This is a genomic window from Streptomyces sp. NPDC032940 (assembly GCF_040636935.1).
GTDB lineage: Bacteria > Actinomycetota > Actinomycetes > Streptomycetales > Streptomycetaceae > Streptomyces.
Genome location: NZ_JBEZVJ010000022.1, coordinates 70267 through 123614, shown reverse-complemented (window position 1 = coordinate 123614; position 53348 = coordinate 70267). Strand labels below are relative to the sequence as shown.

53 protein-coding genes are annotated in these 53348 nt (G+C 70.3%); 15 read left to right on the top strand and 38 right to left on the bottom strand.

Translation table 11 applies throughout. The annotated features are described in order from the left end of the window. Positions 1-126: 126 nt before the first annotated feature. From AB0E77_RS24495 to AB0E77_RS24450, 10 genes are all read right to left on the bottom strand, one after another. On the bottom strand, positions 127-1440 hold the full coding sequence (locus tag AB0E77_RS24495) for a dicarboxylate/amino acid:cation symporter (RefSeq protein ID WP_361573990.1): 1314 nt from the start codon (positions 1438-1440) through the stop codon (positions 127-129). A 73-nt stretch (positions 1441-1513) separates the two neighbouring features. Beyond that, on the bottom strand, positions 1514-1615 hold the full coding sequence (locus AB0E77_RS24490) for a putative leader peptide (protein WP_318213912.1): 102 nt from the start codon (positions 1613-1615) through the stop codon (positions 1514-1516). Between the two features lie 139 nt (positions 1616-1754). Next, on the bottom strand, positions 1755-2054 hold the full coding sequence (locus tag AB0E77_RS24485; RefSeq protein ID WP_361573977.1) for a DUF4229 domain-containing protein: 300 nt from the start codon (positions 2052-2054) through the stop codon (positions 1755-1757). Positions 2055-2155: 101 nt separating this feature from the next. After that, a complete protein-coding gene (locus AB0E77_RS24480) occupies positions 2156-2680 on the bottom strand; it encodes a GNAT family N-acetyltransferase (protein ID WP_361573975.1) in 525 nt (174 codons plus the stop codon). Positions 2681-2696: 16 nt separating this feature from the next. Beyond that, entirely contained in the window at positions 2697-3338 is a 642-nt protein-coding gene (locus tag AB0E77_RS24475) for a UdgX family uracil-DNA binding protein (RefSeq protein WP_361573973.1), read from the bottom strand. Between the two features lie 167 nt (positions 3339-3505). After that, positions 3506-4669 carry an aminofutalosine synthase MqnE gene (mqnE, locus tag AB0E77_RS24470; protein ID WP_361573971.1) on the bottom strand — a complete coding sequence of 388 codons (1164 nt, stop codon included), beginning with the start codon at positions 4667-4669 and terminating at the stop codon, positions 3506-3508. 58 nt (positions 4670-4727) lie between these two features. Next, on the bottom strand, positions 4728-5183 hold the full coding sequence (locus AB0E77_RS24465; protein WP_361573969.1) for an Lrp/AsnC family transcriptional regulator: 456 nt from the start codon (positions 5181-5183) through the stop codon (positions 4728-4730). A gap of 111 nt (positions 5184-5294) precedes the next feature. After that, positions 5295-5981, bottom strand: coding sequence for a UbiX family flavin prenyltransferase (locus AB0E77_RS24460; protein ID WP_361573967.1), 687 nt, complete (start codon positions 5979-5981; stop codon positions 5295-5297). A gap of 31 nt (positions 5982-6012) precedes the next feature. Beyond that, positions 6013-6924 (bottom strand): menaquinone biosynthesis prenyltransferase MqnP, encoded by a 912-nt coding sequence (gene mqnP / locus AB0E77_RS24455; protein ID WP_361573988.1) that lies wholly within the window; start codon positions 6922-6924, stop codon positions 6013-6015. 11 nt (positions 6925-6935) lie between these two features. Then, the gene (locus AB0E77_RS24450; RefSeq protein ID WP_361573965.1) at positions 6936-8393 is read right to left on the bottom strand and encodes a menaquinone biosynthesis decarboxylase; all 1458 of its coding nucleotides are present in this window, start codon (positions 8391-8393) and stop codon (positions 6936-6938) included. 88 nt (positions 8394-8481) lie between these two features. Here AB0E77_RS24450 and AB0E77_RS24445 point away from each other — a divergent pair, with 88 nt between their 5' ends. Then, entirely contained in the window at positions 8482-8841 is a 360-nt protein-coding gene (locus AB0E77_RS24445) for a PLD nuclease N-terminal domain-containing protein (protein ID WP_361573963.1), read from the top strand. A gap of 12 nt (positions 8842-8853) precedes the next feature. Here the strand turns inward: AB0E77_RS24445 and AB0E77_RS24440 are convergent, their stop codons facing one another. Next, the gene (locus tag AB0E77_RS24440; protein WP_361573961.1) at positions 8854-10743 is read right to left on the bottom strand and encodes a protein kinase; all 1890 of its coding nucleotides are present in this window, start codon (positions 10741-10743) and stop codon (positions 8854-8856) included. A 143-nt stretch (positions 10744-10886) separates the two neighbouring features. Next, positions 10887-11516 carry a hypothetical protein gene (locus tag AB0E77_RS24435; RefSeq protein ID WP_361573960.1) on the bottom strand — a complete coding sequence of 210 codons (630 nt, stop codon included), beginning with the start codon at positions 11514-11516 and terminating at the stop codon, positions 10887-10889. A gap of 135 nt (positions 11517-11651) precedes the next feature. On the opposite strand from AB0E77_RS24435, the gene AB0E77_RS24430 reads away from it, so the two are divergent. Then, a complete protein-coding gene (locus tag AB0E77_RS24430) occupies positions 11652-12251 on the top strand; it encodes a TetR/AcrR family transcriptional regulator (protein ID WP_361573958.1) in 600 nt (199 codons plus the stop codon). 137 nt (positions 12252-12388) lie between these two features. Continuing rightward, a complete protein-coding gene (locus tag AB0E77_RS24425) occupies positions 12389-13600 on the top strand; it encodes a hypothetical protein (RefSeq protein ID WP_361573956.1) in 1212 nt (403 codons plus the stop codon). Between the two features lie 59 nt (positions 13601-13659). Here the strand turns inward: AB0E77_RS24425 and ccsB are convergent, their stop codons facing one another. The 7 genes from ccsB to hemL all read right to left on the bottom strand — a co-directional run bounded on the left by ccsB (position 13660) and on the right by hemL (position 21486). Beyond that, positions 13660-14805 (bottom strand): c-type cytochrome biogenesis protein CcsB, encoded by a 1146-nt coding sequence (gene ccsB, locus AB0E77_RS24420; RefSeq protein WP_361573954.1) that lies wholly within the window; start codon positions 14803-14805, stop codon positions 13660-13662. Beyond that, positions 14802-16544 carry a cytochrome c biogenesis protein ResB gene (locus tag AB0E77_RS24415; protein ID WP_361573952.1) on the bottom strand — a complete coding sequence of 581 codons (1743 nt, stop codon included), beginning with the start codon at positions 16542-16544 and terminating at the stop codon, positions 14802-14804. Before AB0E77_RS24415 ends, ccsB begins: the two co-directional genes overlap by 4 nt. Positions 16545-16547: 3 nt before the next feature. Continuing rightward, on the bottom strand, positions 16548-17321 hold the full coding sequence (locus AB0E77_RS24410) for a cytochrome c biogenesis protein CcdA (protein ID WP_361573950.1): 774 nt from the start codon (positions 17319-17321) through the stop codon (positions 16548-16550). A 1-nt stretch (position 17322) separates the two neighbouring features. Then, positions 17323-17973, bottom strand: a complete 651-nt coding sequence (locus AB0E77_RS24405) for a TlpA disulfide reductase family protein (protein ID WP_361573948.1) — start codon at positions 17971-17973, stop codon at positions 17323-17325. A gap of 66 nt (positions 17974-18039) precedes the next feature. Further along, on the bottom strand, positions 18040-19308 hold the full coding sequence (locus AB0E77_RS24400; RefSeq protein WP_361573946.1) for a hypothetical protein: 1269 nt from the start codon (positions 19306-19308) through the stop codon (positions 18040-18042). A 175-nt stretch (positions 19309-19483) separates the two neighbouring features. Next, on the bottom strand, positions 19484-20131 hold the full coding sequence (locus tag AB0E77_RS24395) for a histidine phosphatase family protein (protein WP_361573986.1): 648 nt from the start codon (positions 20129-20131) through the stop codon (positions 19484-19486). 38 nt (positions 20132-20169) lie between these two features. Beyond that, complete coding sequence (gene hemL / locus AB0E77_RS24390; protein ID WP_361573944.1) at positions 20170-21486, bottom strand: glutamate-1-semialdehyde 2,1-aminomutase; 1317 nt, start codon at positions 21484-21486, stop codon at positions 20170-20172. Positions 21487-22001: 515 nt separating this feature from the next. Between hemL and AB0E77_RS24385 the strand changes: the two genes are divergently transcribed. Then, positions 22002-22439 (top strand): hypothetical protein, encoded by a 438-nt coding sequence (locus AB0E77_RS24385; RefSeq protein WP_003974483.1) that lies wholly within the window; start codon positions 22002-22004, stop codon positions 22437-22439. 67 nt (positions 22440-22506) lie between these two features. Here the strand turns inward: AB0E77_RS24385 and AB0E77_RS24380 are convergent, their stop codons facing one another. Together AB0E77_RS24380 and AB0E77_RS24375 are read right to left on the bottom strand one after the other, a co-directional pair. Then, complete coding sequence (locus AB0E77_RS24380; RefSeq protein WP_361573985.1) at positions 22507-23829, bottom strand: tyrosine-type recombinase/integrase; 1323 nt, start codon at positions 23827-23829, stop codon at positions 22507-22509. Position 23830: 1 nt separating this feature from the next. Beyond that, positions 23831-24148: a helix-turn-helix transcriptional regulator gene (locus AB0E77_RS24375; RefSeq protein ID WP_361573942.1), complete on the bottom strand. Its 318-nt coding sequence runs from the start codon at positions 24146-24148 to the stop codon at positions 23831-23833. Positions 24149-24532: 384 nt separating this feature from the next. On the opposite strand from AB0E77_RS24375, the gene AB0E77_RS24370 reads away from it, so the two are divergent. From AB0E77_RS24370 to AB0E77_RS24350, 5 genes are all read left to right on the top strand, one after another. Next, the gene (locus tag AB0E77_RS24370) at positions 24533-24769 is read left to right on the top strand and encodes a helix-turn-helix domain-containing protein (protein ID WP_224301088.1); all 237 of its coding nucleotides are present in this window, start codon (positions 24533-24535) and stop codon (positions 24767-24769) included. A 146-nt stretch (positions 24770-24915) separates the two neighbouring features. Beyond that, on the top strand, positions 24916-26172 hold the full coding sequence (locus AB0E77_RS24365) for a DUF3631 domain-containing protein (protein WP_361573940.1): 1257 nt from the start codon (positions 24916-24918) through the stop codon (positions 26170-26172). Positions 26173-26379: 207 nt separating this feature from the next. Continuing rightward, a complete protein-coding gene (locus tag AB0E77_RS24360) occupies positions 26380-27186 on the top strand; it encodes a DUF2637 domain-containing protein (protein WP_361573983.1) in 807 nt (268 codons plus the stop codon). A 207-nt stretch (positions 27187-27393) separates the two neighbouring features. After that, positions 27394-27909: a plasmid mobilization relaxosome protein MobC gene (gene mobC / locus AB0E77_RS24355; RefSeq protein ID WP_361573938.1), complete on the top strand. Its 516-nt coding sequence runs from the start codon at positions 27394-27396 to the stop codon at positions 27907-27909. A 15-nt stretch (positions 27910-27924) separates the two neighbouring features. Continuing rightward, positions 27925-29667 (top strand): mobilization protein, encoded by a 1743-nt coding sequence (locus AB0E77_RS24350; RefSeq protein WP_361573937.1) that lies wholly within the window; start codon positions 27925-27927, stop codon positions 29665-29667. 46 nt (positions 29668-29713) lie between these two features. Here AB0E77_RS24350 and AB0E77_RS24345 read toward each other — a convergent pair whose 3' ends face one another. The 7 genes from AB0E77_RS24345 to AB0E77_RS24315 form a co-directional block, all read right to left on the bottom strand. After that, on the bottom strand, positions 29714-30139 hold the full coding sequence (locus AB0E77_RS24345; RefSeq protein ID WP_361573935.1) for a helix-turn-helix transcriptional regulator: 426 nt from the start codon (positions 30137-30139) through the stop codon (positions 29714-29716). Next, positions 30021-31172 (bottom strand): hypothetical protein, encoded by a 1152-nt coding sequence (locus AB0E77_RS24340; protein ID WP_361573933.1) that lies wholly within the window; start codon positions 31170-31172, stop codon positions 30021-30023. Before AB0E77_RS24340 ends, AB0E77_RS24345 begins: the two co-directional genes overlap by 119 nt. Positions 31173-31240: 68 nt before the next feature. Further along, a complete protein-coding gene (murA, locus tag AB0E77_RS24335; protein ID WP_361573931.1) occupies positions 31241-32560 on the bottom strand; it encodes a UDP-N-acetylglucosamine 1-carboxyvinyltransferase in 1320 nt (439 codons plus the stop codon). 89 nt (positions 32561-32649) lie between these two features. Then, the gene (locus AB0E77_RS24330; RefSeq protein WP_361573929.1) at positions 32650-33441 is read right to left on the bottom strand and encodes a class II aldolase/adducin family protein; all 792 of its coding nucleotides are present in this window, start codon (positions 33439-33441) and stop codon (positions 32650-32652) included. 12 nt (positions 33442-33453) lie between these two features. Continuing rightward, on the bottom strand, positions 33454-34143 hold the full coding sequence (locus AB0E77_RS24325) for a hypothetical protein (RefSeq protein ID WP_361573927.1): 690 nt from the start codon (positions 34141-34143) through the stop codon (positions 33454-33456). Next, entirely contained in the window at positions 34140-35252 is a 1113-nt protein-coding gene (locus tag AB0E77_RS24320) for a glycosyltransferase family 4 protein (RefSeq protein WP_361573925.1), read from the bottom strand. The genes AB0E77_RS24325 and AB0E77_RS24320 overlap by 4 nt, the downstream gene beginning before the upstream one ends. 663 nt (positions 35253-35915) lie before the next feature. After that, entirely contained in the window at positions 35916-36827 is a 912-nt protein-coding gene (locus AB0E77_RS24315; protein ID WP_361573923.1) for an ATP-binding protein, read from the bottom strand. A gap of 338 nt (positions 36828-37165) precedes the next feature. On the opposite strand from AB0E77_RS24315, the gene AB0E77_RS24310 reads away from it, so the two are divergent. The 3 genes from AB0E77_RS24310 (at position 37166) to AB0E77_RS24300 (ending at position 39833) form a co-directional block, all read left to right on the top strand. Continuing rightward, positions 37166-38047 carry a helix-turn-helix transcriptional regulator gene (locus tag AB0E77_RS24310; RefSeq protein WP_361573921.1) on the top strand — a complete coding sequence of 294 codons (882 nt, stop codon included), beginning with the start codon at positions 37166-37168 and terminating at the stop codon, positions 38045-38047. Continuing rightward, on the top strand, positions 38044-38271 hold the full coding sequence (locus tag AB0E77_RS24305; protein WP_361573919.1) for a DUF397 domain-containing protein: 228 nt from the start codon (positions 38044-38046) through the stop codon (positions 38269-38271). Before AB0E77_RS24310 ends, AB0E77_RS24305 begins: the two co-directional genes overlap by 4 nt. Before the next feature lie 263 nt (positions 38272-38534). Beyond that, complete coding sequence (locus AB0E77_RS24300; RefSeq protein ID WP_361573917.1) at positions 38535-39833, top strand: helix-turn-helix transcriptional regulator; 1299 nt, start codon at positions 38535-38537, stop codon at positions 39831-39833. A gap of 403 nt (positions 39834-40236) precedes the next feature. Here the strand turns inward: AB0E77_RS24300 and AB0E77_RS24295 are convergent, their stop codons facing one another. The 7 genes from AB0E77_RS24295 to AB0E77_RS24265 are packed head-to-tail and all read right to left on the bottom strand — an operon-like array spanning position 40237 to position 47639. Then, positions 40237-41658, bottom strand: coding sequence for an NADH-quinone oxidoreductase subunit N (locus AB0E77_RS24295; protein ID WP_361573915.1), 1422 nt, complete (start codon positions 41656-41658; stop codon positions 40237-40239). Beyond that, on the bottom strand, positions 41655-43160 hold the full coding sequence (locus AB0E77_RS24290; RefSeq protein ID WP_361573913.1) for an NADH-quinone oxidoreductase subunit M: 1506 nt from the start codon (positions 43158-43160) through the stop codon (positions 41655-41657). Before AB0E77_RS24290 ends, AB0E77_RS24295 begins: the two co-directional genes overlap by 4 nt. Positions 43161-43165: 5 nt before the next feature. Beyond that, positions 43166-45037: a proton-conducting transporter membrane subunit gene (locus tag AB0E77_RS24285; RefSeq protein WP_361573912.1), complete on the bottom strand. Its 1872-nt coding sequence runs from the start codon at positions 45035-45037 to the stop codon at positions 43166-43168. Then, positions 45034-45339 (bottom strand): NADH-quinone oxidoreductase subunit K, encoded by a 306-nt coding sequence (locus AB0E77_RS24280; RefSeq protein ID WP_030871961.1) that lies wholly within the window; start codon positions 45337-45339, stop codon positions 45034-45036. The genes AB0E77_RS24285 and AB0E77_RS24280 overlap by 4 nt, the downstream gene beginning before the upstream one ends. Further along, positions 45336-45905: an NADH-quinone oxidoreductase subunit J gene (locus AB0E77_RS24275; protein WP_361573910.1), complete on the bottom strand. Its 570-nt coding sequence runs from the start codon at positions 45903-45905 to the stop codon at positions 45336-45338. Before AB0E77_RS24275 ends, AB0E77_RS24280 begins: the two co-directional genes overlap by 4 nt. 14 nt (positions 45906-45919) lie before the next feature. Continuing rightward, positions 45920-46849, bottom strand: coding sequence for an NADH-quinone oxidoreductase subunit H (locus AB0E77_RS24270; RefSeq protein WP_361573908.1), 930 nt, complete (start codon positions 46847-46849; stop codon positions 45920-45922). After that, on the bottom strand, positions 46842-47639 hold the full coding sequence (locus AB0E77_RS24265) for a hypothetical protein (RefSeq protein WP_361573906.1): 798 nt from the start codon (positions 47637-47639) through the stop codon (positions 46842-46844). The genes AB0E77_RS24270 and AB0E77_RS24265 overlap by 8 nt, the downstream gene beginning before the upstream one ends. A 6-nt stretch (positions 47640-47645) precedes the next feature. On the opposite strand from AB0E77_RS24265, the gene AB0E77_RS24260 reads away from it, so the two are divergent. Next, complete coding sequence (locus AB0E77_RS24260) at positions 47646-47795, top strand: hypothetical protein (RefSeq protein ID WP_361573904.1); 150 nt, start codon at positions 47646-47648, stop codon at positions 47793-47795. Positions 47796-48160: 365 nt separating this feature from the next. On the opposite strand, the gene AB0E77_RS24255 is transcribed toward AB0E77_RS24260, so the two are convergent. The 3 genes from AB0E77_RS24255 to AB0E77_RS24245 all read right to left on the bottom strand — a co-directional run bounded on the left by AB0E77_RS24255 (position 48161) and on the right by AB0E77_RS24245 (position 51229). Continuing rightward, positions 48161-48511, bottom strand: coding sequence for an NADH-quinone oxidoreductase subunit A (locus AB0E77_RS24255; RefSeq protein WP_361573902.1), 351 nt, complete (start codon positions 48509-48511; stop codon positions 48161-48163). Positions 48512-48827: 316 nt separating this feature from the next. Continuing rightward, positions 48828-50081 carry an MFS transporter gene (locus tag AB0E77_RS24250; protein WP_361573901.1) on the bottom strand — a complete coding sequence of 418 codons (1254 nt, stop codon included), beginning with the start codon at positions 50079-50081 and terminating at the stop codon, positions 48828-48830. Next, on the bottom strand, positions 50078-51229 hold the full coding sequence (locus tag AB0E77_RS24245) for a PLP-dependent cysteine synthase family protein (RefSeq protein ID WP_361573899.1): 1152 nt from the start codon (positions 51227-51229) through the stop codon (positions 50078-50080). The genes AB0E77_RS24250 and AB0E77_RS24245 overlap by 4 nt, the downstream gene beginning before the upstream one ends. Positions 51230-52067: 838 nt before the next feature. Between AB0E77_RS24245 and AB0E77_RS24240 the strand changes: the two genes are divergently transcribed. Further along, the gene (locus AB0E77_RS24240; protein ID WP_361573897.1) at positions 52068-52469 is read left to right on the top strand and encodes a DUF6153 family protein; all 402 of its coding nucleotides are present in this window, start codon (positions 52068-52070) and stop codon (positions 52467-52469) included. 120 nt (positions 52470-52589) lie between these two features. Further along, positions 52590-53231: a DUF305 domain-containing protein gene (locus tag AB0E77_RS24235; RefSeq protein WP_361573895.1), complete on the top strand. Its 642-nt coding sequence runs from the start codon at positions 52590-52592 to the stop codon at positions 53229-53231. The last annotated feature ends 117 nt before the right edge of the window (positions 53232-53348 follow it).

The window sequence follows — 53348 nt, the reverse complement described above, 5'->3', positions numbered from 1 at the left end:
CGGACGTCCGCATGATGAAATCCGGCGGCGGACGACAGCGTGATTCTCGCCACCTCTGATAGAGGCGGCGCTCGTGAGCACGTCCGGACGCCACCGGCATGAGCGGGTGAGGATTCGGCCGGGCGGTCAGGCCGCGACCGGGACGGGCTCCGCGTCCTGCTTCGACGGCTCCGGCTCGTCCAGCGGCGAGCTGTGCGCCTCGTCGTACGCCTTGCGGTCGAGCAGCCCCTCGCGGGCGGAGACGATGACCGGAACCAGCGCCTGGCCTGCGACGTTCGTCGCGGTGCGCATCATGTCCAGGATCGGGTCGATGGCGAGGAGGAGGCCGACGCCCTCCATGGGCAGGCCCAGCGTCGACAGGGTCAGCGTCAGCATGACCGTGGCGCCGGTGAGGCCGGCCGTGGCGGCGGAGCCGACCACCGACACGAAGGCGATCAGCAGGTAGTCGCCGACACCGAGGTCGATGCCGAAGATCTGCGCGACGAAGATCGCGGCGATCGCCGGGTAGATCGCGGCGCAGCCGTCCATCTTGGTGGTCGCGCCGAACGGCACGGCGAAGGACGCGTACTCCTTCGGCACGCCGAGGCGCTCGGTGACCTTCTGGGTCAGCGGCATGGTGCCCACGGAGGACCGGGAGACGAAGGCCAGCTGGATGGCGGGCCAGGCGCCCTTGAAGAACTGGAGCGGGCTGGCCTTGGCGACGGTGGCGAGCAGCACCGGGTAGACCACGAACAGGACGATCGCGCAGCCGACGTAGATGTCGGCGGTGAAGGTCGCGTACTTGCCGATCAGGTCCCAGCCGTAGGTGGCGATGGCGCGGCCGATGAGGCCGACGGTGCCGAGCGGGGCCAGGCGGATGACCCACCACAGGGCCTTCTGGAGGAGTTCGAGGATCGACTCGCTCAGGTTCAGGATCGGCTGGGCCTTCTCGCCGAGCTGGAGCGCGGCGATACCGGCGACGGCGGCCATGAAGACGATCTGGAGCACGTTCAGTTCGGTGAACGGTGTGATGACGTCGGTCGGCACGATGCCGGTCAGGAAGTCGATCCACGAGCCGGTGTGCTCGGGCTTGGCGCCGTCGGCCGGGGTGAGGCCGGTGCCGGCGCCGGGGTTGGTGACCAGACCGATGACGAGGCCGATGGCCACCGCGATCAGGGAGGTGATCATGAACCAGAGGAGGGTGCGCGACGCGAGGCGGGCCGCGTTGTTGACCTTCCGCAGGTTGGTGATCGAGACGAGGATCGCGAAGAAGACGAGCGGGGCGACGGCCAGCTTCAGCAGGCCGATGAAGGTGCCGCCGATCTTGTCCAGGGTGGTGACCAGCCAGGAGACGTCCTGGCTGCGGGCCAGCCAGCCCAGCAGGACGCCGAGCACGAGGCCGGCGATTATCTGGGCCCAGAAGGGCACCTTGAAGGACTTGGTGAGGGAAGACACGGACAGGCTCCGTAGGGGGACGGGACGCGGGGACGGACGCGCGGTGCTGACGTGGGGAACGACGGAAGGAGAAGGGACGTCAGGGGCGACAGTTCGCGGACGCGCACCGACAGAGGTCCACGTGCAGGCGCGCGACGAGCCCGAGGCTCGGCGGTGTGGCGGGCGCGGCTGCTGGCTTCATGCGTACGACTTTAACACTTATGCTTTGAGACCCCCAAAGCCTGGCTTTGAGAGGCTGGAGTGGACTACTGCCCGTAAAACCCAAAGCGCCCCGGTTTCCTGTGATTCGGAGACCGGGGCGCTCGGGAATGTGACGCTGGTTACGAGGCCTGGCCCTGCGTGCGGGCGGCGTCGTCGGCGAGATCCTCCTGGCCGCGGCTGGCCTCCAGGTTGGCCTTCATGCGGTCCACCCGCTGCACGACCTGCACGGAGGCGCGGTCCCGCTCCTTGCGCAGCACCACGAAGCTGATGGGGGCGGAGAGGACCAGGGACAGCAGGACGATCCACATGCCGTTGGAGTCGCCGAGGCCGCGCGGGAACACACCGGCGTAGACGAGGCCCCAGACGGCCACGAGGCAGCCCGCGAAGATCCCGAGGCGCATCAGCGTGTAGCGGAGCATCTCAATCCACTCTTCCGTTTGGGGGAGGCCAGAACGTACCCAAAAGGGCACCGTCCAGTGAAGCACGCCGGAGCCCGCCCGCCACAGCCGGGGTCCCGCGCTCAGGCCAGCGGCAGCAGCAGCGTGATGTCGTCCCGGTCGTCGCCCGGCGCCACCCGGATCGCGCCGGGCACCCGGCCGACCTCCTTGTAGCCGCAGGACGCGTAGAACCGCTCGAGGCCGAGTCCGCCCCGGCAGGTGAGCCGGATCGCCTCGATGCCGTCGAGGCCGCGGGCGGCGGCCGCGGCGGCGGCCATCAGGTCCCGGCCGTAGCCCCGGCCCTGGTGGCGGGGGTGGACCATCACCGTGTAGAGCCACAGCCAGTGGCCCATCAGCCGGTGGGTGTTGAGGGCGAGGAACGCGGTGGCGGCCACCCGTCCCTCCTCGTCGTGGCCGACGAGCAGCCGGGTGCGGCCCTCGGCCATCGCCGCCATGTGCTTGACCAGCTCGGGCCGTATGTCCTCCCGGCTCACCGGCGGGACGAAGCCGACGGAGCCGCCGGCGTTGGACACGTCGGTCCACAGATCGAGCACGCCGTCGCGCAGCTCGGGGGTCAGGGCGGGGTCGAGCGTGAAGGTAAGAGGCACGCATGCATATTACCTATTACGACAGGGCCCGTGCCGCCACCTCCAGATCGGCGACCAGGCCCCGGTAGGCGCCCTCCCTGTCGTCCGCCCGCAGCACCGCGGAGGGGTGCACCGTGGGCACCAGCATCTCGGGGCGCCCGTGGATCTCCTCCTCCAGCACGGTGCCGCGCACCTGCGTGACCCGGAACGACGAGCCGAGCAGCGCCTTGCCGGCGGTGGCGCCCAGCACGACGATCAGCTCGGGCTCCACCAGGGCCAGCTCGGCCGCCAGCCACGGCCCGCACGCCGCCGACTCGCGCAGGGTGGGCTCCTTGTGGATACGGCGCTTGCGGGGCTCGGCCTGCGTGAACTTGAAGTGCTTGACGGCGTTGGTGACGTACGCGTCCGCCGGGTCGATGCCGGCGTCGGCCAGCGCCCGGTCGAGGAGCTTGCCGGCGGGGCCGACGAAGGGCTTGCCCCGGCGGTCCTCCTGGTCGCCGGGCTGCTCGCCGACGAGCATGACGCGAGCGGACGCCTTGCCGGCGCCGAACACGGTCTGGGTGGCGGCCCTGTGCAGGGGGCAGCCGCGGCAGTCGGCGGCGGCTTCGCGGAGGGCGGTGAGACTGCGGCCGCGTTTCGGGACGAAGGGTTGTGCGGTGTAGTCGTCCTCGGGGGTCATGGGGTTGCGGGTACCCGCCGGGGGCGGTTCGGATCCGACGCCGGGTGCGGGTGGTCCGTGGCTGATCGCGCAGTTCCCGTCCGGTGGACGTGCCCCGAAGGGGCGCGGGGAACTGCGCGATCAACCACGCGCTGCCCGTACCCGGCGTCGGATCCGCACCGCCCGCTTCAGACCCGCATCGGCTGCGGCGACTCCCGGCGCGCCGGGTCGGGACCCTCGAACTCGCGGATGATCTCGTACCGCGTGTTCCGCTCCACCGGCCGGAAGCCCGCGTCGCGGATCAGGTCCAGCAGATCCTCGCGCGTCAGCTTGTTCGGGGTGCCGAAGTCGTCCGCGTCGTGCGTGATCTTGTACTCGACGACCGACCCGTCCATGTCGTCCGCGCCGTGCTGGAGCGCCAGCTGCGCCGTCTGGACGCCGTGCATGACCCAGAAGACCTTGACGTGCGGGACGTTGTCGAACAGCAGCCGCGACACCGCGAAGGTCTTCAACGCCTCCGCGCCGGTCGCCATCTGCGTCCGCGCCTGGAGCCGGTTCCTGACCTTGCCGTCCTTCATGTCCACGAAGTCGTGCTGGTAGCGCAGCGGGATGAAGACCTGGAAGCCGTTCGTCTCGTCCTGGAGCTCGCGCAGCCGCAGCACGTGGTCCACGCGGTGGCGCGGCTCCTCGATGTGGCCGTAGAGCATGGTGCACGGGGTCTTGAGCCCCTTCTCGTGCGCCAGTCGGTGGATGCGCGACCAGTCCTCCCAGTGGGTGCGGTGGTCGACGATGTGCTGCCGCACCTCCCAGTCGAAGATCTCGGCGCCGCCGCCGGTCAGCGACTCCAGACCGGCGTCGATCAGCTCGTCCAGGATGTCGGAGGCCGACATCCCGGAGATGGTCTCGAAGTGGTGGATCTCCGTGGCCGTGAACGCCTTCAGCGACACGTTCGGCAGCGCGGCCTTCAGCTCGCGCAGCGAGCGCGGGTAGTAGCGCCACGGCAGGTTCGGGTGGAGGCCGTTGACGATGTGCAGCTCGGTGAGGTTCTCGCTCTCCATCTCCTTGGCGAGCTTCACCGCCTCCTCGATGCGCATCGTGTACGCGTCCTTCTCCCCCGGCTTGCGCTGGAAGGAGCAGTAGGCGCAGGAGGCCGTGCACACGTTGGTCATGTTGAGGTGCCGGTTGACGTTGAAGTGGACGACGTCGCCGTTCTTCCGCGTCCGCACCTCGTGCGCGAGGCCGCCGAGCCAGGCGAGGTCGTCCGACTCGTACAGCGCGATGCCGTCCTCGCGGGTCAGCCGCTCACCGGAGCGGACCTTCTGCTCCAGCTCCCGCTTGAGCCCGGCGTCCATGCGATACCTCTTTCTCCGACAGGGTCCGTCAGACCCCGTAAACCGTACGCCCCGCGCCCTACACTTCTTCGGGCAGCTCGCCCACCCGGTTCTCCCACTTGGTGGAGAGCACGATGGTGGTACGGGTCCGGGAGACGCCCTTCGTGCCGGACAGCCGGCGGATGATGCTCTCCAGGCCGTCCACGTCGGCCGCGCGCACCTTGAGCATGTAGGAGTCGTCGCCGGCGATGAACCAGCAGTCCTCGATCTCCCGCAGGTCCCGCAGCCGCTGCGCGACGTCCTCGTGGTCGGCGGCGTCGGAGAGCGAGACGCCGACCAGGGCGGTGACGCCGAGGCCCAGCGAGGCCGAGTCGACGGTGGCCCGGTAGCCGGTGATGACACCGGCCGCCTCCAGCCGGTTGATGCGGTCGGTGACGCTGGGTCCCGACAGTCCGACGAGGCGTCCCAGCTCCGCGTAGGAGGCCCGGCCGTTCTCCCTCAGGGCCTGGATGAGCTGCCTGTCCACCGCGTCCATGCGATCGAAGCCTTCCGCTGAAGAGGTCTGAAGATACGTGTGGGGGGAGATGGTGCTCGGGGTGTGGTTCGTGGGTCCGTCGCTCGTGGGTCCGTCGTGGGCGTGCTCGGGTCAACCGGTGGTGCTGCGCGACCCTCCGCCCAGCTCGCCGCGCCAGCGGCGGTACAGGCCGTGCTCGACGCCCGCCGCGTCGAGGACGCGTCCGGCGACGAAGTCGACCAGGTCCTGGATGTGCGTGGCCCCCGCGTAGAAGGCCGGGGACGCGGGCACCACGACCGCGCCGGCGTCGTCCAGGGTCACCAGGTTCCGCAGGGTCCGGCCGTCCAGCGGGGTCTCCCGCACGGCCACGACCAGCTTGCGCCCTTCCTTCAGGGTCACGCTCGCCGACCGCTGCAGCAGGTCCTTGGACAGCCCCAACGCGACCCCGGCCACGCAGTCCGTGGACGCGGGCACGATCAGCATGCCCTTGGCGGGGTACGACCCCGAGGACGGCCCGGCCGCGAGGTCGCCCGCGCTCCAGTGCCGCACCCGGTCGCCGTCGAGGCCGACGTCGAAGGTGCCCGGCTTGCCGTCGGCTCCGCGGGCCAGCCACTCGCGCAGGTCCTGCTGCCAGTGGGCGTCGCGGAAGGAGAGGCCGGTCTCGTCGAGCAGGGTGAGCCGCGAGGCCCGGCTGACCACCAGGTCGACGCTCTCGCCGGCCGCGAGCAGCGCCCGCAGCACGGACGCCGCGTACGGCGTACCGGACGCTCCCGACACCCCCACGATCCAAGGCGTGCGCTGCGTCTGTCCTGGCTTCATGATGTCGAGCCTAGCCGCAGGCTCCGAGTATTCAGACGGTGAGGCCCCGAACCAGCAGATCGAGCAGCGCGCACACGAAGAGTGCGATGCCGATGAAGCCGTTGACGCTGAAGAACGCCCTGTTCAGGCGGGACAGGTCGTGCGGGCGGACGATCGTGTGCTCGTAGACGAAGGCGCCCGCGACGACGACCAGGCCGAGCCAGAAGAAGGCGCCGGCGCCGGTGGCGACGGCGTACCAGGCGAACAGGCCGGTGGTGACGGTGTGGCAGGCGCGGGCGCCCCAGATGGCCGCGGGGACGCCGAAGCGGGCCGGGACCGACTTCACGCCGACCTGCCGGTCGGTCTCGACGTCCTGGCAGGCGTAGATCAGGTCGAAGCCGCCGATCCAGATGCCGACCGCGAGGCCGAGGATCACCGCGTCCCAGGACCAGCTCCCGCTGATCGCCAGCCAGCCGCCGACGGGGCCCATGGCCTGGGCGAGGCCGAGGATGGCCTGCGGGAAGTTCGTGAACCGCTTGCCGTACGGATAGACCACCATCGGGACGACGGCGACGGGTGCGAGGGCCAGGCACAGCGGGTTGAGCAGGGCCGCCGCGCCGAGGAAGACGACGAGGGCGACGAGCGCGCCGGTCCAGGCGTGCCGGACCGACATCGCCCCGGTGACCAGCTCGCGGTGGGCGGTGCGCGGGTTACGGGCGTCGATCTCGCGGTCGATGATCCGGTTGACCGCCATCGCGAAGGTGCGCAGGCCGACCATGGCGACCGTGACCAGGAGCAGCCGGCCCCAGTGGATGTTCCTGTCCCACTCGTACATCGCGGTGAGGGAGGCGATGTAGGCGAAGGGCAGCGCGAAGACCGAGTGCTCGATCATCACGAGGCGCAGGAACGCCGGAACACCCCCGCGTCGGCGGGGACCATGCTTCGCGCTGCCCTCGCCAAGAATGGCCTCGCTGCTCACAGTCCGTATTCCTTCCAACGCCTTGTCACTCGATCGTGTGTTTCCGGGTCGGACAGCACCATGTCCGGCCAGCCCCCGTCCCGTGTGTACCCCTCCTCGGGCAGCTTCTTCGTCGCGTCGATGCCCGCCTTGCCTCCCCAGAACTGCTGGTAGGAGGCGTGGTCGAGATGGTCGACCGGGCCTTCGACGACGGTGAGGTCGCGGGCGTAGTCGGTGTTGCCGAGCGCGCGCCAGGCGACCTCGTGCAGGTCGTGGACGTCGCAGTCGGAGTCGACGACCACGATCAGCTTGGTCAGGGACATCATGTGCGCACCCCAGATGGCGTGCATCACCTTCTGGGCGTGTTTGGGGTACTTCTTGTCGATCGAGACGATCGCACAGTTGTGGAAGCCGCCGGCCTCGGGGAGGTGGTAGTCCACGATGTCCGGGACGATGATCTTGAGGAGCGGGAGGAAGAAGCGCTCCGTCGCGCGGCCGAGCGGGCCGTCCTCCGTCGGGGGCCGCCCGACCACGATCGACTGGAGCAGCGGGCGCTTGCGCATCGTCACGCAGTCGATCGTCAGGGCCGGGAAGGGCTCCTGCGGGGTGTAGAAGCCGGTGTGGTCGCCGAAGGGGCCCTCGGGCAGCATCTCGCCGGGCTCCAGCCAGCCTTCGAGGACGACCTCGGCATGGGCCGGGACCTGGAGCGGCACGGTCTTGCAGTCGACCATCTCGATCCGCTTGCCCTGCACGAAGCCCGCGAAGAGGTACTCGTCGATGTCGCCGGGCAGTGGTGCGGTGGATGCGTAGGTGACGGCGGGCGGGCAGCCGAAGGCGATGGCGACGGGCAGGCGCTCGCCGCGCCGGGCGGCGACCTGGTAGTGGTTCCGGCTGTCCTTGTGGATCTGCCAGTGCATGCCGATGGTGCGCTTGTCGTGGCGCTGGAGCCGGTACAGGCCCAGGTTCCGGATGCCGGTCTCCGGGTCCTTGGTGTGGGTGAGGCCCAGGTTGAAGAAGGAGCCGCCGTCGTCCGGCCAGGTGAAGAGGGCGGGGAGCCGGTCGAGGTCCACGTCGTCGCCGGTGAGGACGACCTCCTGGACGGGCGCGCTGCCCGGCTTCACCTTCTTCGGCGGCACGTGCGTCATCGTGCCGAGCTTGCCGAAGGCCTCCCGCATGCCGACGAAGCCCTGCGGCAGCTCGGGCTTCAGCAGTCCGCCGATCTTGTCGGAGATGTCGCCGTACGACTTCAGGCCGAGGGCCTTGAGCAGGCGCCGGTCGGTCCCGAAGACGTTCATGGCCAGCGGCATCGCCGAGCCCTTCACGTTCTCGAAGAGCAGGGCGGGACCGCCGGCCTTGTTCACCCGGTCGACGATCTCCCCGACCTCCAGGTACGGATCCACCTCGGCCTTGATGCGCTTGAGGTCGCCCTCGCGCTCCAGCGCCCTGAGCAGGGAGCGAAGATCGTCGTAAGCCATGCGGTCCAGTATCCCCGAGCGGCTACCCTGGCCCTGTACCTGGGGGCCGTGACGCGTCCCCGCCCACCGCTTGAGCTGGAGAGGCCCCATGCTCCGGGTGCTGATGTTCCTCGTGCCACTGGCGTTGAGCGTGTACGCGTTCATCGACTGCATCAGCACGAAGGACGAGGACATCCGCCACATGCCCAAGCCGCTGTGGGCGATCCTCGTGCTGCTGTTCCCGCTGGTCGGCTCGATCTCCTGGATCATCGCGGGCAAGAAGCGCCAGCCGGTCGGCACCGCGCCCCGGCAGGGCGGGGGCCGCGGGCAGTGGGTGGCGCCGGACGACAACCCCGACTTCCTGAAGTCCCTCGGCGAGGACCGGGACAAGGGCACGGACCGCGACCGGGACAAGGGCACGGACCGGGACCGGGACACGGACCGGGACGACGACCCGCGGGGCGACTGAACCGCCCCTCGCTCAGATCCTGCTCCAGCGCTGGGCGGCGGAGCCGTCGCAGGTCTCGTTGGTCACTCCGCTGCCGCTGAACGAGCCCATGGCGAGACAGCCCCCCGTGGCGGCGTTGCGGATCGTGCCGCCCGAGCCCTGGCGCCACTCCTGGCCGGAGGTGCCGCCGCAGGTGTACGCGAGGACGGGGCTCTTGAGCTGTGAGGCGTAGAGACACTGGCCCGAGAAGCCGCTGACGATCCGGACCGTGCCGCCCGGCATGGACTGGAAGGACCAGGAGGCGGCGTCACCGGAGCAGGCGCCGTCGTAGGGGCTGTAGTAGTAGTTGGCGGTCAGGCACTTGCCGTTGGCGGCGTTCTTCAGCATGAAGCTGCCCGTGGAGGGCGTGCCGCCACCGGACCCGGACGAGCCGCCCGAGGAGCCGTCGCCGGACGACCCGGACCCGCCGGACGCCGCCGACCCGCCCGACCCGCCCGCCTGTGCCGGGCCGCCCGGTCCGCCGCCGGAGTCTCCCGCGGCGCCGGTGCCCCCCGGCCCCGTGCCGGAGGCCGATCCGTCGTCGCCCCGGGCCGCCGTGCCGTCCTTCTCCCCTTCCCGCTTCCCGTCGTCCTTCCGCGCCTTCTCCTTGCCGGACGACGGAGAGGGCGAGGGCGAGGACGACCGGCCCGGCGTCGCGTCCGGCCCCGCGGTCGTCGGGGCCGCGGGGCCGGAGGCGGCCGGCGACCGCGTGCCGTCCGCGTGGGCGCCGGAGTCGGAGGTGTGCGGCAGGAGCTGGACGGTGAGGGTCGTCCCGACGACCAGCACGACGGGGACGGCGGCGAGGACGAACCGCGTACGGCGCCGCCGCTCGGGTGCGGGCCGGCCGGACGGGGGCCGGCCGTCGGTGGTGACGACGGGCACGGCACCGGACGAGGCGGGGCCCGGCTCGGGCTCGGGTTCGGCCGCGGTCGCGGGCAGGTCCTTCTCGTCCGGGACCCGCGCGGCGAAGGCCGCGCGCTCGGCGAGCTGCTCCGTGACGGCCTCGGGCCACAGCGGCGGCCGGAACGGGCCGTGCGCCTCCGCCCGTTCGACGAGTTCGGCGGCGGTGGGACGGCCCTCGTAGTCCTTGTCCAGGCAGGCGGCGACGACGTCGGCGAGGTCCGCGTCGATCTCGCGCACGGCGTCGAGGTCGGGCTCCTCGTGCACGACGCGGTAGAGCACGGCATGGCCGGACTCGTCACCGAAGGGCGGCCTGCCGGTCGCCGCGTACGCCAGCACCGAGCCGAGCGCGAAGACGTCGACGGCGCCGGTGGACCCCCGGGAGCCCGAGGCCTGTTCGGGCGACATGTAGGCCGGGGTGCCGACGACCATGCCGGTGCGGGTGAGGCGGCTCTGCTCGGCGGCGCGGGCCACACCGAAGTCGATGAGGGTGAGGCCGTCGAGGGTGAGCATCACGTTGGACGGCTTGAGGTCCCGGTGCACCATGTCCAGCGCGTGCACCGCGGCGAGCCCGGCGGCGGCCTCCCGCAGCAGCAGCCACAGCGCCTCGGCCGGCAGGGGGCCGCCGTGCACGTCGAGGGCCTCGGCCAGGGTGAGCCCGGGGACGTAGGCGGTGGCGAACCACGGGGGCCGGGCGGCGCGGTCGCCCGTCAGGAGCGGGGCGGTGGCCTTCTCCGGTAAGCGGGCGAGGTTGTCGAGTTCGTGGCCGAAGCGACGCAGGAAGCCCTCGTCCTCGGCGACGATCGACGGCAGGAGCTGCTTGACGGCGGCGAACCGCCGCTCGTGGACGCCCAGATAGACCCGGCCCATGCCGCCGGCTCCGAGCCGGCCGAGCAACGGGATCGGTCCGATCCGCCGCGGGTCCCCGTCCTCCAGTGGCACGGCCCCGCTGCCCGCGAGGCCGAACCCGGCTTCCCCGTTCACACTCTCCCCGTTCAACGACCGGTCCGGCCGGGCCCGTTGCCCGTACGTTCCCCCCCGGGTCGTACGGACGGACACGGGCCCGGCCAGGCGGACAGTCTGTCACCATCCTGCCCCGGATTGAAAGTTACTTCTAGAAAGCTGTTTCAACTCCGTGCATACGAGCCGAGTCCGACCAGGCAGTACACGTACTCGTTGATGGCCGCTCCGTTGAGGGTGTAGCGGTAGGAGAACGCGTACTCGGTGCGGGGGTTGTCGTCGCACGCGCTCATGTCGGACGTCATGGGGAAGGTCTGGATCACCTGGTAGTGGGCGTCCGATGCCGAGCAGTCGACCTCCTCGACGTCGTCGACCTCCTGCGCGGTCGTGGAGTCCGGCAGCGTCCCGTTGAGGCAGGTGCCCGACTCGTAGGGGTCGGGCGCCTCGCTCTCGGGCGCGTAGGGGTCCTCATACGAATCCTCGTACGGGTCCTCGTACGGGTCCTCGTACGGGTCCTCCGTGGACGGATCCTCTTCCTCCGGTTCTTCGTCGGCCGTGTCCTCGGTGTACGGGTCCTCCGTGTACGGGTCCTCGCCGTAGGGGTCTTCGGTGTACGGATCCTCGGTGGCGGTCTCGTAGGACGACGACCCGGACCCGGTGGACGACGCGTCGTCGCCCTCGCATCCGGCGGCCGGCAGTACTAACAGCGCGACCACGGCGGCGGCCGCCGCGCCCCTGGCCCGGGCGGTGCGGCGCGACCTGAGAACGGTGGGGATCCCTGATCCTGATCCAGACATGCGCACAGTGTGCTCGCGCCTTCTCCGTACCGGAGTCTTTTTCTAGAAAGCTGCTCTAGAATTTCACAGACGGAGGCCCAGCCGGAACGTTGCTTTACCCTGGTCCTCACGGTCCCAGCAGAGAACGGTCGCCCCATGAGCCCCAAGCAACAACGAGGTGAGGCCACTGTCGAACTGCTCCTGGACACCGCTCTGCGCCTGTACGGCGAAGAGGGGGAGCAGGGTCTGACCGTCAACGCGGTGACCAGGGCCAGCGGTGTGAGCCTGGGCAGCCTCTACCACCACTTCGGGAGCATCGACGGCCTCGTCAACGCGCTGCTGGTGCGGTGGCTGGAGCGGCTGCTGGGCGAGATGCTCACCGCGCTGGAGCGCTCCCGCACCGCCCGGACCGGCGTCCGCGCCCTGGTGCGCGCCTACCTGTCCTTCGTCCGGGACCACCCGGAGGCGGGCCGGCTCCTGCACTCGTCCCGCGCCGACCGTCTCGGCATGGCCCAGGCCAAGCAGCTCCGTGACGCCCAGGAGGCCAGGCTGACACCCCTGGCGGGCTGGCTCCAGCGGTACGTGGACAAGGGGGAGATCGCGCCGCTCTCCCCGCCCCTGCTCGAGTCCCTCGTCCTCGGCCCCGTCATCGGCGCGTCCCGCCGCTGGCTGACCCTCGGCGACATCGACCTTGACGAGGCCGCACGCGTCCTGCCGGAGCGGATCTGGCGGACGGTGAGCGCGGACGGGAGCTGACCGGGCCCGGCGGTGACTGCCGGGGTCCGGCAGGCGCGGGGCCCCGTCCTTGCCGCCGTCCGTCCTTGAAGGGCCCGGGCCGGGCGGGCAGGCTGAGCGGGCGGCGGGGGCCGCGTCGGCGAGGGCAGGGGGCCGGAATGAAGCACGTGCCTGTTTTCCGGTGGTTCGTCACACTGGGAGTGGTGCTGTTCGCCCTGTCCGCGGTGGTGTACGCGCGGACGCCCGAGTATCCCGAGCTCCGGCAGGTGGACCTGACCGTCCTTCAGGAGGAAGGCGACGGCACCTGCACCGTGCGGTGGAGCGACCCGTACCGGCTCGTCGAGCGGGAGGGACCGTACCGCTGCGACCCGGACCGGTCACCGGACCTCAAGGCGCCGCTGTACAAGCCGGGGACCGGCCTCGGCTGGGACACGGGATTCGTCGTCGCCGTGGGGCCGGACAAGGGCCGGCTTTACTCCCCCGACGACGAGAAGGCCATCGACGACGCGATCGAGCTCTCCGACAACCTGATCATCCCGGGACTGCTCCTGCTGAGCGTGGGTCTCGTCGGCGGGAACATCCGCTCCCTCTACCGTCTCGGCGGCGTGCGCAGGAGGGTCGTCCGCCGGGCGGAGGAGCTGCGGGAGGCCGCCGTCCGGGTGTCCCGGGACCACGCGCGCGCGGTGGAGGCGGTACGGAGCACGTGGGAGTCCCTCCACCGGGACGCGGTGCGTGAGCGGCTGGGTGACCTGCCGGTCGCGCGGCTGCGCAGGACCGCCGGAAGGCGTCTGCCGGTGAAGGAGCTGGAGCGGCACGGCGTCCGCAGTGTGCGGGACGTGCTCGAGGCCGGGGCGTGGGGGGTCGCGCAGACCTGCGGGCTGGGGCGGGGTGCGGCCGAGACGGTGTGGGACGCCGCGCGGCGCACGGCCGACGCGGTGTCGCGGGACACTACGGTGCGGCTGGACGCGGACCGGCCCGGGCCGCGGACGGTCGCGCTGCTGAAGGAGCTGCGGGTGCTGGTGGAGGCCGGACCGGCGGCGCGGACCGTGGCGGAGGCGGGCGGTGAGCTGGCCGCGGGGCTGGAACGACGGCTGGCCGACGCAGCACCCGCGGCGGGGTGGCGCCGCATGCTGGACGCCGGACCCGAGGAGCGCCGGCGCGCGGCGACGGCCGTGGCCGGGCTGCGCGGGCTGCTGGACGAGGCCGAACGGGCCGGTGTGCGGGCACGGTTCGCGCAGGTGTCCGTCGACCTGCTCCGGGGGGCGGACGGTGACCCGGAGGGGCTGGCGGCGCGGACCGACTTCGAGGCCCGTCCGGCGGAGTACTACGACCTCCTGGCCGAGATCGCGACGGCTCCCGGGCGGGAATGACGAAGGCCGGTTCCCGCGCCCCGGGGTCGCGGGAACCGGCCTCTTCGCGGCCCGGTGGGTCAGAAGCCGACCGACTGGAGCGCGCCCAGGCCGACGTCGGCGTAGGAGTGCTTGCCGGAGACGAAGATGTTCACGCCGTAGTAGTTGAACAGCCAGCAGGCGAACGCGGCCAGGGCCAGGTAGGCGGCCTTGCGGCCCTTCCAGCCGGCCGTCGCGCGGGCGTGCAGGTAGCAGGCGTAGGCGACCCACGTGATGAACGACCAGGTCTCCTTGGGGTCCCAGCCCCAGTAGCGGCCCCAGGCGTCGCCCGCCCAGATCGCGCCGGCGATGATCGTGAACGTCCACAGCGGGAAGACGGCGGCGTTGACGCGGTACGCGAACTTGTCCAGGGACGCGGCGGCGGGCAGCCGGTCCAGGACCGAGTTGGCGAAGCGGCCGGGGGTGCCGCCGGAGGCGAGCTTGTTCTCGAACGAGTCCTTGAACAGGTACAGGATCGTGGAGACGGCACCGACGTAGAAGACGGCGCCGCAGAAGATCGCCGTCGACACGTGGATGTACAGCCAGTACGAGTGCAGCGCCGGGACCAGCTGGTCGCTCGCGGTGTAGAGGACCGTGACGGCGAGGCCCAGGTCCAGCAGCACCGTGGTGATCAGGGGCAGCCCGAGCCAGCGGATGTTCTTCTTCAGCGCGAGCAGCGCCAGGTACACGCCGACGGCGACCGTCGTGAACGTGATGTTGAACTCGTACATGTTGCCCCACGGCGCCCGCTCCACCGACAGGGCGCGGGCGACCACGCCGCCGGCCTCGAGGGCGAAGGCGAGGACCGTGAGCGAGATGGCGATCCGCCCGTAGAGGTCGCCCTTCTCCGTGCCGCCGTGGGCGCCCGGCCCGTCCGGCACGTCGCGGGAGCCGGCCGCCGTGCGCACGACGACCTTCGGCCGCTCCAGGACGGCGGTGCCGCCGGCCTTGTTGACGGTGACCGCCGGGGCGGCCTCGGCCTTCGCCTCGGCCGTGGCGGTCAGCGCGGCGGCGGTGCGGCCGACCTTGCTGCGGCTGCCGAAGAGCCACTCGGCGATGTACGCGAAGAAGGCCAGGGTGTAGACGGCCATCGCGGAGTAGATCAGCGTGTTGCTGAGGTTCGCGAGATGCTCGTTGGTGGCGGCGGCCAACTCCGTTGCGGCCTCTGTTGCGGCGGCGAGAGTCACTTCTCAGCCCCTTCGGCAGGTACGACTCGGGGATCGGGGGTTTCGGATTCGGCATCGGCGTCGGGTGCGCCGGGCGCCTGCTCGTACAGGACCCCGGCCAGTTCGCCGAGTTCCTCGGGTACCTTCGCGGACTCGCTGCGGCCGAGGCCGGCCATCTCGACGACCGTGACACCGTCGTCGCCCTTGACGGCCCGCACCCACACGCGGCGGCGCTGGATGAACAGGGAGCCGGCCAGACCGAGGATGGCGACGACCGCGCCGCCGAGCGCCCAGCCGCTGGCGGGCTGCCGGGTGACCTGGAAGCCGGCCCACTCCTGGACGCCGTCGAAGGTGACCGTGCCGGCGCCGTTCGGGAGGGTCATGGTCTCGCCGACCTTGAGCTGCTTCTTGAACAGCTTGCCGTCGGAGTCCTTGAACTCCTTCAGGTTGGTCTTGTCGAGCTGGTAGATGCTCTGCGGGATGCCCGCGTCCACACCGAGGTCGCCGTGGTAGGCGGAGAGGGCGAGCATCGGGTTGATCAGCGCCGGGAAGGTGGAGAGCATCGTGCTGCCCTCGCCGCCGTAGGTCGGCAGGAAGAAGGCGTTGAAGCCGAGCTGTTCCTTCTCGCCCTTGGCGTTGCGGTAGCCGTCCATGACCTTGACGGCGCCGGAGGAGGTGACGTTGCCGTCCAGCGGCAGCAGGGCCACCGCCTGCTTGTCCATCACCACGTCGCCCTTGGCGTCCTTGACGGTGAGGACGGGGGCGTAGCCGTGGCTGACGAGGTAGACCTTGGAGCCGTCGATGTTCAGCGGCTTGTTGACCTCGACGGTCTTCGACTTCTCGGCGCCGTCGGCGCCCTCGCTGTAGGTGACCTTGGCCTCGTAGACGCGCGGGGTGCCGCGGTTGGGGCCGGTCGCCTCGTAGGTGCCGTGGAAGTCCTTCAGGGTGAAGCTGAAGGGGGCCAGGTCGTGGTCCGGGTCGAAGAGGTTGCCGGACTTGAAGTCGTCGTACTGCGTGAGGGTGTTGGAGAAGCCGTCGCCCTCGAGGACCAGCTTGTTGCCCTCGTACTTGAACAGCTGGCCCCAGGCGAACGCGACCAGCATCACGATCAGCGCGATGTGGAAGGCGAGGTTGCCGACCTCACGCAGGTAGCCCTTCTCGGCGGCGACCGCGTCGCCGGCGGCGTCCGCGCGGAAGCGGCGCTTCTTCAGTAGCTTCAGCGCGGCCTCGCGGACCTCCTCGGGCTCGGCGCCGGTGCGCCAGGTGGTGTAGGCGGGCAGCCGGTCCAGGCGGCGGGGGGCGCGGGGCGGACGGCCGCGGAGCTGGCCGACGAACTGCCAGGTACGCGGGACGATGCAGCCGATGAGGGAGACGAACAGCAGGATGTAGATCGCGGAGAACCACACCGAGCTGTAGACGTGGAAGAAGCCGATCTTGTCGTAGACCGGCGCCAGGATGTCGTGGTTCTGGCGGAACTCCTCGACCTTCACGGCGTCGACGCCGTCCTGCGGGATCAGCGACCCGGGGATCGCGCCCAGCGACACCAGCAGCAGCAGGATCAGGGCGACGCGCATCGAGGTGAGCTGGCGCCAGAACCAGCGGGCCCAGCCGGTCACGCCGAGCGCGGGGAGGTTCGGGGTCTCCTCCGCGGGCGCGGTGGACAGCTGGGAGCCGGCGGCGCCGAGGTCCTGGCTGTCGCCGTCGGCCTTCGGCTGCTTGCCGGGAGGGGTCCCGGGGGCGGTTTTCGAAGTGGTGCTCACGAGTCAGATCCCCACAGTGAAGCCGTTGGACCAGGTCTGCATGGACTGCACGAGGCCGTCCCACACGCCGGTCAGCAGCAGCAGGCCGGTCACGATCATCATGACGCCGCCGACGCGCATCACCCAGACATAGTGCCGCTTGACCCAGCCGAAGGCACCGAGCGCCTTGCGGAAGGCGACCGCGGCGAGGACGAAGGGGACGCCGAGGCCGAGGCAGTAGGCGACGGTCAGTACCGCGCCGCGGGCGGCAGTGCCCTGGTCGGCGGAGAGCGCCAGCACGGAGGCGAGGGTCGGGCCGATGCAGGGCGTCCAGCCGATGCCGAACAGCGCGCCGAGTATCGGGGCACCGACCAGGCCGTTCACCGGCTTCTTGTGGAAGCGGAACTCGCGCTGGGTGAGCCAGGGCATCAGGCCCATGAAGAAGACGCCCATGAGGATCATGAACGCGCCCAGGATGTCGGTCAGGACGCCCCGGTTCTCCTGCAGGGTCTGGCCGAAGTAGCCGAACAGCGCCCCGCTGGAGACGAACACGGCGGTGAAGCCGAGGACGAAGAGGGAGGCGCCGGCGACCATGCGCCCGCGCCGGGCCTCGCCCAGGTCCGTGCCGGTGACCCCGGTCACATAGGAGAGGTAGCCGGGGACGAGGGGCAGGACGCAGGGGGAGAAGAAGGAGACGAGGCCGCCGAGCAGGGCGATGGGCAGGGCGACCAGCAGGGCGCCGTTGAGCACCGTGCCGTTGTAGCCCGCCGTCTCGGCGAGGGTCATCGCTGCCGACACGTCACTTCTCCGACTTGCCGGAGTCGTCCGTGAGATACGGGTCGAGCATCTTGCGCAGCTTCTCCTCGCTGAGCGCCTGGAGGGTGCGCGCGGCGACCTTGCCCTCCCGGTCGATGATGAGCGTGGAGGGGACGGCCTGGGGGTTGAGGGTGCCCTTCTCGAAGCGGAGCAGCAGCTTGCCGCTCGGGTCGTACAGGCTCGGGTAGGTGACCCCGTAGTCCTTCTCGAAGGCGCGGGCGGGGCCGGTGGAGGTGTCGCGGGTGTTGATGCCGACGAACTGGACGCCCTGGCCCTTGACGTCCTGGTAGACCTTCTCGAAGTTCTTCGCCTCGGCCCGGCAGGGCGGGCACCAGGATCCCCAGACGTTGAGGACGACGACCTTGCCCTTGTAGTCGGCGACGTCGACCTGGCCGCCGTCGACGGTCTCGCCGGACAGGTCGGGGGCGTCCGCGCGTTCGCCCTTCTTCGCGGTGGCGATGCCGTCCGAGCCGGTGATGAAGCCCGTCTGACCGCCGCCGCCCGAGGTGCCGCCGGAGCTGCACGCGGACACGAGCAGCGCCGCGGCGGCTGCGCCGACGGCGAGGGCGGCCCGGCTACGGACGCGGACGGCGGTGCGGTTCGAGCGCAGGGGGGCGCTGCTGGCGGCACTCATGTGAAAAGTTTCGCATGTCCGTTCCGGGGATCTTGCACACCCCCCTCACGGGTGGAAACCCGCATTTCAGGCGGCGTTCCCGGAGGGGGTCGAGCCCGCGGTGGAGGTGTCCGCGAGGAAGGTGTTCCAGCCGCCGACGGGCTGCTGCCCGACCTCGACGGTGCGGAGTTTGGCGAGCACCTCGGGCTTCTGCACGTCCAGCCAGTCGGTGAACTGCCGGAAGGAGACGAGTCGTATGTCCCCGCCCTTCTCCTTCTCCCGCGCGATGTGCTTCAGGGCGTTCTCGACGGCGTCCATGTAGATGCCGCCGTTCCACTCCTCGAAGTGGTTGCCGACGAAGAAGGGTGCCCGGTTCGTCTCATATGCCCGCTTGAAGCCGGATATGTAGGCTTTGGTGGCCTGTTCGCGCCAGCCCGGGTAGTTGTGCGCGGGGGCCTTGGTCGAGTTGAGCGACTGGTTGGCGAGGATGTTGTAGTCCATCGAGAGGACCTCGAAGGAGTGTCCGGGGAAAGGTATCTGCTGCAACGGCAGGTCCCAGATCCCGTTCTTCTTCGCCGGCCACACCTGGCGGCCGCCGGGTGAGGAGGCGTCGTAGCGCCAGCCCAGCTCGCGGGCGGTGGGCAGCAGGCTGTCCTGGCCGAGCAGACAGGGCGTGCGGCCGCCGACGAGTTCCTTGTCGTAGTCGAACGGCAGCGACGGCAGGTCGGTCCAGCCGCTGTTGGTCCGCCACTCCTTCACGAAGGACTTCGCCTGGTCGATCTCGCTGCGCCACTGGGCCGGCGTCCAGTTGCCGACCGTGCCGCTGCCGCCGCAGAAGTGGCCGTTGAAGTGGGTGCCGATCTCGTGACCGTCCAGCCAGGCCCGGCGGACGTTCCTCAGCGTCTCCTTGATGTGGTCGTCGGTGAGGTAGCCGATGTCCGAGGCGCCGCGCGGGTTGTTCGGCGGATCGTAGAGGCGCTTCTTCGACTCGGGCAGCAGATACAGCCCCGAGAGGAAGAAGGTCATGTGCGCCCCGTGCTCCTCGGCGAGGTCGAGGAAGCGGGGGAAGAGGCCGTTGCCGACCTCCCCCGCGCCGTCCCAGGAGAAGACGACGAACTGCGGCGGGGTCTCGCCGGGCTCCAGCGGCACGGGCGCGTCGGGCTGGTGCGGCTGCTTGCCGGTGTACGACGTCGAGCCGTCGCCGATGGGCCGGGCGGCCGGCGCGCTGCTCCCGGACGGCGAGGGCCGCTCGGAACCCCCGGCGTCGCCGGCCTGGTGCGAGCCGTCCCCCGAAGGGTGGGAGCCGCAGCCCGCGAGACCGACGGCGGCCGCGGCGCCCGCTCCGAGTCCGAGCATCCCCCTACGGGTGAGAGTGCGGGTGGAAGTGCGCATCGCAACCTCGTTCGTCACGTCCTTCGGTGGTCACTGGGTGAGAGGACGTGACGAACGTGCGGGTTCCGGATACTTGTGCGGATTCCGTAACGAGGTTCGCGAACGGCGGCCGCGGCCGGCGGTGGGGGCCGTGTGGCCGTCAGGCCCCGAAGGCCTTGCCCTGCCCCTTCACCGGCTTGGCCCCCGCGAGGAGGTGGGCCGGGACGAGGTCGCGGGCGGGCTCGGTGTAGCCGACGGACACGATCCGGTCGCCCCGGAACGTGAACGTCGTCAGGGACGCCAGCGTGCACTGCCGCTTGCGCGGGTCGTGCCACAGCCGGCGCCGCTCGACGTACGACCGCAGGATCCAGATCGGCAGCTGGTGGCTGACGACGACGGCCTCGTGGCCGCGTGCCCGGTCCTTGGCGGCGTTCAGCGCGCCCATCATCCGCACCACCTGGTCGACGTACGGCTCGCCCCAGGACGGCTTGAAGGGGTTGACGACGTGCTTCCAGTTGGCGGGCCGGCGCAGCGCGCCGTCGCCGATGCCGAAGGTCTTGCCCTGGAAGACGTTGTCGGCCTCGATGAGCCGCTCGTCGGTGTCCAGGTCGAGACCGTGCGCCTTGGCGATCGGCGTCGCCGTCTCCTGGGCCCGCTCCAGCGGGGAGGCCACGACGTACGTCACATCGCGCGGGGCGAGGTGATCGGCGACCCGGTCGGCCATGCGCCGGCCCAGCTCGGACAGGTGGTAGCCGGGCAGCCGGCCGTAGAGCACGCCGGTCGGGTTCTCGACCTCGCCGTGCCGCATCACGTGGACGACGGTCAGCTCGTCCTTCTCCCCGGCGCTCACGCGGTCGCCTCCGCAGCCGCGCGGGCGGCCGCCGGAAGGGCGTCGGCGATGCGCTGGACGGCCCGCTCGTCGTGGGCGGTGGACACGAACCAGGACTCGAAGGAGGACGGCGGCAGATAGACGCCGTTCGCGAGCAGCGAGTGGAAGAACGCGGTGTACCGGAAGGAGTCCTGCGCCCTGGCCCCGTCGTAGTCGGTGACCGGCCGGTCGGTGAAGAACACGGAGAACATGTTGGAGGCGTTCTGGAGGGTGTGCGCGACGCCCTCCTTGCTCAGCGCCTCGGTGACGAGCCCCTGGATCTGCTCGGACACGGCGTTGACCTTGGCGTACGCGGCGTCGTCGAGGAGCCGCAGCTGGGCGAGCCCGGCGGCGGTGGCGACCGGGTTCCCGGAGAGGGTGCCGGCCTGGTAGACGGGCCCGGCGGGCGCGAGGTGCGCCATGACGTCGGCCCGTCCGCCGAACGCGGCGGCGGGGAACCCGCCGCCCATGACCTTGCCGAAGGTCATGAGGTCGGGGACGACGCCCTCCACCCCGAACCACCCGGCGCGACTCGTCCGGAACCCGGTCATGACCTCGTCGGAGACGAACAGTGCGCCACCCGCCGCGCACGCGTCCTTGAGCCCCTGGTTGAAACCGGGCAGCGGCGGCACGACGCCCATGTTGCCCGGCGACGCCTCGGTGATCACGCAGGCGATCTCACCGGGGTGCGCCGCGAAGGCGGCGTGCACGGCCTCCAGGTCGTTGTACGGCAGCACGATCGTGTCGCTCGCCTGGGCGCCGGTGACGCCCGGCGTGTCGGGCAGCGCGAACGTGGCGACGCCGGAGCCGGCGGCGGCGAGCAGCGAGTCGACGTGCCCGTGGTAGCACCCGGCGAACTTGATCACCTTGGTGCGCTGCGTGAAGCCGCGGGCGAGCCGGATCGCCGACATCGTCGCCTCGGTCCCGCTGGACACGAGCCGCACCTGCTCCAGCGGCGCGACCCGCTCGACCATGGCCTCGGCCAGGGCGACCTCACCCTCGGCGGGCGTGCCGAACGACGTCCCGCGCGCGACCGCCTCCTGCACGGCGGCGACCACCTCGGGGTGCGCGTGCCCGAGGATCATCGGCCCCCAGGAACAGACGAGGTCGACGTACTCCCGCCCGTCCGCGTCGGTCAGATACGGCCCGGTGCCGGACACCATGAACCGGGGCGCGCCGCCGACGGCGCGGAACGCCCGCACCGGGGAGTTCACCCCGCCCGGCGTGACGGCCGCCGCCCGGTCGAACAGAGCCTGCGAGGCCGGTGCTTCGTATGGATATGCCAGTTCGCTCATGACCTGCGACGTCTCCGACCTTCTCGACCTTCTCCGACTTCTCGGACCCTGCTCCGGCTCTGGTTGCCCAGGGTGACCTCGTTCAGGGTAGACAACCCGCCCGAACGCCGTGCCGTCTGCCAGACTGGAGCCCTTCCACGCAGCTCAATGCGGGCGGCGCGGACCGGGGCCGCCGGCTCCCGCGGGCATATGACGGCCGTGTGACGGCCAGATGTTCACCGCACGTTTCGGCGGGCGGCCGTGGGGGAGGTCACTGACACGATGATCGGGTTGCGCGGCGGGGGTCACGCGTCCTAGAAAAGCAGTCGGGTGGAGATATGCATCGCGGTGGCGGACTGGGCGAGGGGACCGACGACCTGGGTCCTCGACGTGCCCGGCGGGGAAGGCACCGACGCGAGGCGGAGGAGACGGCCGAAGCACGCGAGACACGTCAGGCACACGGTGCGCCGATGGAGCCCGACCGGACCGACCGCCGGGTCGGCCGGCTGGGGGCGGGGAGCGGGAATGGTGGTCGGGTGGGGGTGACGTACAAGTACTTCGGCGCGCCCGACGGCGCGACCGCGGCCCGCGTCCCGATCTCGATGCGCCCCGAGGAACTGGGCGGCGACGAGCTCGGGATGAACGGCATGTTCACCAAGATCAAGCCGGAGACGATGGCCGCGATGGTCCTCACCGGCATCGAGGGCGTCCCCCTGCACAAGGTGCCCCCGCTGGAGCTGGTCGTCCTGCACCCCGACTACGCGGTCGTGAAACTCCCGATGACCGTCGTCGACCCCCTGCGCGGCATCGGCGAGGAGGCGGTCGGCGCGGCGGCCTTCATCTGGTCCACCGTCCCGGACCGCGGCGGACCGCGGGACGCGTTCAACGTGTACCAGCTGCTGCACGAGTGGCAGGACTTCTCCCACCGGCTGCACGAGGCGGGGCATCAGCCTTACTGCCTGGTGTGGCCCTGAGCTGGGGTTTCGCGAGGGTCGGGCGGGGTCTTCGGGCCTCGCCCTTTTGCGTGCCGGGGAGGGGCCGTCAGGCGGCCAGGGCACATTGAGGGCACATGGGTTTTGCTGGGGGTGGTGATGTGCCCTGGGGCTCTCCGGTTTCCAACGGCTCCGCGCCGGTGAAGGCGTCGTCTATCGCCTTGCGGGTGCGGCTCTCGCTGGACGGCAGCAGGTGCGTGTACGTCCGTAGCGTGAAGCCTGGGTCCGAGTGGCCGAGGTACTCCGAGAGCGCCTTGATGCTCTCCCCCGCGTCCAGGAGCACGGAGGCGTACGCGTGTCGGAGGGCGTGCATGCCGTCCTCCGGGGCCGCCTGGAGGTACCTCGCCCCGCGCTCACGGGGAGGGATCACGCCGGCCTCGACCAGGGCCCGCTTCCAGGCGCCCATGTTGAAGACGCTGCGGTTGTACGCTCGGCCCTTCTCGTCGACGAAGAGCAGCCGGAAGGTCTTGGGCTCGCCGTCGGGCTTCGCCCAGGGCAGCGTGACCGCCGTGGGCGGGAATCGCCTCATGTGGGCCTTGAGGGCAGTGGCCAGCTGAGCCGACAGCGGCACTGACCGGATCCGGTTGCCCTTGGGCAGGGCGAAAACCGGCTTCGTGCCGACGAGCCGCACCTGGCGGTTGACGTGGATCCAGCCGCCCCTGAAGTCGATGTCCTCGGCGGCGAAGCCGAAGACCTCCCCCTGGCGCAGACCGCACCCGAAGGCGAGCTTGCCACCTGCCTGGAATCGCTCGGGCAGCCCGGCGGTGACCGCACGTACACGCTCCAGGGGCCAGGGGACGATCTTCTTCTTGGTCGCGGTCGGCAGCTTGACCGACTTCGACTTGCACGGGTTCTTCGGCAGCAACCCGTCCTCCACGGCCATGCCGAGGATGCTGGAGAGGATGTCGAAGATGCCCTCGATCGTCGACACCTCGAAGCCGCCGTCCTGCAGCGTGCGAATCCAGCCCTGAATGACCGAGGGCTTGTTCAGGGACCGCAGCTCGCGCCGACCGAGGTGGGTGACGATGTGGTTGCGGACGGTGGCCTCGTAGCGGAGGGCCGTGGTCGGGCCGACCGAGTTCGCGTCGAGCCACTTCTGGGCGTAGGCGCCGAGCGTCTGCTTCGTCTCGGCGGGAACGACGTAGCTGCCGCTCCGGATCTCGACGTCGACCTCGGCCGCTCGCTTGTCGGCTTCGGCCCTCGTGTGGAAGTTCTCCTTGCGCTGGTGGCCGTCCAGGTCGCGGTACCGGACCTGCCAGCGCTTCCCGGTCCCGTGGTCAGAGGTCGGGACCATCCGCCGGGTGCGGCTCTTGTGCTCGCTGCACTGGGTCTCGTCCGGCTTGGGATGGGACTTGTGCCACCGGTCGTACACGTCAGCCAAGGAGGACCCCCTGGGCACGGCAGCAGAGGTCTGCTTCGGTGTGGCGAGGGTGGGCGGGGCAGACCCCGGCAGGCAGCAGAGCCGTCGCACGAACCCCGAGGGCTTCGGCGATCACGACGAGGTCGTCGATGTCGCAACGTCGATGGGCGCGCTCCGTGCGGCTGAGCGCGGTGTTGGTCATCGGGCGGCCCATCGCGGTGCAGCGGGCGGCCAGTTGATGCTGGGTGAGGCCGAGCGCCAGCCGCGTGCGCTCGATGGCGCGGGCGGTATGCAAGCCGGCGGGGCCTATTTCGAGAGGTCGAGTTGCCATAAAAGGTAGCTGTAACTTGCAGCCGAAGCCTTTGGCAAGAGTTGGTTCTTAAACTCTAAAGAAGTCGCGTCCCGCCGGATCAATAATCCTCCCGACCAATTCCTGACACACGGCATCGGAAGGCTGCGCCACCGATTCCACGCGCCGGAAGCGAGCGCAGTGTAGCTGACTGCACCCGTCGCCGATGGGTCGCCACCTGGGCTTACGAACAGCCCGTCACCCTGGCACCGATTTTTTGGTCAACCGCCAATTCGCCCTTACGGTATTGCCTCCCGTACTCACCGACGGGAACTTCTGGAGCCTTCTAGAACCAACTCTGGACTTCTCCACCCAGGGTGTGGCTGTGTTGTCCACGCAGTTGTCCGAAACCGAAAAGGGAGCCCTATGCCGAGCCTTTCCCCCCGTCCTGCCCACACCGCTGCCGACGCCAACCGACGCGGCCCCCTGGCCGCCCCGGCGGAAGTCGCCGAGTACCTCGGAGTGCCGGTCAAGACGCTCTACCAGTGGAAGTACCGGGGCATCGGCCCGAACGTGCACAAGGTCGGCCGCCACCTGCGCTACCGCTGGGCCGAGGTGGACGCCTGGCTGAACGCCCAGGCCGCGTACGACCTCGCCGTCTGAGACCGCCCCACAGGGAAAGCGAAGCGGCTCCCGGCGAGCCACCGCCGGGAGCCGCGCGGTCCCTGCCCTCATCGCCCCTTGCCAGAAAACGATCTGTCTCGGTGATTCCGGACCTTGTCCGTCCGGCCCACCAGGGAGGAACACCTGTGGACGAATCTACGACCTCTCCGACCCCTACCGCACCCGCCAGCCCTCTGCCTTGGCCACCCGTGGCCGTACCCGGCCAGGGCGACGCGACCGAGCCCCCGTCCTCCGGGGATGACCAGCCGTACAGCGCCAACGAGGGCGCAGCACTGCTGGACGAGCTCCGGGCGGCGATCGCCCGATACGTGATCCTGCCCAGCGGTGGCGCGCTGACCGCCGTCACGCTGTGGGTGGCGGCCACGCACATCCAGCCGGCACTGCAGCACGCACCGCGCCTGGCGGTGGTCGGACCGGCGAAGCGGTGCGGCAAATCCCGTCTGCTGGACGTGATCACGGAGACGGCGCACGACCCGTTGATCACCGTGAACACCAGCCCTGCTGTCGTCTTCCGCGCCATCGGTGACGACCCGCCCACTCTGCTGGTGGACGAGGCCGACACCATCTTCGGCAGCGTCAAGGCCGCAGAGAAGAACGAGGAACTGCGCGGCCTGCTCAACGCCGGCCATCAGCGCAACCGGCCCGCCCTGCGGATCTCCGGTCCCGAGCACAAGACGCGGAAGTTCCCCACCTTCGCCATGGCCGCGCTGGCCGGCATCGGCGCCCTGCCGGACACCGTCATGGACCGGGCGGTGGTGATCCGCATGCAGCGCCGCAAGGACGGAGAGCGCGTCGAACAGTTCCGCTCCCGCCGCGACATCCCAGCCTTGCACGCTCTGCGGGACCGCTTGGAGGCATGGCTCCGTCCGCTCCTGGACACCGCCGAGGACCTGGTACCGCGGATGCCGGTACAGGACCGCGCGGCAGACACCTGGGAACCGCTCGTGATCGTCGCGGAGCTGGCGGGCGGCACCTGGCCCGAGGACGCGCGCGCAGCCTGCGCGGCCATGTGCGCAGCCGAGGCGGACAAGGACGACGAGTCCAATCTCAAGACCCGCCTGCTGCAGGACATCCGGCGCGCCTTCGCCCGCCGCGGTGACCCGGACATCATGCGCACCCGGGACCTACTGGAGGAGCTTCTCAAGGACCAGGAGGCTCCGTGGGCCGAGTACGGCACCACCGGCCTCAGCCCACGCCATCTTGGGCTCCTCCTGAAGGACTTCGACATCAAGGCCGCCACCCTCCGCTTCGAGGGCGGCAGGCAGGCCAAAGGCTTCGCACGCCTCCGCTTCACCGACGCCTGGGCGCGGTACTGCCCGGAGGAGTCCGCCTCCGAGAACGGTGACGAGAGCGCCCGGACAGGCCCGGACCCGCACCCGTAAAGACTCGTCGCACCCGTCGCATCGCAGGTCAACCCCGTGACGGGTGTCGTCGCTGCGACGAGTCGTCTCGTACCACGGCGATCACCCGTACCTGCTCTGACCAGCCGTGCGACGGGTGCGACGGGTCCGCCACCTCTCTGCCCACCAGCCCTCCCCGCTTGGAGCACCCGCTTGCCTGTGCGCACCACCGCGAGCCCAGTACCGATGATGACCGCCGCGATCCGCTTGGGGGTCGCTCTGGTCGGCACGATCGGCTTCGCCCTCTCGTACGACGCCCTGCGGCAGATGGCAGTGGCCATCCACATCCGCGGAGTGCTGACGTACGCCTTCCCGCTCGTGATCGACGGCTTCATCGCCATCGGCGTCGCGGCCCTGCTCATCCTGCGAGCCGCCCCCTGGCGATCTCGCCTCTACGTCTGGGCCCTGGTTGGCATCGCCACCATCACGAGCATCTGGGCGAACGCCCTGCACGCCGTCCGTCTCAACCAGGAGAGCGACGCCGCCGGGCTCCACCTGGACGACGTCACCGTCGGCGCCCTGTCGGCCATCGCCCCGCTCGCGCTCGCCGGAGCCGTCCACCTGGATCTCGTCATACGCCGTCATCCCACCGGACGGCACTCGACTGACCCGGTCAGTGAGCAGCGCCACACTCACGTCGAGAACGTGCGGCGGCCCGCTCTGAACAGCGACACGGCCGATGCCTCGCAGGGCGCGGCACAAGCACGGCCCGGAGTTGTGGCGGAAGACATCGCGGACGTGGCGGATCCTCCGGCCGAAGTGGCGGAGACGCGTCAGCCCCACAGCCCGATCAAGGGCCGGCAGCCCAGCGTCTCCACGGAAACGCTCCTGGCTCTCGGCCGCGCCGCGCCTCTGGGCCGCCAAGGGCGTATCTCCCGCCGCCACGTCGAAGCGGCGATCCGAGCCCAGGGTCACCCCGTCGGCAAAGACCGACTCACCGAGATCACACGCCGCCTGCAGGCCGAACTCGACCGTACGCCCGAGCGCGTCTCCTAGCGCAGCTGACCGGTCGGTACCGCCCGTCATCGCGCTGCTCAGCGAGTGGACAAAGGGCGGAGCCGGCCGCCCCAGGAACTTCCCGTCCGCCGACTCCTAGTAAGGACTGCCCCGATGCGCGAAGCCCGACGTGAGCTGCCCTTCGGACAGCGGGAGATGACCACAAGCGTCACCCAGCCAGCAAGTTATCCCCTTGGATACTCCGCCTTGAGCGGAGTATCCAAGGGCTCCCCTGCCTCTGAGGGGCAGGGGCTCGTCCGGCGCCGGGGGACGCCAGACGAGGAGGCTGCGACCGAGGGCGGATCGCAGCCACAGGGCACACAGGACAGACCCGAGCAGCCGCGTACGCGCCGCCGCAAGTACCAGCGTCGCCAGCGTCCGCACGTCCGCAACACCCGCTTCAGCGACGACGAACTCGCCCTCGTGACTGCCGGCGCGAAGGCCGCCGGCCTCACCCTCGCAGGCTTCCTCGCCCGCGCTGCCCTCTCGGCCTCTCGCGACCTCGAACGGACCTCGAGTGCCGTCGCCGGCGAGCGCGAGGTCATCGCCGAGTTCTTCGCCGCCCGCCGGCACCTCGGCCACGTCGGCAGCAACTTGAACCAGATCGCCCGAGCGATCAACGCCGGAGGGCACCCGGCCGAACTCGACGTGGTCATCGCGGCCACCGACCGCGCCGTCCAGCGCGTCCAGCACGCCACCGACCGGCTCCTCCACCAGGACTAGGACCCCATCACCCGCATGATCCCCAGGATCCAAAAGCGCGGACAGCGCACCATCGGCCTTCTCTATTACCTCTATGGACCCGGCAAGTTCGAAGAGCACACCGACCCGCACCTGGTCGCCTCCTGGGATGACAACGCCCCCGACCCCGGCCGCGACCCGTCCGCCACACTCAAACAGCTCCAGAACCTCCTCGACCAACCCGTCGAGAACGTCGAACAGGCTGATCGGCCCAAGAAGCATGTCTGGCACCTATCGGTCCGCAATGCCGAAGAAGACCGACTTCTGAGCGACGAGGAATGGGGCGAGGTCGCCCGACGCATGGTGGCCGCCGCCGGCATCGACGACCCCCAGCAAGGTGCCGGATGCCGATGGGCCGCGGTCCGGCACGCTGACGACCACATCCACATCATCGCCACCCTCGTACGCGAGGACGGGTTCAACCCCGACCTCGATCACGATGCCCTCCGCGTCCAGGCCCAGGCCCGCGCGCTCGAAGCGGAACTCGGCCTGCGCCGCTTGAACAAGGGCGACGGCACCGGCGCGAAGCGGCCCACCAGCGCCGAGCGCCACAAGGCCAAGCGCCAGGGCCGCGAACGCACCGCCCGTGAGGAACTGCGGGAAGCGGTACGCCGCGCGGTGACTGGCGCGAGGAGCGACGAGGAGTTCTTCGACCGGCTCGCCGCCGCCGGCCTTCTGATCCGCAAGCGGGCCGCGCCCTCCGGAGACCTAATCGGCTACAAGGTCGCTCTGCCGGACGACCTCAACAGGGACGGCGAACCGGTCTTCTACCCAGGCGCGCGCCTCGCCCCCGATCTCTCCCTGCCCCGCATCCGGGAGCGCTGGTCCGGCGACGCCCAGGAAACGCCTGCTACCCGGCAAGAGGAAGCACCCCGTACGGCGCCGGGCGCCCCGGCCTCCGCCCGCCGCAGGACGGCATCGGCCACGTGGCAGGCCGTACTCGTCGTCGAGCACGGCGACGATGCGGTCGCTGCCGCCCACATCGCTGCGGCTGGCGAAGTCCTGGACGCCCTCGCGAAGACGTCCGCTGCCCACACCCGCCGCAACCTGCGTGACGCCGCGGCGGCCTTCGAGCGGGCCTCCCGCTCCCACGTCCGCGCCGTACGCGGGCACGACCAAGCACTGCGGCAGGCCGCACGGGACCTCGTCCACGGCGGGCCGGCCCTCGGCCGCGGTGAAGACGGCGCCACCACGGCGATGGCGATCGACATGCTGATTTTCCTCATCACCGCCGCCGCGCGCTGGCACGCCAGAAAGGGACACGTTCAGCAGGTCGGGGCCGCCACCCGGGCCGCCGAACACCTGCGCACCGCCTACCAGACCGCCTCCGCGCAACCCCTCGGTGTGCTCTACCAACGAGGTCGGCGCCTGAGCCGGCCGATGCTCCAGCGGCAGACCGTGCTGCTGCGCGAGACGTTGCCGGAGCTGGTCGAGCAGATCCTCGCCGAGCCCGGCTGGTACGCCTTGGCCACGACCATCACGGAGGCCGAAGCCGCCGGCCACGACCCAGCCGCCCTCCTCTCCGACGTTACCGAGCGCCGCGAACTCGGCAGCGCGGGCTCCATCAGCGATGTGCTCGTGTGGCGGATACGGCGAACAGCCGACCTGCCCGCCGACGCCTCCCACCTGCCCGAGACCAGCGCGGCAGGGAGCCGCTCCACCCCGGGCAGGACGACGATCGAGCCCTCCGTGCCCAGCAAGCGCCACAGCGGGGAGGAGGCAACGCGTACGTACCGGTGAGTGCGACGGGTACCGGCACGCATCACGGGCAGGACCACGCAAAGAATCACGGCCAACCGCGATCCTCGGCTTCTGCGAGGAGGCGCGAGGCAGGGTAGCCGTACGCTCGGCACACCGCAGCGAGCATGGTCACCGTCGGGTCGGTCACCGCCCGTTCCATCCGTGACAGCGTCGAACGGCTGACACCACTGCGCTGTTCGACGTCGTACACGGACCAACCACGTTCGGTCCGCAGGGCGAGGAGCAGACGGGCCAGCTCAGTCTTGATGCATGTGGTGCCGCCCGCGGGGGCGGCTTCCTGTCCCGGAGTTGTGGCTGGTGTGCCCGGCTTCTTCAGCGATCCGCCGCAGTTGCTATGAGTCGATGACGAGTGGCTGGCTTCCTTCGAGGCGGCCGGACCAGTAGCGGTCGGCGTTGTCGCGCGAGGCCCGGACGGAGATGACGAGCCGCTGGGAGACGTTGTTGCGGTCACGGATGCTGAGGGCTCCCTGGACGGTGGCGGTCCGATGCTCCGCGTTCCAGTCGACGGAGCCGATCGTGGGCACGCCGAGCCATACGAGGCTGCTTCGAACGTCGTCGCTGGTGACCGGCGGCGGGACGGCGGAGGCACACCGTGCGCGCTGGTCGGCCGGGCAGTGGTTGGCGGCGCACGTCGGGCTGGCGTGAACCCCGTGGATGTCTGAGCGCCGCAGTACGTGAGCCAGTGCGCAGGAGTTGGTCTGGAAGATGGGGTGGGCGGGGTAGCGGGTGGGGAGGGTCTCCAGAAGGTCCCAGGTCTGGCGGGGCCACACGGCGTCCGCCGATTCGAGGGGGAGATCCTCGGAGCCGAGTGCGGGCCACAGTTCGGTCATCTGCCCGCGGGCACCGCGTTTGACCTTCAGGCCCACCGCGACGGTGCAGATCGAGTACCGGGCAGCCCAGTCCAGGACACGGGTGATGATTTCAGGGGCGGCGTTCGCCGGCATCAGTGGGCGCCAGTAGTGGATGACAGGGATGCCGCGCACGTGCAGGCGCGGGAACGTGGCGCGGAGCGCCTCGTGGTCGATGCCGCGCTCGATGTCGGGCCCCAGGCCCGAGTAGCTGAGGTACACGATGACGGGGACACCGGCCGCCCGTGCGTCGGAGATGGCGTCGGCGACCTCGTCCGTGACGGCGCACTTCGTGATCAGGCACACCGGGTTGCGTAAGCCCATGCCGACCAGTTCGTCGAGCAGGGCGACGAGGTGCGCTCGGGTACGCGGCGTCGACAAGGCGTCGGTGCAGGTGTAGAGGGCGAGCACGGCCTGCGGGTGGAAGAAGGGGCTGGCCTTGAGCAACTCGGCCGTCTGTCGCGGGGTCGCCAGCTCGGTCGGTTTGACGAGGGTCTGCTCGCGGTCGCGCAGGTAGCAGTAGCCGCACGCCTTCGGGCACCCCTGGACCGGATTGACCGCCAGCCAGGTTTCGTGCTGGTCGATGACGGGTTCCCAGATGCGTTGCGTCGGCAGGCTCGGTACGGGAGTGCGCACGGGCTGGTTCCTCTCGGGCCGGTCCCACGCCGACCGCCTGGCTGTGGACCGGCGGACGGTGCGGTTGGTCAGACGGGTTGGGTGGTGATGCGCGCGCCGACAGCGGCCAGCTTGGCGACGGGCTCCTCGTAGCCGCGTTCCAGGTAGCGGGTGCCACTGATCGTGCTGGTGCCGTCGGCGACTAGGGCGGCGAGGACGTAGCCGAAGCCGGCGCGCAGGTCGGGGATGGTCAGGTCGGCGGCCTTGAGCTTGCTCGGTCCGCTGATCTTGGCGGTGTGCAGGAAGTCCCGGTTGTGCCAGCGGCAGGCGGAAGCCCCCAGGCACCGGGTGGTCAGCTCGATCTCGGCTCCCATGGCCCGGCGGAGCTGTTCGGCGTAGCCGAAGCGGTCCTCGTAGATGGTCTCGTGGACGACGGAGGTGCCGTTCGCCTGCGTGAGCAGGACGGTGATGGGCTGCTGCCAGTCGGTCATGAACCCGGGGTGGACTCCGGTCTCGATGTCGGTGGCCCTCAGCTCCCCGCCCCGGAAGAACTCCAGGCCGTGTTCGGTTTCGGTGAAGTCGCCGCCGATGTGGCGCAGGACGTTGAGGAAGGTGATCAGGTGGTCCTGCCGGGCGCCTCGTACTTCGATGCGCCCGTCCGTCGCCACAGCCGCTGCCGCGAACGAGGCGATCTCGATGCGGTCGGCCACGGTGCGGTGCTCGACGCCGCGGAGCGCGTCGACGCCGACGACGGTGAGTGTGCGGTCGGTGTCGATGGTGATGAGGGCGCCCATCTTCTGGAGCATCAGCACCAGGTCGACGATCTCGGGTTCGACGGCCGCGTTGGAGATCACCGTCGTCCCTTTGGCGAGGACCGCTGCCAGGAGCAGGTTCTCCGTGGCACCCACCGAGGGGAACGGCAGCTGGACGTGCGCGCCGGTGAGCCGGTTCGCGCTGACCTTCACGGAGCCGGGGCGGTCCACGGTGTCGGCGCCCATCTGATGCAGTCCTTGGAGGTGGAAGTCGATGGGGCGCTTCCCGATGGTGCAGCCGCCCGGCAGTGGTACCACTGCTTCGCCACGGCGGTGCAGCAGCGGTCCCATCATGAGGATGGGGATCCGGTTGACGCCCGAGTACATGGATGAGAGTGACGTGCTCATGACCTTCGGCGTGTGGACCCGTACGGAGTGCTCGCCGAGCCAGGTCACCTCGGTGCCCAGTTCGGCGAGCATGCCGAGGACGATGTCGACCTCCAGAATGCGTGGTACGCCGTGCAGCACACAGGGTTCGTCGGTCAGGAGCGTGGCGACGAGTTCCTTGGTTACGGCGTTCTTCGCTCCGGATGCCTCGACTGTGCCGCGCAGCGGTACTCCGCCGGTGATGCGGTACGCGTGGCGGTCAGTGGCCATCGGACGCCCCTTGGAGGTCGCACTATCCATCTCGTGATGTTTCCTGTCTCGCTAAGTCGGGTGTTAGGAGACGGAAGGCCCTGTCTAACCTAGATCGAATCCCGTCTCGTGAGATACGACGATACTGGTGTGGTCATGGTTGCACCGTCGTGACTCCGCCGTTCGGTCCGATAGAGGCGATTGGGGTAGATGGTTCCGCCCGTCAGTTGCGCCTGGAGCAGGGCGGTGCGCGAGGTCTCTTCCAGGCGCAGCATCAGGTCGACGGTCTCCTCCAGGTGCCGGCCGACGGTGAACGCGCCGTGGCGGTAGAGGGTGAAGGCGAGCCCATGGCGCTTCAGTTCGTCGGCGCGCGGGGCAACAACCTCCTCCAGTTGCGGGCGGTACGCCAGCAGGTTGACGGCGGCCACGTCCGGGCGCTGCACCATGCCCTCAGGCAGGTCCAGCGGCACCGGGTCAGCCAGGAACTCGGCCTTCACCGTGCTGTCGTCGGCGTGCAGGCAGGGGATTTCGCCGAAGGTGTCTGCGCGGTTCGTCACGCTCGGCACGGGCAGCCCCAGGGACGCGAAGGCCAGAGTGTACGGAGCGTGGGCGTGCACGATCGCCCCGGCGCGGGGCAGCATCCGGTACAGGTCCAGGTGGGTGGGAGTGCCGGACGCGCCCAGCCCGCCGGTCTGCTCGACGATCGCTCCATCGGGTGCGAGGACGACGAAGTCGCGGACGCTCACCTTCCAGCGGTCAAAGGCGAGCCGGGTGCAGGACATGAGTACGTTCCCGTCCGGCAGACGCACCGACACCGCGCCGCCGGCCGGGTTGAGCACTTCCCAGGCGAGCAGGTCGTCCACGATGCGTGCGAGGTGCTGACGCGCGGGTTCGTAGAGCATGACGTGACTCCTTCACGTATCGAGCTGGAAGCCGGCGCCCGGTAGGCGCACGGTGCTGTGCGGGGGAATCCACGCGGTGGGTACGGTGGCTCCCGCGTGCAGGACGGCCCCGGCACCGACAACAGCTCCGGGGCCGAGAGTGACGCGAACACCGGCGCGGACTCCGCTGGCGACGATCGCTCCCCACTTCGGCTCGCCGGTGTCCATCCGGCGGCCGTCCGGCAGGGCGAAGTGGACGGTCCGCGAGGGCCGGAGCATGTCGGGGTTGGACAGCACGCAGACGCCGATGACGAGGCCGGAGGCGAAGTAGGCGTCGCACCCGATGACGGCGCATCCGATGGTCGCCCGGTGCGACAGGACGCTGCCCCGGGCCAGGACGCTGCGGGAGATCTCGCAGCCGTACCCGATGTGCACGTCCGACGAGACGACCGTCCGGCCGCGCACGGTCGAGTACTCGTGGACCCGGGCTCCGGGGCCGATCACCACATCGTCGTGCACATTGGCCAGCGGCGAGATGTAGGAGCTCGGATGAATGCGCGGTCGTCCATCCAGGGCCTTTTCGACGAGGTCGTAGACCGCTCCGGCGACGTCGCCGATCTCGACGATGGGCCTGCTGTCCAGAGCGTCGACACCCCAGTCCTTGAGGAGCGGGTCGTCGCCCAGGCGCAGGACCTCCCCGAGAAGAGGGCCGAAGGCTGTCACGGTGCTCCTGCCAGAGAGCGCGGAGCCTGACCCATCACCAGCGTCAGATACTGGGCGGCACAACGCCCCGGGGTGTACCAGGCTTCGGCCAGCGCTCGGGCCGCTCTGCCCATCCTGGCCAGTGCCTCGCGGTCGAGCAGTGCGTCGGTGAGGGCGGCCACGAGATCCCACGGGTCGTCGGGGTCGTAGACCATGCCGGTCAAGCCGTCCAGGACGAGTTCGGGGCTGGCCCCGGCCTGGGGCACCAACGCCGGGATCGCTGCCCCGGCCGCGTCGATGACGGCGCGGCCGAATCCCTCCTGAATGGCAGCGGCGGCCAGCAGGTCGTATCCGGTGAGCCGCTGAGGCAGATCGTCGGCGTAGCCCACGAAGCGGACGGGAGCCGCGAGTTCCCGCGCCAGGGTCTCCAGCTCGGCTTGGTGAGAGCCCGCGTCGCCGAAGACGTCGAGCCGCACCGCGGTGGACAGGCGTGGGTCGGCGACCGCGCGCACGAGGTGGTCCGTCCGCTTCCACGGCACGGTACGGGCAACGGACGCGATGAGGAGTCGCCCCGTGGCTGGTCGGGTGCCGTAGGGAACGGTGGCCGGGATGGCGACGCCGTTGTGGATGGTGCTCACATACCGGGCTCGCGGGGCGTGGACGCGGAACGCGGCAGACGACGCATGGGAGATGCCCACCCACACGGGCACGGAGGACAACAGGTCCCAGGGCAGGTCGCCGACGGTTCGTTCGACCATGGAGCCGGTGCCCGGGTCGATCACCCGGAGCACTTGGTCGGCGTTGACCACGTGTCGGATGACCGGGATGACACGGGCATGGGGCGCCAGAGCCACGTCCGCGGCTGCGGTGCGGTGGTTGGAGATCACTACTACGGGACGGTCGTCGGCCGGCGCGCAGGCACGGACGAACGCCTGCTGATAACTGCCCCAGTCCGATACCTCGTGCACGCGGGCGGGGGAGCAGCGGCCGGCGGCCGGGCCGCCCCGGCGCCACCACACCAGCTCGACACTGGGCACCAGCCGGGACAGGTTGTCCGCCAGCTCGACGACGGAGTTCTCCGCTCCTCCGCGGGCGGTGGTCACCCAGGTAAGGACGACGTGCGGAATCACGACTGCCTCCTTCAGGGGGAAGCTCTGCAACGGGATGAGATGTGCCTAGCTGCTGACATGACGGCACCACGGCTCGGGCGAGCGTGGAGATCGACTGTCAGTACGCGCAGTCGGTGTGCAGCGTCTGCACACGGGCCTACTGGGTGGGAGAGCCCCGATGGGGGCTGAGCGCCGAGAGAGGAGGCAGCACGGGTCGGCACCGATCCACCGCCCGGCGCAGCGGCTCCGTGGGAACGAGCCGGTCACTTGCGCACTGACGGAGCCAGTACGGGCCTGGGGACGTGCGACTGCTGAGATCTGGCAGCGTGATCGTGTGCGGGGCGCCGACGCATACCGCGCGGTCATGCGGCTCCCACGCCTCCGCCGAACCGGGCGGGACCAACCAGCAGAGCCAGCCGCCGCCCGGATCGTCGATGACCGGCCCGCAGCCTCGCTGGACCTCGTCCATCAACACGGCCACGGCGCGCCCCTCTACCCCGCTTCCTGTGATCACGACATCGAAGAGGTCGCCTCCGAGCGGGACCCGAGTGCCTCGCCCCGTATCGAGGTCGAGTAGAGCGCGGACGCGAGCGGCGAGATCCGCCATGTCTTCAGGCACGGGGCCAGCGGGAACCTTCACGTCGACCAGCTTCGGAACAAGCCAGAACGCCGAGCGGTCGGTGGTCACGGTTGCATCGGCCCGGGCGCCATCGTGGCGCGCACGATCTTGCCTTTGCGCTCCGGCGAGAGGAACCAGGTCACCACCGCACCGAGCCGCCGCACCTCCCACAGACCGCGCCCTACGCCGCCCGCCTGTGCCCTGTCGAAGTCGGGAAACGACGGGTTGGGATCATGTACGTCGATGACGAGATGCTCGGCCTCGTCGAGCCGGAGATCGACCGTGATCTGCTGGTCGAAGCGGTCACCAACGCCGTGCTCGACGCCGTTCTGCACGAGTCGGCCGACCACGTCCGAGGCTGCGTGGACCGAACCCTGCCAGCCCATGACCGTGAGTCCGGTGCGAGCGATCGTCCGTGCTCGGATCGCGGCGCTGCCGTCACCCGGCAGGCTGATGGTGGGGTACCGCCTCGCTACCGGCACAGGTGGAGGGTTGGTTGCCGAACGGATGTCGCATCCTTGGTGGAGCGAGAGGGTGCACCAGGTCGTCGCACCGTCGGAACTGACTCCCCAGGCGTCAGCTACGGCATGGACGAGGAAGAGGCCACGGCCGGCCTCCTCGTGTGGAGCGGCATGGCGAAGCACTGCGAGATTCGCGGAACCGTCCCGCACCTCGGTCACCAGGTCGGCAGCGGTGAGATAGAGGCGGTAGCGGATCTCCGCCGCCTGCCCGTGCCGGAGGGCGTTGGTGACCAGTTCAGTCGTCAGTAGCTCCTCGGCCGTCACCAGGTCGGCCCGCTCCCAGCGGTGCAGGGCCGCCCGCACGACCCGGCGGAGACGGCCGGGCCACAGGGCGTCTCTTTCGGTGATGCCGCCAGGCACCGAGGCCGGGTCTCGGGCGATGCAGAGTTCATGCCCCGCCCGCGCCCCGAGCGGCCTGGCGGCATCAGCGTGCGTGTGCGTCGCGGTCGAAGACATACCTGTACCTCCGGGAGCTCACGGGGATCGTGCGAGAGCACGGCAGCGCAGCGGATTCCACCTGGGCCAGTCACGCTGCGCTGCGACTCAACTACTCTGTTGCACGAAAGAGTTGCCATGCAATGGCGCATGCAATTTTCACGGCAGATGGCATATGCGATGGAACGGACTCTTGTCTGTGCAAGCAGAACCGGGGGTGGCAGACTCCCGACCTGGGCATGGGCAAGGGGCACTTGGGGCCGCCTGGGCCGGGCTGGGGGAAGCTCGAACCGGACTCGGGGACGGTCGAACCCAGCGCGACCGGAGCGTGCCCTCGGCATGACAGGAGAGGAAAGCCAGTGGCCGCACCGAAGGGACCGACCAGCCGGCGGGTGCACATGGGCAAGGTGCTCGCCAAGATGCGAGAAGACCTCGGCATGCGCCGAGAGGACGTCGCCTCCGCCCTCGGCTTCTCCGCCGAGAAGCTGTGGCGTGTCGAGAGGGGCAGGACCAGCCTCCCGAATCCGAAGGACCTCAAGGACCTTCTCGCCCACTACGGCGTGGACGACCACGAGGTCGTCGACAGCCTCCTGGTCATCCACCGGGAATCCCTGCAAGAGGGCTGGTGGGTGCCGTACACACCGCACCTGACCAAAGGCATGCGCGAGTACGTCGGAATGGAGACCGACGCGGTATCCATCGCGGCCTGGCAGCCCTCACTGGTCTTCGGCCTTCTCCAGACGGAGAGCTACGCCCGCGAACTACTCCTGTCCGCCAAGGCCGTGGACGAGACGACCACCGAGTTCATCGACGCCAACGTGTCCCTGCGCATGGAGCGCAAGGCACTCATCACCAAGGCCGAGCCCCGGGACCTGTGGGTCATCATGGGCGAGGACGCCGTACGCAGCACGATCGGCAGCCGGGAGGTGATGGCCGAGCAGTACGAAGAGATCAAACACCTTGCCTCGTCGGACCACGTCACCGTGCAGATCCTGCCCGCGGCCTCCACCGGCTACCGGGCCAGTCAGAACTTCGCGGTCCTGGACATGGGCGAGCCGCTGGGACGGATCGTCCAGGCGGACCAGCCCGGCGGGCAGGCGAACATCACTGACAAGAGGCCCGACGTCGGCAAATACTCCCGCAGGTTCGACGCCCTGCGGGCCGCAGCGCTCGCACCCCACGAGACGCCGCGCTTCCTCGATGAAGTCCAACGGGATCTCGAAAGAAAGTTGACACCGTGACCACTACCCACGCGAAGGCTGCCGACCTGGCCTCCGAGTGCGCCTGGTTCAAGTCCTCCTACAGCAGCGGCGCGGAAGGCAACTGCCTCGAAGCGGCAGACCTGACGACCGACATCGCCATACGCGACTCGAAGAACAAGAAGGGCCCTGGCCTCGTGTTCCCGAAGACGTCGTGGGCCGCCTTCACGGCCGGCGTCCGCGCCGACGCACTTCGGGCACGCTGAGCGCCTGACCCGCGAGGTGCGGCGAAGTGCATGGTGGCTCTCCTCGGACGGAACGAGGCGGGCCACCATCGGCATACACCGGTCTCCAACACGGCCGGGCACAGGGACGGAGTGCGGTGCAGGTGCCGTGCCGTGCCGCGGCCGACGGGGGCCTGCCCGGAGACTCCACTGATGCCGTGTGCAGATGCTGCACACGGCATGGACGACGTACCCGCCCGATTCGTACGGTTGGGGCCCCGATCAATGACCGTTCGGGAGGGCTGATGCTCATCACCGAGTCAGGTGTCTGGTCCTCCCCGGAGGCCCGGAGCCTGGTCGAGCAACACGATCCCGGCGGGCTCATCCGTCTCGGCCGACGGCACCGAGGGTGGCGTCAGGCCGACCTCGGCTCCCGAATCGGCTGTTCGGCCTCCACCGTGTCCCGGCTGGAAGGCAGCAAGCACATCGCCGACGTGCGCCTGCTCCGGGCCGCCGCCTCAGCGGTCGGTCTGCCCTCAGCCCTCTTGGCGGCTGCCTGCGGTTTCGTCACCGCAGGTGTGCCCACCCGCACTAGAGTGACGGCGGACGTTCCCCGTGACGCCGAGGAGGACCCGATGCGCCGCCGTACGCTACTCGCCGCCGCGGGGACGGCCGTGCCGGCCTCTCTGCTCCTGGCCGTCGACGACGCCCTCGCCGACACCCCCGCACCCTCCGGGAGCACGGTGCCCACCGATGCCCGGCTCGCCCGCGCACGCCGACTGTTCGAGGCAGGGCAGCATGCCGCCCTGCTCCGTGAACTCCCGAGCCTCCTGGGCGACGCCCACAACGCCGCACGCTCCCGCTCCGACCTGGACCACGCCCGCCTGTCCGCCTGCTACACCCTGGCCACCCAAGCCCTGGTGAAGATCGGCCGATACGACCGGGCTCGGATCACGGCCGACCGGGCCACGACGTACGCCTCACTGTCCGGTTCACCTCTGGCAGCCGCTGCAGCAGCCAAGGAGCTGGCGGTCGTCCTGCGGCACCAGGATCAGACAGCCACCGCACAACGCCTCGTCCTGCGGGCCGCCTCCGACGTCGAAGCCACGGGGCTCTTCACCGAGGCCCAGGCGGCGGCCTACACCCAGCTGCTCTGCACGACGTCGTACACGGCCGCACGAGCGGGTGACCGCGGCCAAGCCCTGGACATGATCTCCGAGGCCCGGACCGCCGCACGTCGGCTCCCCTCATCGCCGCCCGCAGACCGGCTGTTCCGGATCTCGCCGCCGGCGGTCGACCTCTACGCGGTGGGAGTGCACTGGGCCTTGGGTGACGCCGGTGCGGCACTCGAAGCCGGGCGAGGACTTCGAGCGGAACACTTTCCCACAGCAGAGCGTAAGGGCCGGATGCACACCGACCTGGCTCGTGCGTGGTGGCAGTGGGGCAAGCCCGAGCAGACCGCCCAGGAGCTACTGGCAGCGCTACGGGTCAGCCCCGGAGAAGTTCGCGACCGGCCCGCAATCAGAGACATCGTGACCGTCTTGGGCTCGCGACATCCCCGCACATCCGGCGTCCGAGACTTGACGCGGGCCGTGGCCTACTGACCCAGTCGAGCGCGAATGAGCGAGTCGCGTCGCTGCCATGCCAGGGGGCGAGGCATTGACGGAGGGCGGGGTCTCGGAAGCCGAGTCCAGTGGACCACGGCTGAGTACGCGCGTGTGGCTTCGAACTGTCCGCGAGGTCTCTGGCTGTGTGTCCCTTTTCGGGACGGGCGTCGTGTCCCGACTCGGGACAAACCTCTTGTCCCTTTTCGGGACAGGCTTTCCACCCCGTGGTCACCGGGGCTTTGACCCTGATCATCGCGGACTGGTCCTCGGTGAAGCTGCGGCGTTTGTCCGCAGCAACGAACCCGACCACAAACGCCGTCCGGCATCCACGTAGGCAACGGCCTCGACCCGCATGCGTCTCCGGCCTTCTGCTCTTGCCAGCTCGACGACGCGCAGTACTTCAGGACAGCAGCGGGCCCTCGGCAACGGTGAGAACGGCTTGGCCGGCAATGCCGAGCGTGAGGGAGAGGACGCCTGCCAGGTGAGCGGTGACGGCAGACCAGCCTCCCCAGCCCTCAAGCGAGTCGACGGCTGCCGTGTCGGTGGTGAGGAACAGCGGGCCGAGCCAGCGCAGGTAGTAGAAGAGCGAGGCGACGGTGTTGGCGACCGCCAGGGCGGCGAGCCAGGTGTAGCCGCCGTCGATGGTCGCGCTGAAGATCTCCAGCTTGCCGAGGAAGACGCCGGTGGGCGGTGTGCCGACCAGGCCCAGCAGACAGACGACTAGCACGGCCGCGAGGCCGGGGTGGCGGCGGGCGAGGCCACGGTAGTCATCTAGAGCACGGGCCTGCGGGAGTGCCGTGACGACGGCGAAGGCGCCGAGGTTGGTGAGGGCGTAGGCGGCCAGGTAGAGCAGCAGGCTCCGCTGGGCGAGGTCGCTGCGGGTAGTGACGGCCAACGCCATGAGGAGGTACCCGACCTGGCTGATCGTGGAGTAGGCGAGCAGGCGTTTGACCGAGGTCTGGAAGAACGCCGCGAGGTTCCCCAAGGTCATGGTGACCGCGGCCAGGATCGCGATCAGTAGCGACCAGTTGACGTCGCTGTCGGCGAGTGCCTGGTGCAGCAGTCGGTAACCGGCGATCAGACCGCCGACTTTGGGCAGCGTGGTGACGTACGCGGCGACGGGTGCCGGAGCCCCGTCGGTGACGTCGGGCACCCAGAAGTGGGCCGGCACCCCGCCGATCTTGAAGAGCAGGCCGGCCAGGACACCGACGAGCCCGACGGCGACGAGCCCGTAGGGGGCGGAAGGCAGGGTCGTGGCGAGCTTGCCGTAATGGGTGGCGTGGCCGGCGGCGTACAGGAGCGCGGTGCCGGCGAGCATGGTGATGCCCAGCAGGGCGCCCATCAGGTAGTACTTCAGGGCCGCTTCGGTGCCGGGTGCGTCCTTCGCGAAACCGGCGAGTGCGTAGGCAGGAACGCTGGCCAGTAGGTAGGCGGCGAACAGCATCAGCAGGTCGTTCGCGCCGACGAGGGCGAGGGTGCCCGCGCCGGTCATCAGGAGCAGTACCCAGTACTCGGTCTCGCGTGCGTGGTTCCTCACGGTTTCCACGGACATGCCGATGATCAGCAGCAGGGCGGTGAGGACGATGAGCCGGCCGACGTTGGTGGCGGTGTCGACGGCGAACGCGGCGGAGAAGACGGTCTGTGCCCGGTCCGTGGCCATGGTGACAGCGGTGGCCACCAGTCCCGTCGCACAAGCGACGGCTGCGAGGGCCGCGACGATCCACTGGCGGCGTCGGGGTAGCCAGGAGCCGGCGAGGAGGCCGATGACGGCGGCGCCGAGGAGGGCGAGTTCGGGGACGAGTGCGGCCAGGTTCTCGTTCACCGTGCCACCAGGCCGGTCAGGGTGCGCCCGGCCGGCTCGATGACGTCCAGCAGCCAGCGCGGTGCGACACCGATCACCAGGGCGACCGCCAGCAGAGGCACCGTGGACAGCGCCTCGGTGGTTCTGAGGTCCCGGATGCCGCCGGCGGGAATGGTCTCGGGCAGGCGCGCGGGGCCGAGGAACATGCGCCGCAGCGCGATCAGGAAGAGGGCCGCGGTGATCAGGATGCCGGTCACGGAGAGGGCGGTTGCGACGGCCTGGGAGGCCAGGCTGCCGGTGAAGATCTGGAACTCGGCGATGAAGCCGGAGAAGCCGGGAATGCCGAGACTGGCGAACGCGGCGACAGCGGTGACTGCCGCGAACCGCGGAGTGTGGGCGGCCAGGCCGGAGTAGGCGTCCATCTCGTACGTCCGGCCTCGGTCGTAGAGCACGCCGCTGAGCAGGAACAGGGCTCCGGTGATCAGGCCGTGGCTGACCATCTGGGTGACCGCTCCGGTCACCGCGAGGGAGCGGGCCTGGGCGTCGGTACCGGCCAGCGTCCCGGCGGCGCCGACCGCGAGGACGATGTAGCCCATGTGGTTGACCGAGGTGTAGGCGATCATGCGTTTGAAGTCCGTCTGCGCCAACGCAACCAGCGCTCCGTAGACGACGGACACGGCGCCGACGACCACGATGACGAGGGCGTAGTGGCGCCAACTGCCGGGCAACAGCGGCATGGTGATGCGTACGAAACCGTATGTACCCATCTTCAGCAGGACCCCGGCGAGGATCGCCGAGCCGGCGGCCGGTGCGTCGGTGTGCGCGGGCGGCAGCCAGGTGTGGAACGGCACGGTCGGGGTCTTGACCGCCAGTCCTACCCCGATGGCCAGGAGTACCAGACCGGCGTACAACCCGTGTCCGGCCAGTGGGTTGACGCGAGTGAGGTCGACGATGTCGAAGGTGTGCGGTTCGGCTGCCAGGTAGAGCCCGATGAAGCCCAGCAGGAGGGCGAGGGAGCCGATGAAGGTGTAGAGGAAGAACCTCAGTGCCGCGGCGCGGGCGCGTTCGCCGTGTCCCCAGCCCGCGATGACGAAGAACATGCCGACGATGGAGAGGTCGAAGAAGACGAAGAAGAGGATGAGGTCGAGGGCGACGAACAGGCCGATGCTGACGGACTGCAGGAAAAGGAAGAGGCAGGCGTAGGAGCGCACCCGCCGCTTCTCGCGCAAGGAGTGGACGGCGACGGCCAGGAAGAGCAGGCAGGTCAGGGCGACCAGGGGGAGGGACAGGCCGTCGACTCCCAGGTGGTAGCCGACGCCGGCACTCGGGATCCAGCGCGCCCGCTGCTCGTACTGCATCCCGCCATGGGTGTCGTAGCCGACCCACAGGGCGATGACCAAGGCCAGGTCGGCGGCGGACGTGACGATCCACAGCCAGACGTACGACCGGTCGGGGAGCGTGCGCGGCAGGAGCGACAGCACCGCGCACGCCAGCAGCGGCAGGAACGTGACGACGCTCAGCACAGGGGTTACCTCACCAACAGGATGATCAGGACGAGCACGAGGAAGCCGACGACGGCCTGGGCGTAGTACTGATGCAGCAGCCCGGTCTGCGGGCGGCGGGCCCAACGGCCCAGGCGCCGCGCACTCGCGGCGACCGTGCGGACGGCGCCGTCGATTCCGCCGTCGTCCAGGCGGCGCGCGAGCCGGGCCGTCGCCAGGCCGCCGCGGGCGGTCTGCCGTACGGCGCCGTCGACGACGCGGTCGTCGAAGACGGCCAGCGTCCGGGCCAGGCCCAGCACCGGACGCGCCACGACGGTCCGCGCGGCCTGCTCCAGGTACAGCCAACCGTGAGCCGCACATGCGGCGGCGCGCGGTACGGGCGCCGGGCGGGACGCGCACCACCAGGCCAGGCCGGCGGCGGCGAACGCCACACCGGCGGACAGCCCGAGCTCCCACGGCGCGGGGGACGGCTCGACCCGGGCGCCGACCAGCCCCTTCAGCCAGGACGCCGGTCCCGGCAGGGCCAGCACGCCCAGCACCGCCGCGGCAAGGGTGAGGGCGAGGAGGGGAGCCGATGCCGTACGGGCGACGCCGCGGGTGCCGCGCTGCTCGGTGTCGTAGCCGGCCTGCGGACTCTCCGGGAGGGGACGGGTGACGTACCAGACGGCCTTGATGCTGTAGACGGCAGCGACGGCGGCTGCCGCGAGGCCCACCGCGTACAGCCCGGTTCCCCCGGTGCGGGCGGCGGCGAGGACCTCGTCCTTGGCCGCCCACAGGGACAGGGGCGGCAGCCCGGCCAGAGTGAGCGCGCCGACGGTGAAGGCCGCACCGACCAGCCGGTGCGCGCGGGCCGCCCCGCGCAGCGCCGGGAGTTGTTTGGTGCCCAGCGCCGTCAGCCATGCCCCGGCGGCGAGGAACAGACCCGACTTGGTGGCGGCGTGTGCGACCAGTTGCGTGGTGCCCGCGGCGACGCCGCCGCTGCCCGCGGCCAGCACCATGAAGCCGATCTGCGCCGAGGTGGAGGCCGCGAGGAGCTGTTTGAGGTCGGTCTGGGCGACCGCGACCAGGCCCAGGGCCAGGGCGGTGACCGCGCCGGCCCAGGCGACCACCGGACCGGCCCATTCCGTGGTGTCCAGCAGCGGGACCAGCCGCAGCAGCAGGTAGGCGCCGGCGGCGACCATGGTCGCCGAGTGGAGCAGTGCGGACACAGGGCTCGGTCCCTGCATGGCACGCGAAAGCCAGAAGGAGAAAGGAAGTTGTGCGGATTTCCCCAGGGCGGCCACGACGATGCCCGCGGATACGACGTGCAGCCACGGCGACGCGGCGTGCGACAGGGCGTCCAGGCGCAGGGAGCCGACCCCGCCGGCCACGGCGGCGCCGGCCGCCAAATACAGGCCGAGGTCGGCGGCGCGGGTGGTGAGGAACGCGACGTCGGCGGCTTCCGCACGTTCGGGTCGCTGCCACCAGTAGCCGATCAGGGCCCAGCTGGCGGCGCCCATCACCTCCCAGGCCATCAGCAGGAGCGGCAGGGTGGTCGCGGTGACGGTCACGAGCATGGCACCGGCGAAGAGCAGCATCAGCCCGAAGAACCGCCCCCGGTTCTCGCCGGCGGCGAACTCTCCCGTCGCGAAAACCAGGACGGCGAGGGTGACCGCAGCGACGGTCACCACCATCACCGCGGACAGGCCGTCCACCGCCAGCCCCGCCTCCATCCCTGCGAACAGCGGCGCGCTCGCGGCCGGCCGGGTCACCGCGGCGGCGATCGCGGCACCGAGCGTGACCGCGGCGACCGCAGCAGCGATGCCAGGGACCAGTCGGTTGCGGCGGGGTCCCGTCAGGACGAGCACCGCTCCCGCCCCGATGGGGAGAGCGATCAGTAGCCAGAGCACCGCGCTCATCCCTTCAGGTCCTCGGCCATGTCGGTCATGTCGACCTGCCGGGCGCGGTAGATCGCGGTGGTGACGGCGAAGCCCATGGCCATCTCCACGGCCATCGCCACCACGGCCGCCACGATCACGACTTGGCCGCTGCCGGCAGCGGGCGCGAGGAAGTACCAGAAGTCGGCGGCGGCGACGATGACCCCGCCGATCATCAGCTCGACGCCCATCATGATCATCACGATGGACTGCTGGGAGAGTGCGCCGTACAGGCCCGTCGAGAACAGACCGGCGGCGAGGACCAGGAGGAGTTCGAACGTCATCGGCCCACTCCCCCGTCGGCCGGGTCGTTCGCGGGCCGCTGGTCGAGGTCGTCGCCGAAGCGGTCGTACCGTCCGCGGTGGGTGGCGAGGACGGTGGCGCCCACCATGGTGGCCAGGAGAACGAATCCAAGAGTGACCATGGTGAGCATCTGGTCGCCCATCAACGACATGCCGACCTGGAACGTGGTGTCCCTGGGCCGCGCTCCCACGCGGTCGGGCCACGGAACCAGGAAGATCCCGGCGACCAGAGCGGCGAACACGAGACCGCTGACGACCAGTGAGCCGCGTTTGTTGTGGAGCATCGACATCGGCATCAGACCGGCCGGGTTCATCATGTACGCGATCATGAACACCGCCATGATCACCATCTCCATGACCATCATCAGCACGATCACCACGCCGAGATACGGCAGCCGCAGCACGGTCACGACCCCGCCGACGCACACCAGGGAGCCCAGGAGCGCGAAGGTGACCCGGGCCATGGAATTCAGGGTGAACACCAGGACCCCGCCGACGAGGGCGAGCACGCCCAGTACCCACAGCAGCACCATGCCCGTCGTGTCCATGCCGCGCTCCTTTCCTAGAGGCTGAGATCGACCAAGGCCGGGACCAGGGTCTGAAGGACGGACAGGGGGAGGAGCACCACCCAGGCCAGTTCCACGTACCGGTCGGCACGGACCATGGGCAGCCGCCGCAGCAGACACACCAGCACCGCCAGTACCAGCAGCGTTTTGACCAGCGACCACGCCCATGGCGGCAGCCCCGGCCCGGCGCCACCGCCCAGGAACAGCGGCACCGCCATCGCCGCCCCCGCGGCCAGCCACAGCCACCGTCCGGCCTCCAGCAGCAGCCGGTCCACCCCGCTCGTCTCCCCCAGTACGCCCTCGGCGACATCGCGTCCGGCCGGATACGCGAACGGGCCCAGAAAGCTGAAGGCCAGTACGCCCGCCAGGTAGACGAGGAAGGCGAACGGCATCCACACCGCGTACCACAGGCCGTGCTGGGCGCCGGCGATGTCGGTCACCCGCAGGGACTGGGCGCCCGTGGCCGCCGAGATCAGCGCGAACATCAGCGGCAGCTCGTAGGCCAGGCCCTGGGCGAGGAAGCGGTAGCCGCCGACCAGGGAGAACGCGGCGTTCGGACCCCAACCCGCCAACCACAGCCCGGCCCAGGTCAGCACCTCCATGGCGTTGAACCACACCACTCCGACCGACAGGTCGGCGACAACGTGGTCACCGAAGGGGATGACCAGCGTGGACAGCACCGCGGCCACTGGCACGGTGATCACGCCCGCCCGCCACAGCAACCGGTCCGACGCCGGCAACCGCCGGGGCTGCGCCAACACCGCACGCGGTACGGCGAGAAGCGGCCGAACGACGGTGCTGACGGTGATCGGGCGGCCGGCGTTCCGGGCGTCCAGTACCGCGTCGGCTGACACTGCTGCCACCGCGAAGCCGAGCAGCATCGCCGGCGCGACCAGCAGCGCCCACCACGTCCCCGTCTCAGCCACCGGCCGCCTCCAGCCGGCCGACGGCGAGTTCGTCCGGGTCCGGGTCGAGGCTGGCGACGACGAGGCGGGCGGCGCCCAACTCGGCTCCCAGCAGCAGGCGGGGAAGCAGCGTCGCCAGGGCGGCCGACGGCGGGTGTTCGGCGTCCCACCGGCCGCGCGGGCTCTCCTGCGCCACCGGATCGAGGCGGGCAGTTGCGTTCATCCGCCGTACGTCGACCACGACATCGGCGAGCCACTGCCGGTAGCGGGCCGGTACGTCTCCGCCTGCCGCTCGTACGGCGGGACCGGTGACGCCGGCGGCTCGGGCGTCGGCCGCGCTGAGCGGACCGATGCCTCGCGTCAGCCAGTACAGGGTCCGTGACCGACCGACCCGCCGGGCGAAGCGCTCCACGCGTGGCAGGACCGCAGAGGCGGGCGCCCCGGCCAGCAGATCGTCGCGCAGTCGCCGGGCCGTCACCGCCTCGGCGGGCCAGCCCGCCACCGACAGCAGTCGGCCCAGACTGTCCAGGTGCGCCGCCGCCCGCAGCCGGGCGGCCTCCCCCACACCCACCGGCTCACCCGTGGCGGCTCGGATCCACGGCCGGCTCCAGAAGGGGTCACCCGGCCTGCCGACCGCAGGCTCGTCGAGGTCGGCCCGTTGGATGACGTCGCCCTGAAGCACCACACGGAGGGTCAGCCCGGCGGGCCAGTCGGCCAGAAACGGGCCCAATGCCACGTGCAGGCGGTCCAGCGTCAGACCGTCGCGGTCCTCCCCCGGCTCGGCCATGGCCAGTCCGCCCGGCATCTCCATGTCGCCATGACCGTGACCGGGGTGTCCGTGATCGGGATGACCGGCATGGTCGTGCTCGCCTTCCTCGTGACCCGTGACGTCGCGAACGTCGTGCTCTCCCTCTGTGTGCTCCTCCCGATGGGCCCGCGCGGGTTCTCCGTCCGGCCCTCCCGCTGACCCGGGCTCAGCGGATCCGTGCCCGTTCATCCCCACGCCGCGGTCGGTCTCGCCGGGCCCTCCGCCCGGTGCACCGAGCCGGGTGCGACCAGCGTCGAGAACCGGCGCCACTTCGTCCGCCGTCACCGCCCGCACGCGCACACATGGCCGGGGCATGTCCTGCCACAGCCTGTCCAGCGCCGGGCCGAGCCGGGAGCAGTCCGGACCTGCCACCAGCATCAAGTCGGCTCCAGCCGGGGTCGACGCCGACGGCCAGTCTCGCCAGCGCAGTTGTTCCTCGGCGGCCAGCCGCACCGGCGTGCCGCCCGGCATCGTCACCAGCAGGACGCGTGGCCGCCGGGCCGCCGCGCGGGTCAGTACGGCGGTCAGGCCCACCGCAGCGCCCCTTCCCGCCATGCGTAGACCACGCCGGTGAGCAGGACGGCAAGGAAGACGAACATCTCGATCACCGCGCTGGGCCCCATCGTGGAGATCACCAGCGTCCACGGGTACATGAAGACCATCTCCATGTCGAAGGCGAGGAAGAGCATCGTCACCGTGTACCAGCGCACGTGGAAACGGCTGACCGCGTGTTCCGCCGGCTCCAGTCCCGACCCGAACGGCTGCGCGGGCAGCGGACCGGACGAGAGCCGAAGCGCCCGGGCCGCTCCGTACACTCCGGCCACCGCCAGGAGAGCCAGGCCCAGCAAGGACAGTGCGGCAGTGAAGCCGCTCACCGGATGCCACCACCCGGGAGGCCCGTCTCACGCCGCGTCACCCTCGCGCCGGGACGTCCGTTGGCGGGCGCTCTCCCGCACGCACTCCGCGTCGTACACATCTGCCGCTCCGTTCCCGCCCGTGCCGGAAGCGTGGGGGTACCCCGGGGAGGCATACGCAGTCCCGAAGGGCACGAGCCGCAACGAGGCGCAGACCCGGAAACGGCAGTCGGCGCGCCCAGTCACCCGGCGTCGAGTGCTAAGGCCACGGTGCCCGACGCGCGCACACCCCGCGAGGTGACCGAGTCCATCGGTGCCCCCCGGGTGTGCCGGCGCGTCATGCGGGGGCAAGCGGCGCCTCTGTCCGCGCGATCAAGCGCCCGCTACGTTCCAGGGCGGCGACGGACGCCGCGCAGGCAAGTCCGGTCGCGGCCAGGGAACACCACGTCAGCCAGAAGGCGTCCGCGCGTGCGGCGAAGTCCCACAAGACTCCGGTGACGAGGTTGCCGAGGGTGATGCCGAGGCCCGAAACGGTGTTGTACAGCCCGTAGTGGGTTGCCACGAGCCGGTTGCCCGAGAGCGTGACGACGGTGTCCATTTCGAACGGATAGACGATGGCACCGCCGACGGCCAGGAGAGCCACGGCCAGAACCAGAGCGGTGAGTACGGCGGCGGGAGCTTCGGGTGGTGCGAGTGCGAGCGGCACGAAGGCCATTCCCATGGCGGTGAGTCCGCGGACGAGTGCCTGAGCGGGGGTCCAGCGTCGCTTCGCCCAGCCGGTGAGCCGGAGTTGCCCGATCACGGCGACCGCGGCGGAGATGACGAAGAGTCCGCTGGTCGCCCAGGTGCCCTTCGCACCGAGGACGTCGGCCGCAGCCAGGGGCAGCGCCAGGTAGACCTGGAAGGTGAGGACGTAGGAGCCGATCATCGCGAGGGCGAAGAGGAGAAAGGGCCGGTTGGCCACGACCGTGCGCCACTGCGTCAGGACGTTGCCCGGCGTCGCGCCGGGGGCATCGCCGCGGCGGGCGGGCAGGGCACGCCACTGCAGGACGGTCAGCAGGGTGAAGATCGCGGCTGCGACCGTGCAGACGAGCCGGAAGTCGGCGGCCAGCAGAGCCAGGCCCACCAGGGGGCCGAGAAGCATGCCGGCCTGGTAGTAGACGTTGAAGGTCGCGAAGGCGTCCACCCGCCGCTCGCCGGCTTCGGCAGCGAGGTAGGCCCGTACGGCGGGATTGAACAGGGCACCGGCGAAGCCGGTGGCCGCCGAAGCGGCGACAAGGGCGGGCAGGTTGTCGACCCAGCCGAGCAGGCCGAAGCCGACGGTGCGGAGCAGGCAGCCCGCCATGATCGGGGCTTTGTAGCCGTATCGGTCGGCGATCGTGCCTCCGATGAGGAACATGCCCTGCTGGGAGAAGTTGCGGACGCCCAGGATGAGTCCGACGGCCCAGGCCGCCAGCCCGAGCCCGCCGGCCAGGTGAGCCGCCAGGTAGGGCATCAGCATGTAGAAGGCGAGGTTGATGGCGAACTGGTTGGCCATCAAGAGCCGGATCGGGGCAGGGAACGAGCGGGACTGCTGCCACAGGTGCTTCATCGCGCGACTCCTACGGTCCTGTCTCCCACATCCTGTGCGCCGGCGGGAGCCAGGGGATCGGTGACGTGGGTGCAGCGCGTCCAGCGGGTCACCACCCGATCTCCCGGACGGACGACTTCCTCGGGTTCGTCGGCGGGTGGGTCGTCGAGCAGGCCGTGCTCACGGCAGTAGACGTCGTCGAAGACCGTGCCGACGTACCGCTGCGGGCCGTCGGGGAAGATCGCGACGATCCGGTTCTCGACCGGCAGGGTGTGCGCCGCCCACCGGGCGACGAGCGCGACCGCGCCGACGCTCCAGCCCCCGGTGGCGTAGTGGTCACGGGCCAGCCTGCGTGCCGACCACACCGCTTCCGGCGCGGCAACCCAGTGGACCTCGTCGAACAGGTCGTAGGCGACGTTGCGCGGATGGATGCTGCTGCCCAGACCCCGCATCAGACGGGGTGCCGCGGGCTGTCCGAAGATGGTCGAGCCGCAGGTGTCCACCCCCACGACCCGCAGGCGGGGGAAGAACCCACGCAGGACGGAGGCGACCCCGGCGGAGTGGCCGCCCGTGCCGACGGACACGACAAGCGTGTCGATCCGGCCGAGCTGGGCGACGAGTTCGTGGGCGAGCGGAGCGTACGCGGCCACGTTCTCCGGGTTGTTGTACTGATCAGGACACCAGGCGTCGGGATGGACGGCGAGGAGTTCTTCGACGCGCTGACGACGTGCGCCCTGCCAGCCTCCACAGGCGAGCGGGGTGTCGACGACGTCCACGACGGCCCCGTAGGCCGTGAGGAGTCCCGTCATCAAGGGCTCCATGCCCGGATCGGTGACGACGGTGACCGGATGACCGTAGGTCGCGCCGGCGAGAGCCAGGCCGAGACCGAGCGTGCCGGAGGAAGACTCGACGATGCGGGCGCCGGGCAGGAGCTGTCCGCGCTCGCGGGCGGCTCGCACCATGTGCAGTGCGGTGCGGTCCTTGATGCCGCCCGGGTTGTGGCCCTCGATCTTGGCCCAGAAGCCGTGCCCCGGCGTGGTGAAGGGAGCACCGATGTGGAGGACGGGCGTGTTGCCGACCAGGCCGGCGGGAGTGTGCGTCGGGCGCTTGGCTTCGGGGAGCGGCTGCGTCGGCGCAGCCAGGACAGACGTGCAGGTCAGGTGTTTCATGGCGTGGTTCTCCGGCGGCCGGTGCCGTGAACAGCGACAGGCCGCTTGTAGAGGGAGGTGGAGGTGATCGACTGGTGGGCCGCAGCCGGGTGAAGGACCGCGGGACTTGGTCGATCAGGTCCGCCACACGCCGAGACGGGACCGCGTATGTCCCGTGGACGAGCCACTTGGGCGGGAAGCCGGTGGGTGCTCGCCGGCCCGTGGGGCCGACGGCTGGGTGCCGGGGTGTTCAACGCGGAGGACATGGAGGGCTGGGCCGTCGGCGAGGGGAATGTCGCGCGAGGGCTGCACCGTGGGTTCGTCCAGATCACAACACTGCGGCTGGTGATCATGCGTCGGCGCGCTCTGCAGCAGAGCGGTCTCCGCGTCGGCCGGTTCCGGTGCGTGCCCACGGAACGCTCCTGCGCTGTGCGCGGTTTCCGCCCGTGCCATCCCGGTCATGGCCGGTCCATGCGCGCAGGCCAGCAGGTGCACCAGCACAGCAAGCAGCACGACCAGCGGCGCCGCGGTGCGCGCCACGGGCCGAGTGCACGGCAATACCGACCAGACAGACATCAATACGGACTGTAACGGCTTGTATGCATGCGGTCGTTGCGTGCCAAGCGGCCGCCTGAGGTCCGGGTGACGCGCTCTCCGGGTTGGGCGCGGGCTGGGACGTCCGCATATGTGGCTCAAGGCGGCCTCGGCTTCACGGCACATACGAGTGCTGCCGATCACCGGATCGGGTGAGTCCCCTCGCCACCTGGGCGAAGGGCGTGCCCGGAGACGCCGGCAGGGGCAGCCCCCGATCGCACCGTCACACCTGCCGCTTACACGAGGGGCCCGTACGATGGGTGCCGTGACCAGGAGCCCCCGATCAAGCAGCCGCCCTGCCGGGCGGCTGTTCGTGCTGCTGGTGATGGCGGTGCTGGCCGGCGTGCTGGGCATGCATGGCCTCGCCCCCGGGGCGGCGCCGGCTGCGCAGAAGGGCGCAGGCCACGACATGGTGATGGCCGCGGCGGACGGCGTTCCACACGCGGACGGGGGATGTACGCACACGGATGGCGGGTCGAGCCATCTCGATCACGCCGACGGGACATGTGCGGCTGCCGGCACGGGTTCGGCGTACACGCCGCCCGCTCTGACCGGCGCCCTGCTGGACGCGCCGCCCACCCCTGCGCCCGCCGCGACGTTCTCCGGGTCGCCGCATGACGGCCGGGCCCCACCCGATCTTTCCGAGCTGCAACTCCTGCGGATATAGAGCGGCTCGCTCGGTACCCCTGTAGCCGGTGTCTTCCGGTGACGGGTGCCGTGCTTTCGCACGCCCTGACATCTCTTCCCACCGCGCGCCGACGACGGCGCGCCAAGGAGTTGCACCACCATGATCCGCAAGCGTTCCCTCGTCCGCCGTACCGCCGCCGTTGCTGCCGCGGGTGCGGCAGCACTCGTCCTGGCCGCCTGCGGTGGCAACAGCGACGGCGACAGCCCGGCCGGACACAACGGCCACAACGCCACCACCTCCTCGTCCGCCCCGGCGTCGGCATCGGCGTCGCAGGGGCAGCACAACGCCGCCGACGTCGCCTTCGCTAAGGGGATGATCCCCCACCACCGCCAGGCCATCGAAATGGCCGACCTCGCGCCCGACCGCGCGCAGTCGGCCGAGGTGAAGAAGCTCGCCGCAGACATCAAGAAGGCCCAGGACCCGGAGATCAAGACGCTCTCCGGGTGGCTGACCTCCTGGGGCGAGGAAGTGCCCGCCGAGGGTGCCATGGACCACTCCATGCACGACATGGGCGGGATGATGACGGCCGAGGAGATGACCGAACTCGAGAACACCTCGGGCAAGGCGTTCGACACCGCCTTCATGGAGATGATGATCAAGCATCACGAGGGCGCGGTCGACATGGCGAAGACCGAGCAGGCCGACGGCACCTACGGACCGGCCACCAAGATGGCCGGCGAGATCATCAGCTCGCAGAGCGCGGAGATCGAGCAGATGAACGGACTGCTCGGCAAGGGCTGATCGCTCACGTCGGTGCGGGGCGGACGCCCCGAGGGGTGCCATTCCAGGATGCTGCCGATCGTCTCCACGTCCTCGGCCGTGAAGGTGTGGACGGGAGTGCCGAACAGAGGGTGCAGG

What these genes read in the sequence shown, in the direction of transcription:
- AB0E77_RS24395 (WP_361573986.1), bottom strand. Translation starts at nt 20,131, where the DNA reads ATGCGGCACGGCGAGGTCGAGAACCCGACCGGCGTGCTCTACGGCCGG.
- AB0E77_RS24465 (WP_361573969.1), bottom strand. Translation starts at nt 5,183, where the DNA reads ATGGACGCGGTGGACAGGCAGCTCATCCAGGCCCTGAGGGAGAACGGC.
- AB0E77_RS24300 (WP_361573917.1), top strand. Translation starts at nt 38,535, where the DNA reads ATGCTCATCACCGAGTCAGGTGTCTGGTCCTCCCCGGAGGCCCGGAGC.
- hemL (WP_361573944.1), bottom strand. Translation starts at nt 21,486, where the DNA reads ATGAGCGAACTGGCATATCCATACGAAGCACCGGCCTCGCAGGCTCTG.
- AB0E77_RS24280 (WP_030871961.1), bottom strand. Translation starts at nt 45,339, where the DNA reads ATGACGTTCGAACTCCTCCTGGTCCTCGCCGCCGGTCTGTTCTCGACG.
- AB0E77_RS24260 (WP_361573904.1), top strand. Translation starts at nt 47,646, where the DNA reads ATGACCGTGACCGGGGTGTCCGTGATCGGGATGACCGGCATGGTCGTG.
- AB0E77_RS24460 (WP_361573967.1), bottom strand. Translation starts at nt 5,981, where the DNA reads ATGAAGCCAGGACAGACGCAGCGCACGCCTTGGATCGTGGGGGTGTCG.
- AB0E77_RS24265 (WP_361573906.1), bottom strand. Translation starts at nt 47,639, where the DNA reads ATGGAGATGCCGGGCGGACTGGCCATGGCCGAGCCGGGGGAGGACCGC.
- AB0E77_RS24330 (WP_361573929.1), bottom strand. Translation starts at nt 33,441, where the DNA reads ATGCTCTACGAACCCGCGCGTCAGCACCTCGCACGCATCGTGGACGAC.
- AB0E77_RS24475 (WP_361573973.1), bottom strand. Translation starts at nt 3,338, where the DNA reads ATGACCCCCGAGGACGACTACACCGCACAACCCTTCGTCCCGAAACGC.
- AB0E77_RS24285 (WP_361573912.1), bottom strand. Translation starts at nt 45,037, where the DNA reads ATGAGCGCGGTGCTCTGGCTACTGATCGCTCTCCCCATCGGGGCGGGA.
- AB0E77_RS24375 (WP_361573942.1), bottom strand. Translation starts at nt 24,148, where the DNA reads ATGGCAACTCGACCTCTCGAAATAGGCCCCGCCGGCTTGCATACCGCC.
- AB0E77_RS24350 (WP_361573937.1), top strand. Translation starts at nt 27,925, where the DNA reads ATGATCCCCAGGATCCAAAAGCGCGGACAGCGCACCATCGGCCTTCTC.
- AB0E77_RS24360 (WP_361573983.1), top strand. Translation starts at nt 26,380, where the DNA reads ATGACCGCCGCGATCCGCTTGGGGGTCGCTCTGGTCGGCACGATCGGC.
- AB0E77_RS24250 (WP_361573901.1), bottom strand. Translation starts at nt 50,081, where the DNA reads ATGAAGCACCTGTGGCAGCAGTCCCGCTCGTTCCCTGCCCCGATCCGG.
- AB0E77_RS24370 (WP_224301088.1), top strand. Translation starts at nt 24,533, where the DNA reads ATGCCGAGCCTTTCCCCCCGTCCTGCCCACACCGCTGCCGACGCCAAC.
- AB0E77_RS24400 (WP_361573946.1), bottom strand. Translation starts at nt 19,308, where the DNA reads ATGCTCGGACTCGGAGCGGGCGCCGCGGCCGCCGTCGGTCTCGCGGGC.
- AB0E77_RS24445 (WP_361573963.1), top strand. Translation starts at nt 8,482, where the DNA reads ATGCTCCGGGTGCTGATGTTCCTCGTGCCACTGGCGTTGAGCGTGTAC.
- AB0E77_RS24450 (WP_361573965.1), bottom strand. Translation starts at nt 8,393, where the DNA reads ATGGCTTACGACGATCTTCGCTCCCTGCTCAGGGCGCTGGAGCGCGAG.
- murA (WP_361573931.1), bottom strand. Translation starts at nt 32,560, where the DNA reads ATGGCCACTGACCGCCACGCGTACCGCATCACCGGCGGAGTACCGCTG.
- mqnE (WP_361573971.1), bottom strand. Translation starts at nt 4,669, where the DNA reads ATGGACGCCGGGCTCAAGCGGGAGCTGGAGCAGAAGGTCCGCTCCGGT.
- AB0E77_RS24430 (WP_361573958.1), top strand. Translation starts at nt 11,652, where the DNA reads ATGAGCCCCAAGCAACAACGAGGTGAGGCCACTGTCGAACTGCTCCTG.
- AB0E77_RS24245 (WP_361573899.1), bottom strand. Translation starts at nt 51,229, where the DNA reads ATGAAACACCTGACCTGCACGTCTGTCCTGGCTGCGCCGACGCAGCCG.
- AB0E77_RS24485 (WP_361573977.1), bottom strand. Translation starts at nt 2,054, where the DNA reads ATGCTCCGCTACACGCTGATGCGCCTCGGGATCTTCGCGGGCTGCCTC.
- AB0E77_RS24405 (WP_361573948.1), bottom strand. Translation starts at nt 17,973, where the DNA reads ATGAGTGCCGCCAGCAGCGCCCCCCTGCGCTCGAACCGCACCGCCGTC.
- AB0E77_RS24315 (WP_361573923.1), bottom strand. Translation starts at nt 36,827, where the DNA reads ATGTCTTCGACCGCGACGCACACGCACGCTGATGCCGCCAGGCCGCTC.
- AB0E77_RS24425 (WP_361573956.1), top strand. Translation starts at nt 12,389, where the DNA reads ATGAAGCACGTGCCTGTTTTCCGGTGGTTCGTCACACTGGGAGTGGTG.
- AB0E77_RS24235 (WP_361573895.1), top strand. Translation starts at nt 52,590, where the DNA reads ATGATCCGCAAGCGTTCCCTCGTCCGCCGTACCGCCGCCGTTGCTGCC.
- AB0E77_RS24435 (WP_361573960.1), bottom strand. Translation starts at nt 11,516, where the DNA reads ATGTCTGGATCAGGATCAGGGATCCCCACCGTTCTCAGGTCGCGCCGC.
- AB0E77_RS24275 (WP_361573910.1), bottom strand. Translation starts at nt 45,905, where the DNA reads ATGGACACGACGGGCATGGTGCTGCTGTGGGTACTGGGCGTGCTCGCC.
- AB0E77_RS24490 (WP_318213912.1), bottom strand. Translation starts at nt 1,615, where the DNA reads ATGAAGCCAGCAGCCGCGCCCGCCACACCGCCGAGCCTCGGGCTCGTC.